The following is a 48882-nucleotide window of genomic DNA, read 5'->3' on the forward strand; positions in this document are numbered from 1 at the left end:
AGATGGTGGCTACGACGGGATTCGAACCTGTGACCCCATCATTATGAGTGATGTGCTCTAACCAGCTGAGCTACGTAGCCATCTTTTTTTCGCGTAACCTTATCGGCGTTGCGGGGCGCATTATGCGTATTGGGCCTGCGAGCGTCAACCTCTTTTTCAAGGAAAATCGTTGTAATGTGACTGTTTGGTTAGGTTGCGAACAGCTCGCTGGAATATTCGGCAATTATTGGTTATTTATCGTTTTTCAGCGGTATAAATCCGGCAAAAAGAAAACGGACCCCGGAGGGTCCGTTTTGCGTTTCACCGCCCGTCTGGGCTTATTTGTAGGCCGACTGGTGGACACCGACCGCGCGGCCTGATGGATCGTTCATGGTTTTGAACGCTTCATCCCACTCAATGGCTTTCGCTGAAGAGCAGGCCACCGACGGACCGCCAGGGACGCACTCCGCCGCGCTCGGCAGCGGGAACAGCTCTTCGAAGATCTCGCGGTACAAATAGCCTTCTTTGGAGGTCGGCGTGTTGTACGGGAAGCGGAAGCTTGCGGTTTCCAGTTGCTGGTCGCTGATCTGTTTGGCGGCCACTTCTTTCAGGGTATCGATCCAGCTGTAGCCGACGCCGTCAGAGAACTGCTCCTTCTGGCGCCAGGCGACGCTGGCCGGCAGGTAGGATTCAAAGCATTCGCGCAGAATGTGTTTTTCCATTTTGCCGTTGCCGCACATCTTATCCTGCGGGTTAATGCGCATCGCGACGTCGAGGAACTTCTTGTCGAGGAACGGCACGCGGGCCTCCACGCCCCAGGCGGACATCGCTTTGTTGGCGCGGGCGCAGTCAAACATATGCAGCGCCTGCAGCTTACGCACCGTCTCTTCGTGCAGTTCTTTGGCGTTCGGCGCCTTATGGAAGTAGAGGTAGCCGCCGAACACTTCGTCCGAACCTTCGCCGGAAAGCACCATTTTGATGCCCATGGCTTTAATTTTCCGCGACATCAGGTACATCGGCGTCGAGGCGCGAATAGTGGTCACATCGTAGGTTTCGATGTGATAGATAACGTCGCGGATGGCATCCAGCCCTTCCTGGACGGTAAAGTGAATTTCGTGGTGCACGGTGCCGAGGTGGTTGGCCACCTCCTGCGCCGCTTTCAGGTCAGGAGAGCCTTCCAGACCGACCGCGAAAGAGTGCAGCTGCGGCCACCAGGCTTCGCTACGCTCCTGATCTTCGACGCGACGGGCGGCGAATTTCTTGGTGATAGCCGAGATGACCGATGAATCAAGACCGCCGGAGAGCAGCACGCCGTAAGGCACGTCGGACATCAGGTGGCTTTTCACCGACTCTTCCAGCGCCTGGCGCAGCTCGTTCTTATCGGTAACGTTGTCTTTCACCGCGTCGTAATCAAACCAGTCGCGCTGATAGTACTGGCGAATTTCGCCGTCTTTGCTCCACAGGTAGCTGCCCGCCGGGAACTCTTTAATGGTGCGGCATACCGGCACCAGCGCTTTCATTTCGGAGGCGACATAGAAGTTGCCGTGTTCGTCATGGCCCATATACAGCGGGATAATGCCGATATGGTCGCGGCCAATTAAGTACGCGTCTTTTTCGCTGTCGTACAGGGCGAAGGCGAACATTCCCTGCAGATCGTCGAGGAACTCCGGGCCTTTTTCCTGATACAGCGCGAGGATCACTTCGCAGTCGGAACCGGTCTGGAACTGGTAGCGATCGCCATACTCCGCGCGCAGCGCCTGGTGGTTGTAGATCTCGCCGTTAACGGCCAGCGCATGGGTTTTTTCGGCGTTGTACAGCGGCTGGGCCCCGGCGTTGACGTCGACAATCGACAGGCGCTCGTGCGCCAGAATCGCTTTGTCGCTGGCATATACGCCAGACCAGTCCGGACCGCGGTGGCGCATCAGGCGGGAAAGCTCCAGCGCCTTTTTACGCAGCTCGCCTGCGTCAGTTTTAATATCCAGTACGCCAAAAATAGAACACATAGCCTTCTCCATTACCCTGTCGTGTTTGATGTTGTGCTGGCTTCGTCTCGTGGCGAAGCCTGAGTGCGTGCTTAAGAAAATGCCGTAAAGGGGGAGCAGGCGCAAGGGTTTTGCGGCCGGAAAAAGAAAAAACGCAACCGTGATTGTTGAACAGTGAAAAAAGAGTATCTTTTGAACGGCTTTATTGAGGAATTCGTATTTATAGGCCGTTTTTATTAGATGGGGTAATTCTGAAGGGCGCTAGAAATGAAAAACCACGTCCTGCGACGTGGTTGGCATCAGAAAATATCGATTTCCGCGACGGAAGGGTAAATCCACGACGGGCGGAACGGCATGCTGTCGATGTCGTCGAGGGTGGAGACGCCGGAGAGCACCAAAATAGTCTCCAGCCCCGCCTGGAAACCGGCCAGTATATCGGTGCGCAGGTTATCGCCGACGATCACCGTCTGCTCGGAGTGAGCCTGCATTTTATTCAGTGCTGAACGGATGATCCACGGGCTGGGTTTGCCGACGTAAAACGGCTTACGGCCGGAGATCTTCTCGATCCCGGCGCACAGCGCGCCGCAGGCAGGGTAGAAGCCGCGACCGTGCGTATCCGGGTTAGTGGCAATGAAGCGGGCGCCGTTGGCGACGAAGAAGGCGGCCTTATGCATCATTTCCCAGTTAAAGGAGCGAGTTTCTCCGACGATGACAAAATCCGGGTTCACATCGGTAATGGTAAAGCCGGCTTTGTACAGCTCGTGGATCAGCGCCCCTTCTCCCACCACGTAGGCTTTTTTGCCTTCCTGGCGACGCAGAAAATCGGCGGTGGCCATCGCTGAGGTGTAAAAGGCGCTATCCGGAACATCAATTCCAGCGGTGGCGAAACGGTTCGCCAGATCCTGGCCGGTTTGCGACGGGTAGTTGGTCAGCATTACCAGCGGCATGCCTTTATCGAGGATGCGCTTGATAAACTCGGCTGCGCCGGGAACGGCGACGTTATCGTGCATCAGTACGCCGTCAATATCACAAATTATGTTTTGAATGGTCATGGTGGGTCCAGAATCATTAACAAAGACGAAACTATACGCGTCATCGATGAGGTTTCACACCTCTGACGGGCGAGGCCCGCCCGTATCAAGGTGACGCGCTATCAGAAAAGGGGCGATTAGCTCTCAAGCAAACGCTGCAGCAGCGTGCCATTGAGCATGGCGCGTTTGACCAGCGCGAAGGCGCCGATTGCAGAGCGGTGATCGAGGGTGGAGCGCACCACCGGCAGGTTCTTACGAAACGCCTTAAGCGCCTGGGCGTTAATGCAGCCTTCGATGGCCGGAAGAAGGACCTTTTCAGCTTCCACTATTTCGCCGGCGACGACGATTTTTTGTGGGTTGAACAGGTTAATGGCGATGGCGATCGTTTTCCCGAGGTGGCGCCCCACGTACTCAATCACCTCGCAGGCCAGGGCATCGCCCTTGTTGGCCGCTTTGCAGATAGTTTTGATCGTGCAGTCATCCGGCGTCAGACGGCTCTGGTAGCCCTGCTCCAGCAGGTGGCGAACCCGCTGTTCAATGGCGGCATTGGCCGCGACGGTCTCCAGACAGCCGAAGTTGCCGCAGTGGCAGCGTTCGCCCAGCGGGTCGACCTGAATATGGCCAATTTCGCCGACGTTGCCGTTGCGGCCGATAAAAATGCGCCCGTTGGAGATAATCCCCGCCCCGGTACCGCGGTGCACGCGCACCAGAATGGAGTCTTCGCAATCCTGGCTTGCGCCAAAATAGTGCTCGGCCAGCGCCAGGCTGCGGATATCGTGGCCAACAAAGCAGGTAACGTTGAAGCGTTTCTCCAGCGCCCCGACCAGGCCCCAGTTTTCCACCGCAATGTGCGGCATATAGCGGATCACGCCGCTTTCCGGGTCGACGAGGCCCGGCAGGATCACTGAGATAGCGATCAGCTCGCGAATTTTGCGCTGACAGTTTTCGATAAAGGTGGCGATGATATTCAGCAGGGCGTGTTCCAGCGTTTCCTGGGTGCGCTCGGGCAGCGGGAAGTGCTCCTCTTCCAGGGTCTTGCTGCTTAAATCATACAGGGTCAGAGTGGCGTCATAGCGGCCAAGCCGCACGCCGATGGCGTTGAAGTTGCGAGTTTCTGCGATGATAGAGATAGCGCGGCGGCCACCGGTGGAGGCCTGCTGATCGACTTCTTTGATCAGGCCGCGCTCAATAAGCTGACGCGTGATTTTGGTCACGCTGGCAGGGGCAAGCTGGCTTTGTTCGGCTATCTGAATGCGCGAGATGGGCCCATGCTGGTCAATCAGGCGGTACACGGCCGCGCTGTTCAGTTGTTTTACGAGGTCAACGTTACCAATTTGAGCTTGTCCGCCTGCTGTCATACTTTTACTTACTCAGTGACGACCTCGTTACCATTAACGATGGTCTTGGTGATTTTATAATCGCGTGTAAAGGCGGTCAGGTTAGCGACCATGCCCGGCGCAATGCTGCCGAGCTGCTTGTCCACGCCGATAGCGCGCGCAGGATAGAGCGTCGCCATGCGCAATACTTCGTCCAGTGCCACGCCGCAATGCTCAACCAGATTACGCACCCCTTCAATCATGGTCAGCGAAGATCCGCTGAGGGTGCCGTTTTCATCTACGCACAGCCCATTGCGGTAGTATATTGTTTTCCCGGCAAAAATGAACTGGTCAATATTCGCCCCCGCCGGCGCGGTGGCGTCGGTGACCAGGCACAGCTTGTCGCCTTTCAGGCGCTTGGCGTTGCGCACGTTGGCGTAATCGACGTGCATCCCGTCGACGATGATACCGCAGTAGACATCCGGCTCGTCAAAAATCGCCCCGGCAAGACCCGGTTCGCGGCCGGTAATGTACGGCATCGCATTATACAGGTGGGTGGCGAAGGTAATGCCCGCGCGGAAGCCGACTTTCGCCTCTTTCAGCGTAGCGTTGGAGTGGCCCGCGGAGACAACGATCCCGGCGGCGACCAGTTTGCGGATCACTTCTGGCTCAACGCGCTCAGGGGCGAGGGTCACTTTGGTGATCACATCGGCGTTGTCGCACAGGAAATCGACCAGCGCCGCGTCCGGTTTACGCACGTAGTCCGGATTGTGGGTGCCTTTCTTAACGATATTCAGCCACGGCCCTTCGAGATGCAGGCCCAGCGCCTGGTTCGGATGTTTTTGCAGATATTCGCGCATCACGCGCACGCCTTGCTTCATCAGATCGTCGCTGGAGGTAATCAGCGTCGGCAGGAAGCTGGTGCAGCCTGAGCGTTCGTTGGCCTTCTGCATGATCTCCAGCGTTTCGACAGTGACCGCCTCTGGGCTGTCGTTAAACTGCACGCCGCCGCAGCCGTTGAGCTGGACGTCGATAAAACCGGGGGCGATTATTGCGCCGTTGACTGAGCGCTGCTCGATGTCAGACGGCAAATCTGCCAGCGGACAAAGACGTTCGATAAAGCCATCAGCGATAACAACCGCATGGTCATCGAGAATTTCATGACCGGTATAAACCCGGCCCTGGGTTAATGCATACATTACGACCCCCGGTATATACGCCTCATCAGGTCAGCGTTCGTTCGTTTGCCGCCGGCATGATGGTGCGTACAAAGAAAAAGATGATCCCGCGCCAGGGCGCGGGAAGGACTACATTACAGACCTTTAATATTTTCAGCTTCTAATTCGTTGAAATATTTCAGCGTCTTCACTTTCAGCTCCATGGTGGACGGTTCGTCGCAGACGATCACCGCCTTCGGATGCAGCTGCAGACAGGTAATGGTCCACATGTGGTTGACGTTACCTTCTACCGCCGCCTGCAGCGCCAGCGCTTTCTGATGACCCAGCACCAGAATCATCACTTCTTCTGCGTCCAGCAGGGTGCCCACGCCGACGGTCAGCGCATATTTCGGCACCAGATCCACATCGCCGTCGAAGAAGCGGGAGTTCGCTACGCGGGTTTCATGGGTCAGGGTCTTAATACGGGTGCGGGACGCCAGAGAAGAGGCCGGTTCGTTAAACGCGATATGACCATCGTTGCCCACGCCGCCCATGAACAGGTGGATTTTACCGTAGGAACGAATTTTTTCTTCATAGCGACGGCATTCCGCATCGATGTCCGGCGCGTTACCATTCAGCAGGTTGATATTTTCTGCCGGAATATCAACGTGGTCAAAGAAATTACGGTGCATAAAGCTATGATAGCTTTCCGGATGCTCTTTCGGCAGGCCAACGTATTCATCCATGTTAAAGGTGACGACGTGCTTGAAGCTAACCTGGCCTGCTTTATGCATTTCAACCAGCGCCTTGTAGGCGGTCAGCGGGGTACCACCGGTTGGCAGACCCAGGACGAACGGACGGTCCGCGGTTGGTTTAAATGCATTAATGCGGTTAACGATATGGCGGGCAGCCCATTTACCGACCTGCTCAGCGGTTACCAGGGGAATCAGTCTCATTCTTCACCTCTATAGTCAAAGTAGATTCTGGCGGATTGGCGCCAGCACCCTAAGGAGAGTATTGCAGCAACTGCGCCGACCGGGGTCAATCCGTGTTGATTTTTTGAATGATAAAATAAGTTTTCGTTGTTAGCCAGTGCAAGGGAGGAGGGAATACGATATTTGGTGATAATTATCACAAAAAATACCCGTTTAATTTGCGATACGAATTAATTTTTCACACACTTTGCCGGTAAGTGATAAAACCGACCTTGTTACACAATAAAAAAGTGGCTTTGAAATGAGCCTCATCGGGGTCTCATAGGGGGAATAAGATGAATATTTTAGGTTTCTTTCAGCGACTGGGTAGGGCGTTGCAGCTCCCTATCGCAGTGCTGCCGGTCGCGGCATTGCTGCTGCGTTTCGGGCAACCAGACCTGTTGAATGTACCCTTCATCGCGCAAGCGGGTGGGGCGATCTTCGATAATCTGGCGCTGATCTTCGCAATTGGTGTGGCATCAAGCTGGTCTAAGGATAACGCCGGTTCTGCGGCGCTGGCCGGTGCGGTAGGGTATTTCGTGATGACCAAAGCGATGGTCACCATCAACCCGGAAATCAATATGGGCGTGCTGGCCGGTATCATTACCGGTCTGGTGGCAGGGGCGGTATACAACCGCTGGGCCGGCATCAAGCTGCCGGACTTCCTGAGCTTCTTCGGCGGCAAACGCTTCGTGCCGATCGCCACCGGCTTCTTCTGTCTGATCCTCGCGGCGATCTTCGGCTACGTCTGGCCGCCGGTGCAGCACGCTATCCACTCTGGCGGCGAATGGATCGTCTCCGCAGGGGCGCTGGGTTCCGGTATCTTTGGTTTCATCAACCGTCTGCTGATCCCAACCGGTCTGCATCAGGTGCTGAACACCATCGCCTGGTTCCAGATTGGTGAGTTCACTAACGCCGCTGGCGCTGTGTTCCACGGCGACATCAACCGCTTCTACGCCGGCGACGGCACCGCGGGGATGTTCATGTCCGGCTTCTTCCCAATCATGATGTTTGGTCTGCCGGGTGCGGCGCTGGCGATGTATCTGGCGGCGCCGAAAGCGCGTCGTCCGATGGTAGGCGGTATGCTGCTGTCCGTGGCCATCACCGCGTTCCTGACCGGGGTAACCGAGCCGCTGGAATTCCTGTTCATGTTCCTGGCTCCGCTGCTGTACCTCCTGCATGCGGTGCTGACCGGTATCAGCCTGTTCATCGCAACGGCGCTCGGGATCCATGCGGGCTTCTCCTTCTCCGCAGGTGCAATTGACTACGTGCTGATGTACAGCCTGCCGGCCGCCAGCAAAAACGTCTGGATGCTGCTGGTGATGGGCGTGGTGTTCTTCTTCGTCTACTTCCTGCTGTTCAGCGCGGTGATCCGCATGTTCAACCTGAAAACGCCGGGTCGTGAAGACAAAGCCGCTGACGTGGTAACGGAAGAAGCCAACAGCAACACTGAAGAGGGGCTGACCCAGCTGGCGACCAGCTATATCGCCGCGGTGGGCGGAACGGACAACCTGAAAGCCATTGACGCCTGTATCACCCGTCTGCGTCTGACCGTGGGCGATTCGGCGAAGGTGAACGACGCCGCCTGTAAACGTCTCGGCGCGTCCGGGGTGGTGAAACTGAATAAGCAAACCATCCAGGTTATCGTCGGTGCGAAAGCAGAGTCTATCGGCGATGAGATGAAAAAAGTGGTTACCCGCGGCCCGGTAGCGGCAGCGGCAGCCGCACCGGCTGGCAACGTCGCCACCGCAGCGCCCGCGGCTAAACCGCAGGCGGTAGCGAACGCGAAGACCGTTGAGTCGCTGGTTTCGCCGATTACCGGTGACGTGGTGGCCCTCGAGCAGGTGCCGGACGAAGCCTTCGCCAGCAAAGCCGTCGGCGACGGGATCGCGGTGAAACCGACCAGCAACATCGTGGTGGCCCCGGCCGCCGGTACCGTGGTGAAAATTTTCAACACTAACCACGCGTTCTGCCTCGAAACCAACAACGGTGCGGAAATCGTCGTTCACATGGGTATCGACACCGTGGCGCTGGAAGGCAAGGGCTTCAAACGTCTGGTTGAAGAGGGCACGGACGTGAAGGCGGGTGAGCCGATTCTGGAAATGGATCTGGACTTCCTCAACGCCAACGCGCGCTCAATGATCAGTCCGGTCGTCTGCAGCAACAGCGATGACTACAGCGCGCTGGTGATACTGGCGAGCGGTAAGGTCGTTGCTGGCCAGACGCCGCTGTATGAGATTAAAGGCAAGTAAGGCTCCTGAGTCGAGTTTTTGCCTCAGCGGCGAAGGGAAACCTTCGCCGCTTTTTTTTCCAGCAATCGGCCCCATAATCCTCTTCTGATACCTATTTTACGTAACTAATAGTTGTCACTACGCCCTGCTTGTAAGAACATGTGCCGTTATACGTTGTTTACGCTTTGAGGAACCCGTGATGAGTGAGGCAGAAGCCCGCCCGACTAACTTTATCCGTCAGATTATTGATGAAGATCTGGCTACCGGTAAACATACCACCGTTCACACTCGCTTCCCGCCGGAGCCGAACGGTTATCTGCACATTGGCCATGCAAAATCCATCTGCCTGAACTTCGGCATCGCCCAGGATTATCAGGGCCAATGCAACCTGCGTTTCGATGACACCAACCCGGTGAAAGAAGATATCGAATACGTTGAGTCGATTAAAAACGACGTGCAGTGGTTAGGTTTCCACTGGTCCGGGGACGTATGCTACTCGTCTGATTATTTCGATCAGCTGCATCAGTATGCGGTTGAGCTGATCAACAAAGGTCTGGCCTATGTTGATGAACTCTCTCCTGATGAAATTCGCGAATACCGCGGCACCCTGAAAGCGCCGGGTAAAAACAGCCCGTATCGCGACCGCAGCGTGGAAGAGAACCTGGCGCTGTTTGAAAAAATGCGCAGCGGCGGCTTCGAAGAGGGCAAAGCCTGCCTGCGCGCGAAGATCGATATGGCGTCGCCGTTTATCGTGATGCGCGATCCGGTGCTGTACCGCATTAAGTTCGCTGAGCATCATCAGACTGGCAACAAGTGGTGCATCTACCCGATGTACGACTTCACCCACTGCATCAGCGATGCGCTGGAAGGCATTACCCACTCGCTGTGTACCCTGGAGTTCCAGGACAACCGCCGCCTGTACGATTGGGTGCTGGACAACATCAGCATCCCGGTGCATCCGCGTCAGTACGAATTCTCGCGCCTGAATCTCGAATACACCGTGATGTCCAAGCGTAAGCTGAACCAGCTGGTGACTGAGAAGCACGTGGAAGGCTGGGACGACCCGCGTATGCCGACCATCTCCGGTCTGCGTCGTCGCGGCTACACCGCCGAATCCATCCGTGAGTTCTGCAAGCGCATCGGCGTGACCAAGCAGGACAATACCATCGAGATGGCGTCGCTGGAGTCCTGCATTCGTGAAGATCTGAACGAAAACGCCCCGCGCGCGATGGCGGTGATCGATCCGGTGAAACTGGTTATCGAGAACTATCCGCAGGGCGAAAGCGAAATGGTGGTGATGCCGAACCATCCGAACAAGCCGGAAATGGGCAGTCGTGAAGTGCCGTTCAGCGCCGAAATCTGGATCGATCGCGCGGACTTCCGCGAAGAAGCCAACAAACAGTACAAGCGTCTGGTGCTGGGTAAAGAAGTGCGTCTGCGCAACGCCTACGTCATCAAAGCGGAACGCGTGGAGAAAGATGCCGAAGGCAATATTACCACCATCTTCTGCACCTACGATGCCGACACCCTGAGCAAAGACCCGGCCGACGGCCGCAAGGTCAAAGGCGTGATCCATTGGGTAAGCGCGGCGCATGCGCTGCCGGTAGAGATCCGTCTCTACGATCGTCTGTTCAGCGTGCCAAACCCGGGCGCGGCGGACGATTTTCTCGCAGTGATCAACCCGGAATCGCTGGTGATCAAACAGGGGTACGCGGAGCCGAGCCTGGCGCAGGCCGAAGCCGGTAAAGCTTACCAGTTTGAGCGTGAAGGCTATTTCTGCCTCGACAGCCGCTATGCAACCGCAACCAGTCTGGTGTTCAACCGCACCGTCGGGCTGCGTGATACCTGGGCGAAAGCGGGCGAATAATATTTCTTTTCTGTCAAAGCGTCGCTCCCAGCGGCGCNNNTTTTGTTTCAGAATCAGCTAATTAAACTTTTCATTTTCGCGATGCGAATTAATTCTGTTTCTGCGTGGTAATAAATAGCGCTTCTGATGTTTCCTGTCACATACAAAAAACCAATGTAATCGCTTTCAATGATTGCGTTTTTCCCTGATTTTGCAATGACTTCCATAACAAAATCATCAGAGATAAGACTGTAACAAAACGACATAAAATATGTGCGCTTTGTCATAATCTTAAGCTTTGCCTCACGAAAAACATTGATAATTCGCGTCACGAAAAATAGTCTATCTATAGTGGTTTCGCGGTCTTTTTTACCGCCCCACATTTTGCAGTTTTATTTATTTTTTAGCGATTGACCGCTGGTCTTCGCCTTTTAAAACGTCAAAGAGGATATGCACATGCGTACGTTTAGTGGCAAACGTAGTACGCTGGCGCTGGCTATTGCCGCCGTCACCGCGATGTCGGGCTGGGTTGTGGCTCCACAGGCCAGCGCAGCAGGCTTTATCGATGATTCAACCTTAACCGGCGGTATCTATTACTGGCAGCGTGAGCGTGACCGTAAAGATGTGACCGACGGCGACAAATACAAAACCAACCTTTCCCACTCCACCTGGAACGCCAACCTGGACTTCCAGTCCGGCTATGCCGCCGATATGTTTGGCCTTGATATTGCCGCGTTTACCGCGATTGAAATGGCGGAGAACGGCGATAGCGGTCACCCGAACGAAATTGCTTTCTCGTCACGTAACAAAGCCTATGACGAAGACTATTCCGGCGATAAGAGCGGCATCAGCCTGTATAAAGCCGCAGCGAAATTCAAATATGGTCCGGCGTGGGCACGTGCGGGCTATATCCAGCCAACCGGCCAGACTCTGCTGGCCCCGCACTGGAGTTTTATGCCAGGTACCTATCAGGGGGCGGAGGCCGGGGCTAACTTCGACTATGGCACGGCGGGCGCGTTAAGTTTCTCCTATATGTGGACGAACGAGTATAAAGCGCCATGGCATATCGAGATGGACGATTTCTATCAGAACGATAAGAAGACCAAAGTCGATTATCTCCACTCCGTCGGCGCTAAATATGATTTCAAAAATGACCTGGTGCTGGAGGCGGCATTTGGTCAGGCTCAGGGCTATATCGATCAGTACTTTGCTAAAGCCAGCTACAAGTTTGATGTCGCCGGCGCGCCGCTGAGCACCAGCTACCAGTTCTACGGCACCCGCGATAAGGTCAGCAACGGCGGGGTCAACGACATCTATGATGGCACCGCATGGCTGCAGGCGTTAACCTTTGGTTATAAGGTGGCGGATGTCCTGGATCTGCGTCTCGAGGGAACCTGGGTGAAGGCTGATGGCCAGCAGGGCTACTTCCTGCAGCGTATGACCCCGACCTACGCCTCTTCCAATGGTCGTCTCGATATCTGGTGGGATAACCGCTCCGACTTTAACGCCAACGGCGAAAAAGCGGTCTTCTTTGGCGCGATGTATGACATGAAAAACTGGGATATGCCGGGCTGGGCGTTCGGCGCGTCTTATGTCTACGCCTGGGATGCGAAGCCGGGCCGAATGTCCTCTCCGGATGCGTACTATGACCCTGACTATCGCCTGAAAGAGTCGGCCTATAGCCTGGATGCAATGTATACCGTACAGGAAGGGCGGGCGAAGGGCACCCTGTTCAAACTGCACTTTACCCAATACGACAACCATTCCGATATTCCGAGCTGGAGCGGCGGCTACGGCAACATCTTCCAGGATGAGCGCGACGTGAAGTTCATGGTTATCGCCCCGTTCACTATTTTCTGATGCCTGCGCGGCGGGCGTGAGCCTGCCGCACCTCTGGGAGAACGACAATGAAAAAAATGCTGCTTATTGCCATGATGGCAGCGGGCCTGGTGGCCTGCACCACGTCGCCGGCGCCGAAAGAAGACACCAAACTGAAAGATGCCTATAGCGCCTGTATTAATACGGCGGAAGGGAATCCGGACAAGATTGAAGCCTGCCAGAGCGTACTGAATGTGCTGAAAAAGGATAAACAGCACCAGCAGTTCGCCAACCAGGAGAGCGTTCGCGTCCTGGATTACCAACAGTGTATTCAGGCCACCCGCACCGGCAACGATCAGGCGGTGAAAGCGCGCTGCGATCAGATCTGGAAGGAGATCCGCAGCAATAATACGACCCATTAAATCAGACGACAGCGGCAAACGGGCGGGGCATATCTCCGCCCGTTTGTTTTTTTGCGCTGACTCTCCGCCGGCTGATAGCCGCGGCTCAGCCGCACGAACAGTAGCGCGGTGGCAATGAATCCGCACAGCGCGGCGCACATTAGCCACCAGCCCGGCGCGCTTTTATCGCCGGTGAGCTCGACCAGGGCGGTGGAAATAGCTGGCGTCAGTCCGCCGAAGATCGTGGTGGCAAGGCTGAAGGCCAGCGAAAAGCCCATGGTGCGGACGTATACCGGCATAACTTCGGTCAGCGCCGCGACCATCGCGCCGTTATACATGCCAAAGAAGAACGAGAACCATAGCAGGACCAGCGTCATACGGGTGAAATCGGGCGCGACGGTGAGCCAGTGCATCACCGGCCAGGTGGTGAGCAGCGCCAGCACGGTAATGCCCATCAGCACCGGACGACGACCGATCCGATCAGAGATCGCCCCGCTGGCGAAGTTCCATATCAACTCTCCGGACAAAGCGGGGATGAGGAAAGTCACCCCAGGGGCGTGTGCGGGAAGGGCGCCAGAGGCGCCCATAAAAAAGCCAACCGGCAGGTTGGCTTTTCAGTCTCAGCGAAACGGGGAATTATTTTTCCACCGCGTCGTGGGCGTGTTCGTCCTCGCGGCAATCCCCTTCCGCACAGTGACCGTACAGATACAGACTGTGGTTGGTCAGGCGGATGCCGTGGCGGGAGGCAATTTCACGCTGGCGTAATTCGATCGAATCGTCGCTGAATTCGATCACTTTGCCGCAGTCGAGGCAGATCAGGTGATCGTGGTGATGCTGCTGGGTCAGTTCGAAAACGGATTTTCCGCCTTCGAAATTATGACGAGTCACGATGCCGGCGTCATCAAACTGGTTGAGGACGCGGTAAACGGTCGCCAGACCGATCTCTTCGCCCATGTCGATCAGGCGTTTATATAAGTCTTCCGCACTGACATGATGGTTATCCGGTTCCTGCAGCACTTCAAGGATTTTTAGTCGAGGAAGTGTGACTTTCAGGCCAGCCTTCTTTAATGCGGTATTGTTGTCAGTCATGCGGAATCTGTCCTGTTGCTAAACGATCTACTTCCTTCAACGGAAGTCATACAGAAATTAACCCGACGTAATGCGTCTCATTATAGAACTGCCACTGGTAAATGAAAACTGCAAGCATCAGGCCTGGTTTGCTGTCAAAAACGAGGCACCAGCTACAAACTGCGTCACGTGCCTCGTAGAATCAGAGGACATTGTACAGATATGTGATTAAAAGTTAAAAACTTGTAGCTATTAGTTTGATTGCTTTTGTCTATTAATGCGGCGCAACTCAATGATTGCGCCGCTTAATCATCAGGCGTTTTTGATTTCTTCGAGGTGCAGCTCTTCGGCAACCTGCTTCACCCATTTCTCAACGCGCTCGTTGGTCAGCTCCGGCTGGCGGTCTTCATCGATGGCGAGGCCGACGAAGTGGTCGTCATCCGCCAGGCCTTTGGAAGCCTCAAAATGATACCCCGCCGTTGGCCAGTGACCGACGATGGTCGCGCCGCGCGGCTCAATGATGTCGCGGATGGTGCCCAGCGCGTCGCAGAAGTATTCTGCGTAATCTTCCTGGTCGCCGCAGCCGAACAGCGCCACCAGTTTGCCATTGAAGTCGATCTCTTCCAGCGTCGGGAAGAAGTCATCCCAGTCACACTGCGCTTCACCGTAGTACCAGGTCGGGATACCGAGCAGCAGGATGTCGTGGGCTTCCAGGTCTTCTTTGCTGCTTTTGGCAATGTCGTGAACATCAGCAACATCTTTACCAAGCTGCTTTTGAATCATTTTTGCAATATTTTCGGTGTTGCCGGTGTCGCTGCCAAAAAAGATGCCGATGATTGCCATGAGTAAAATAACCTCTTGAAACTTAAATGATGTGGTAGGGACGCAATGCCCATAGATAACGGCAATCATAGCAGAACAGGCAAGGGCGCGGAAACAGCAATCACGCCCGACTGCACACTCTGCTACATGAATGCGGGTTTTTCGCGGAAAGTTAGACTTTTCCCTGGCTGCGCAGGGCGGTTAACTGGGTCATCAGCATCTCTTCAATGAGATCGCTGCGGCTCATATTACGTGCTTCCGCCAGCTCGTTGAGCGCATCGACCGCATCGGCGTTGAGTTTTAACTCCACGCGCTTCAGCCCGCGAACCTTATCGCGTTTCAGCTGGTTACGTTTGTTGATGCGCAGTTGTTCATCGCGCGACAGCGGATTGGTTTTCGGTCTTCCCGGGCGACGCTCGTTTGCGAACAAATCTAATGTCGTACGGTCCGTTTGTTCTTTTGCCATGATTCTGAGTGACTTCGGGGAAACAAGCTGCCGGGCTCTAGCCGGCGCAGATAGCGCGCCATCATACATCAGGCGAACGGCTGCGCCAACGACCGCGGGCATTCTGCGGCGCGGTCGGGCATATTTTAGCCAATCAGGCGGCGATGCTCGTCAGATAGCGGCGGATGGCGCGTAACACCGCCTCGGGTTTCTCAGCATGGACCCAGTGTCCGGCGCCGGCGATGACGTGGGCCCGGGCCTGCGGGAACTGGGCCAGCAGCGCGTCGCGGTAGGCGTCGGTCACATAGGGCGAGTTGCCGCCGGGAATAAACTGCGTCGGGTGCGGCCAGGCCGGGATGGTTTCCCAGCCGACGATATGCGGATACTGGTCCCACAGCACCGGCACGTTGAAGCGCCAGTCGCCGTCGACGAATGATTTCAGCAGGAACTGAATCACGCCTTCTTCCTGCAGGTGCTCGCGCATCACCTGCGCCGCCTGCTGGCGGGTGCTGGCGGCGGATTCGCTGACGGCGCGGATAGCGGCGAAGATCTCATCATGGCGGCGAACGTGATAATCCACCGGCGCGATATCGATCGCCACCAGACCGCTGATGCGTTCAGGCGCCAGGGCGGTAAGCGCCATTACCGCTTTCCCGCCCATCGAATGGCCGATAAAGGTGGCGCGCTCGATCTGGTGCGCGTCGAGCGTATCAAGCAGATCCTGCGCCATGGCGGGGTAGGTCATCTCTGGCGACCGCGGCGACAAACCGTGGTTGCGCATATCGACCTGCACAATATCATGGTCGGCGATCAGGTCGCGGGCGAGGATGCCCAGGTTGTCCAGGCTGCCAAACAGACCGTGGACCAGCACGATCGGGGAGTGGTTGTGCGGATTCTGTGCAGATTGCGCTCGGCTATTTAATTTCATGGCAAAGTTCTTTTTTTCGCTCCGTCGGGTTAGGGTATTATGTTGGACATTCTGCCATCCGGCTGCAAGACCCAGAAGTTTTCTGAGTTTTACCGCCATCCTGGTTTGACGCTATCCGCGGTTGGGATTTGTACTTATAATCCCAACGATTTGTATTCAGAAAAGATATCGCACTGGATTAAGATGAAAACAATTGAAGTTGATGATGAACTCTATCGCTATATTGCCAGCCACACTCTGCATATCGGCGAGAGCGCATCCGACATTTTACGGCGTATGCTAAAATTTTCCGCCGTTTCCCAACCGGCTACACCGGTCAGCAAAGCCGCGCCGACGCTGGCGCCAGCGCCTGTCGCTGAGGTGAAACCCGCTAACCCGGTGAAAGATAAAGTCCGCGCCATGCGCGAGATGCTGTTATCTGATGAATACGCCGAGCAGAAGCGCGCGGTGAACCGTTTTATGCTGGTGTTGACGACCCTCTACTCCCTGGACAGTAAAGCATTTGCCGAGGCCACCGAGTCTCTGCACGGCCGCACGCGCGTTTACTTCGCGGAAGATGCGCGTACGCTGCTGAAAAGCGGTAATCAGACCAAACCGAAACAGGTTCCTGGTACACCGTGGTGGGTGATCACCAATACCAATACCGGCCGTAAATGCAGCATGATTGAGCACATCATGCAGTCGATGCAGTTCCCTGCGGAGCTGATTGAAAAGGTTTGCGGCACGATCTAGCTTTTTAACATTTGCACCAGAAGGATCAGGCAATGGCAATCGATAAACGTGCGGGGCAGCCTGCGCAACAGAGTGATTTGATTAACGTCGCCCAACTGACTGCTCAGTACTACGTGCTGAAGCCTGAAGTCGGTAATGCGGAGCATGCGGTAAAATTCGGCACCTCTGGCCATCGCGGTAGCGCGGCGCGCCACAACTTCAACGAACCGCATATCCTGGCCATCGCCCAGGCCATTGCGGAAGATCGTGCGAAAAACGGGATCACCGGTCCGTGCTATGTCGGCAAAGATACCCACGCCCTCTCCGAGCCGGCGTTTATTTCGGTGCTGGAAGTGTTAACCGCCAACGGCGTCGACGTGATCGTGCAGGAAAACAACGGCTTCACCCCGACGCCGGCGGTCTCCAACGCGATTCTGGTGCATAACAAAAAAGGCGGTCCGCTGGCGGACGGCATTGTGATCACCCCGTCACACAACCCGCCGGAAGATGGTGGTATCAAGTACAATCCGCCAAACGGCGGCCCGGCTGATACCAACGTCACCAAAGTGGTGGAAAACCGCGCCAACGAACTGCTGGCCGCGGGCCTGCAGGGCGTGAAACGCATTTCTCTGGACGCGGCGCTGGCTTCTGGCCACGTTAAAGAACAGGATCTGGTGCAGCCGTTCATCGAAGGGCTGGCGGATATCGTCGATATGGCCGCAATCCAGAAAGCCGGCCTGACGCTGGGCGTCGATCCGCTGGGCGGGTCCGGTATCGAATACTGGAAACGCATTGGCGAGCACTACAAGCTCAATCTGACCATTGTTAACGATCAGGTGGATCAGACCTTCCGCTTTATGCACCTCGATAAAGACGGCGCCATCCGCATGGATTGCTCCTCAGAGTGTGCGATGGCCGGCCTGCTGGCGCTGCGCGATAAGTTCGATCTGGCGTTTGCTAACGACCCGGATTACGACCGCCACGGGATTGTGACCCCGGCGGGGTTGATGAACCCGAACCACTACCTGGCGGTAGCGATCAACTACCTGTTCCAGCATCGTCCGCAGTGGGGCAAAGAGGTGGCGGTGGGTAAAACGCTGGTCTCCTCCGCGATGATTGACCGCGTGGTGAACGATCTGGGCCGCAAGCTGGTGGAAGTGCCGGTGGGCTTTAAGTGGTTTGTCGACGGTCTGTTCGACGGCAGCTTCGGCTTCGGCGGCGAAGAGAGCGCCGGGGCCTCCTTCCTGCGCTTCGACGGCACGCCGTGGTCCACCGATAAAGACGGCATCATCATGTGCCTGCTGGCGGCGGAGATCACCGCGGTGACCGGGAAAAACCCGCAGGAGCATTACAACGAACTGGCGGAACGCTTCGGTGCGCCGAGCTACAACCGTCTGCAGGCTTCCGCGACCTCCGCGCAGAAAGCGGCGCTGTCCAAGCTCTCTCCGGAAATGGTCAGCGCTGACACCCTGGCGGGGGATCCGATCACTGCCCGTCTGACCGCGGCGCCGGGCAACGGGGCGGCGATTGGCGGCCTCAAGGTGATGACCGACAACGGCTGGTTCGCGGCGCGTCCGTCAGGCACCGAAGACGCCTACAAGATCTACTGCGAAAGCTTCCTCGGCGAAGAGCATCGCAAGCTGATTGAAAAAGAAGCGGTAGAGATTGTCAGCGAAGTGCTGAAGAACGCTTAACGACGCACTACCATCAGGCCCCTTGCGGGCCTGATTTTTTTCGCAAGGATAGCGATGAAAATACAACGGAAGTCCCTGTTTTTGTTCTGGGCGTGGATGGATCTCTTTTTCGTCCTGCAATTCTTATGGTGGAATATTGCCCACCGCCGCCTCCCTTTTTACGACGATCTGCTGGCTTATCTCCAGCTGCTGCACACCTGGGGCTCCGCGGCGGTCTGGCTGTACCCGCTGAATGTTCTGCTGATTATCAGCATCCCGCTATCGATGATCTTTTTTTTCCGCCAGAGCCGCTATGCGCTGTGGCTGGCCTGGGGGCAGGCGCCGCTCAGGCTGCTGTTTATGCAGCCTTCGCTATCGCTGGGCCTGTGGCTGATTCAGGCTGCCGGCGTCCGGCATGTAGCGATCCTGTCAGGCTTTCTGCTGCTCTCTGAAGGGCTGAAAATCGCCAGCCTCTGGTACTGCAGAGGCGGGATTCAGGGCATAAAGCGATAGCCAATCCCGGTTTCGGTCAGCAAATGCTGCGGCCGTGCCGGATCGGCCTCCAGCTTTTGTCGCAGATGACCCATATAGATCCGCAGATAGTGGCTGTGCTCCACGGCGTTAGGCCCCCACACCTGATTCAGCAGCTGGCGCTGGGTAAGCACTTTGCCGGGATTATTCAACAGCGCCGCCAGCAGGCGAAACTCGATAGGCGTCAGGTGGATCTCTTCGCTGCCGCGCAGGATGCGGCGGGCGGGGATATTGACCTCCAGGTCAGCGAAGCGCACCACCGGCTCATCGGCCTGCGCCGCGCCGTGGCGACGCAGCGCGACGCGCAGGCGGGCCTGCAGCTCGCCGATGCCAAAGGGTTTACTTAAGTAGTCATCGGCGCCGGCATCCAGGGCGGCAATTTTGTCATGCTCTTCGCTACGCGCTGACAGGACGATAATCGGCATCTGGCTCCACTGACGCAGGTCGCGAATAAAATCAATGCCGTCACCATCCGGCAGGCCGAGATCGAGGATCGCGAGGTCGGGCTTACGGGTGGCGGCTTCAATCAGCCCACGCTGCAGGGTTTCCGCTTCAAATACGCGCATGCCGTCGGCTTCCAGCGCGGTGCGCAGAAAGCGTCGGATAGCGTGTTCGTCTTCGATAATCAGAACGTTAATCACAATTCCTCAGGTAGCTCTTCCAGTTCAGGGGGCGTTTCTCCCGGCAGTGTAACACGGAATGAGGCGCCGCCCTCGGGCCGGTTGCTGGCGGAGATGGTCCCGCCGTGGACGTCGACGATGGCCTGACAGATGGCAAGGCCCAGCCCGACGCCAGGGATCGCCGACTCTTTGTTGCCGCGGGCGAATTTATCAAAGATAGTCTGTTCCTGGCCTGCCGGGATCCCTGGACCGTTATCCCATACCTCCAGCGACAGCTGCCGGGCGTCCGCCTCGGCGCGAATGCCGATGCTCGCCCGGGCGCCGGCATACTTATGGGCATTTTCCAGCAGGTTGATCAGCACCCGCTCGAACAGCGGCCCGTCGACATGCACCAGCTGGAGGGGATCGGGTAAATCCAGCTGAATATGCTGGCCGCCGAGGCTTGGCTCGAGCATGCGCAGCGCGCTGCCGACCACTTCCTCCAGCGTCAGCCACTCCTTATGCAGATTAAAGCCGCCGGACTGGATCCGCGCCATATCCAACAGATTGTTCACCAGCCGGGTGGTGTTGAGCACATGCTGGCGGATTTCGTTGGCCTGCGGGGCATGTTTTGAACCTTCGCTGGCCAGATCGAGGGTCAGAATTTCCGCCTGGCCAAACAGCACGGTCAGCGGAGTACGCAGATCGTGCGACAGGGCGGCGAGCAGCGAGTTACGCAGGCTTTCCCGCTCGCTGGTCAGACGGGCCTGCTCTTCGCTGGCGGTCAGGGTGAGGCGCTCCAGAGCGCTGGCCACCAGCAGGGTAAAGGTCTCCAGCAGCCGCTGCTGCTCCGGGATCATCAATTGGCGCAGATTCTCCGGTTCCACCACCAGTAGTCCCCAGGTGCGGGCGGCGCTCTTCAGGGGCAAGATCTGATACGGCACGCCGGGCAGGGTATCAGTGCCGGCGCCGGCAGGTTGGCCCTTATCAAAGCTCCAGCGGGCGATGGCATCATCCCACGGGGTCAGCCCTGGCTGGTGGGTTAAGGGCAGCAGTTTTCCCTGGGCGTCCGGGAGCAGCAGCTGGCTGCGGGCCTGAAAGGTGGAGGCGATAAACCGCTCGCTGGTGGTGGCGATATCCTGCTGGCTACGACCCACCGCCAGCGCTTTAGACATCTCATACAGATGGCGGGTACGGCGTTCACGGTAGCGCGCCACCCGCGCCTGGTAGCGTACGCCGGCGGTGAGGTTGCCGATAAGCAGGCCCACGGTGAGCATCACGCCGAAGGTGAGCAGATACTGGACATCCGACACCGCCAGCGTCCCGCGCGGGGCGACAAAAAAGAGATCGAAGCTGATGACGTTGATCACCGTCGCCAGCACCGACGGCCAGCGGCCATAGACCAGGGCGATGAGCACCACCCCCAGCAGATAGAGCATCACCAGGTTGGCGGCTTCGAAGGCCATCAACCACTGCATGGCCACCAGGGTAATGATGGCGCATAGCGCCACCGCCACCGCGCAGCCCTGCAGCTGCAGGCGCCATTTCTCCAGCGCCGGACGGCTGTCGCTGGCGCGTGCGGCAAGGGGGAAGGGTTTCTCATCGAGGGCGATCACCACCAGATCGAGGTCCGGCGCATGGCGAGCCAGACGATCGGCGAAGCCGCTGCGATCCCACCAGCGGCGCTTGCTTTGGCGGCCAATGACGATTTTGCCGAGGTTATGTTCGCGGGCGTAATGGAGGACCGCTTTCTCTTCCGACGGGTCGGAGAGGGTGGCGGTTTCGGCCCCCAGCTCCTGGGCCAGACGCAGCGCGGCGAGAATAGCCCGCCGCCGGCCTTCCTGCAGCCGGTGCAGGGAAGGGGTCTCGACATACACCGCATGCCAGACGCTGCCCAGGCGGGCGGCGAGCCGGGCGGCGGCGCGCACCAGCTTTTCGCTGCCGGTGTTGTGCCCGATACAGAGCAGGATCGCATCGCGGGTGTGCCAGACTTTCTCCTGGCCCTGACGGTCGCGCCAGGCGCGCATCTGCTCATCGACGCGGTCGGCGGTGCGGCGCAGGGCCAGCTCGCGCAGCGCAATCAGATTGCCCTTGCGGAAAAAGTTTTCGATAGCGCGCTCGGCCTGGCCGCCGATGTAGACTTTGCCCTCATTGAGCCGCTGGCGCAGATCGTCAGGGGGGAGGTCCACCAGCACCACGTCGTCCGCGGCGTCAAAGAAGGGATCGGGAACCGTCTCCCGCACCTGCACGCCGGTGATCCCGCTGACGACGTCATTCAGGCTTTCCAGATGCTGGACGTTAACGGTAGTGAAAACATCTATCCCGGCCTCCAGCAGTTCATCCACATCCTGCCAGCGCTTTGGATGGCGGGAGCCTGGCGCATTGCTGTGCGCCAGCTCATCCACCAGAATCAGCGCCGGACGGCGGGCGAGGGCGGCGTCGAGATCGAACTCATAGACGTACCGCCCGCGATGGGCAAGCCGCCGCGGCGGCAGGGTGCTCAGGCCCTGCAGCATCGCGGCGGTCTCTTTACGGCCGTGGGTCTCCGCCACGCCAATCAGAATATCCAGCCCCTGGGCGCGCAGCCGCTGCGCTTCCGCCAGCATCGCCCAGGTTTTCCCCACCCCGGCGCAGGCGCCAAAGAACACTTTCAGTTTGCCGCGATGCGGGGCGGCGGTGTGCTGCAGCAGGCGGTCAGGGTCCGGGCGCAGCGGCTCGTCACTCATTTACTTATCCTTCAGGGCATCCAGCGCCATATTGAGTTGCAGTATATTGACCACCGGCTGGCCAAGGAAGCTCAGCAGCGGGGTTTGTGTGGCCTGATTCACCAACTGGGTTACCTGCTCAACGCTCAGCTGGCGCGCTTGAGCCACCCGGGGCACTTGCCACAGCGCGGCGGCCGGAGTCAGGTTGTTATCGAGACCGCTCGCCGAGGTGGTGACCAGTTCGACCGGCACCCGCGGGTCGGCGTCCGGGTTGGCGGCGCGCAGGGCCTGCACGCGCTCGCTCACCGCTTTATCCAGCGCCGGGTTGCTGGCGGCGAGGTTGCTGCCGCCAGAGGCCATGGGATTATCCGCCGTCTCCGCGGTGGCCGACGGGCGGCCCTGGAAATAGCCTGCGGCGGTGAAGTTCTGGCCAATCAGCGCCGAGCCGCGCACTTCACCGTTCAGGCGGATCAGCGAGCCGTTGGCCTGTGAGTTAAACCACCATTGTCCCAGGCTGGTGGTTAGCAGAGGATAGACGCCGCCGGTGAGCAGCGTTAACAGAATAAATAGCACAAGTGCCGGACGAATCAATGACATAGTTTGTTCCTCACACCAGACCACTCAGGGTCAGCAGCAGGTCGATGGCTTTAATACCGATAAAGGGCACCAGCAGACCGCCGAGGCCGTAGATCCACAGGTTGCGGCGCAGCATCGCCGAGGCGGAGAGCGGGCGATAGCTGACGCCTTTCAGGGCCAGCGGGATCAGAAAGACGATGATCAGCGCGTTGAAGATAACGGCGCTGAGGATCGCCGATGAGGGCGAATGCAGGCCCATCACGTTCAGCATGGCCAGCTGAGGATAGACCGCGGCAAACGCCGCCGGAATAATGGCGAAATATTTCGCCACGTCGTTGGCAATACTGAAGGTGGTCAGCGAGCCGCGCGTCATTAACATCTGTTTGCCGATATGGACCACCTCAATCAGCTTGGTGGGGTTGGAATCCAGGTCGACCATGTTGCCCGCTTCCTTCGCCGCCTGGGTGCCGGAGTTCATGGCCACCGCCACGTCGGCCTGAGCCAGCGCGGGCGCGTCGTTGGTGCCGTCGCCGGTCATCGCCACCAGCCGACCTTCCGACTGGTACTGGCGGATCAGCGCCAGCTTGGCTTCCGGCGTCGCTTCGGCGAGGAAATCATCGACGCCGGCCTCGGCGGCGATCGCCGCGGCGGTCAGGCGGTTATCGCCGGTGATCATCACCGTTTTAATGCCCATTTTGCGCAGCTGGGCGAAACGTTCTTTGATGCCGCCTTTGACGATATCTTTGAGCGCAATAATCCCCAGCACCTTTTCGCCTTCGGCGACCACCAGCGGCGTGGCCCCCTGGCGAGCGACCTCTTCCACCTGTTTATCGACATCGGCAGGGAAGTGGCCGCCGTTGGCCTCCACGTGGCGGCGAATGGCGTCCACCGACCCTTTGCGGATCATGCGCTGATCGATATTGATGCCGCTCATCCTCGTTTGCGCGGTAAAGGGGACAAAGGTGGCGTGCAGCGACTGCAGATCGCGTTCGCGCAGGTTAAAGCGCTGTTTCGCCAGCACCACGATGCTGCGCCCCTCAGGGGTTTCATCCGCCAGCGAGGAGAGCTGGGCGGCGTCGGCGAGGGTTCGCTCTTCCACGCCGCGAGCCGGCAGGAAGGCGGAGGCCTGGCGGTTGCCGAGAGTAATAGTCCCGGTTTTATCCAGCAGCAGAACATCGACGTCGCCAGCGGCTTCCACCGCGCGGCCGCTGGTGGCGATCACGTTGGCGCCGAGCATACGGCTCATCCCGGCGACGCCGATGGCCGACAGTAGCCCTCCGATGGTGGTCGGGATCAGGCACACCAGCAGGGCGACCAGTACGGTAACGCTGACCGCATTGCCGCTCCACGCCGAGAAGGGCCAGATGGTGGCGGTGGCCAGCAGGAACACCAGCGTCAGGGCGATCAGCAGGATCGTCAGGGCGATCTCGTTCGGCGTTTTACGGCGCTGGGCGCCTTCCACCATGGCGATCATCCGGTCGAGGAAGGTTTCTCCCGGGTTCACGCTGCAGCGGATCACCAGCCAGTCGGAGAGAATGCGTGTCCCGCCGGTCACCGAGGCAAAATCGCCACCGGATTCACGGATCACCGGGGCAGATTCGCCGGTAATGGCGCTTTCGTCCACCGAGGCGCCGCCTTCGATGACTTCGCCATCGCAGGGGATAATATCCCCGGCTTCCACCAGCACCACGTCGCCTTTGCGCAGATCTTCCGCCGGCACGTGGTCGACCGGCGCGTCATGCTGCGGGGCGCGCAGTTTGCGGGCGAAGGCCGTTTTTTTCACCCCTTTCAGGCTGTTGGCCTGGGCTTTGCTGCGGCCTTCCGCCATCGCTTCGGCAAAGTTGGCGAACAGCACGGTAAACCACAGCCAGATACTGACGGCGGCGGTAAAGGTGGCGCTACCGGTCAGGGCGCCGCCAGCCATGGCGATCGCCAGCAGGGTAGTTAACAGACTGCCCACCCAGACGATAAACATCACCGGATTGCGCCATTGCACCATCGGGCTGAGTTTTTTCACGGCATCCAGCAGCGCCTGGCGCACCAGCGTCGGCTCCAGCAGGGCTAATTGTTTGCGACTCATAACAGGGTGCTCCGCATCGCTCAAAGTAAGGAAAAGTGTTCAGCCAGCGGGCCAAGCGCCAGCGCAGGAATAAAGGTCAGGGCGCCCACCAGCAGCACGGTGCCGATCAGTAAACCGATAAACAGGGCGTCGTGGGTGGCCAGGGTGCCGGGGCTGGCCGGTTGAATTTTCTTCGCCACCAGCGAGCCGGCGATGGCCATCACCGGAATGATGACGGCGAAGCGGCCGACCAGCATGCAGAACGCCAGCAGCAGGTTCCAGAACGGCGTCGCCGCGCCCAGGCCAGCGAAGGCGCTGCCGTTGTTATTGGCCGCCGAGGTGACGGCGTATAGCACTTCGCTAAAGCCGTGCGGTCCAGGGTTGAACATCCCGGCGCGGCCGGCGTCGGTCATCATCGCCAGCGCCGTGCCAAGCAGCACCAGCGTCGGGGTGACCAGAATGGCGAGGGCGATCATTTTCATTTCCCGGACATCGATTTTCTTCCCGAGGTACTCCGGGGTGCGGCCGACCATCAGCCCGGCGATAAATACCGCCAGCATAACGAACAGCAGCATGCCGTACAGGCCCGAGCCGACGCCGCCGAATACCACTTCGCCAATCTGCATCAGCCACATCGGCACCATGCCGCCCAGCGCGGTGAAGGAGTCATGCATGGCATTGACCGCGCCGCAGGAGGCGGCGGTGGTGATCACCGCGAACAGACTGCTGGCGAGAATACCGAAGCGACTCTCTTTTCCTTCCATATTCAGGCTGCTGTCGGCACCCAGCGTCAGCAGATGCGGATTGCCGCGGGTCTCCGCCCACATCACCACGGCGACGCAGAGGATAAAGATCAGCGTCATTGCCCACAGGATGGCGCGTCCCTGACGCCGATCGCTTACCACCTCGCCGAAGGCGAAGCACAGCGCCGCCGGGATCAGGAAGATCGCCAGCATCTGCACGAGATTGGTCAGCGCGGTCGGGTTTTCAAACGGATGGGCGGAGTTGGCATTGAAGAAACCGCCGCCGTTAGTGCCCAGCAGCTTAATCGCTTCCTGTGAGGCGACAGGCCCCATCGGCAGCAGCTGGTGCACCCCTTCGAGGGTGGTAAAGGGCTGGTAGGCCTGCAGATTCTGCGGCACGCCCTGCTGAATAAAGAACAGGGCCACCAGCAGAGAGAGCGGCAGCAGCAGCCACAGGGTAATGCGCGTCAGATCGACCCAGGCATTGCCGAGGGTCGACATTTTCTGCCGGGCGAAGGCGCGGGTCAGGGCGAAGACCACGGCGATGCCGGTGGCGGCGGAGAGGAAATTCTGCACCGTCAGGCCGACCATCTGGCTGAGATAACTCATGGTGCTTTCGCCGGCGTAAGCCTGCCAGTTGGTATTGCTGACAAAGCTGATCGCGGTATTGAGCGCCAGATCCCATGACAGCCCCGGCAGGTGCTGCGGGTTAAACGGCAGCACGCCCTGGAGCATCAGCAGGGCAAACAGCGCCAGGCCGCCGAGGGCGTTAAACAGCAGGAGCGCCAGCAAATACTGCAGCCAGCCCATCTCTTCGGCGCGGATCCCGGCCACGCGCCACAGGACGCGCTCGACCCCGGCCAGGCCGGGAAGCGGGATATCGTTCACCATTCTTGCCAGACACATCCCCAGCGGGCGCGCCAGCACCAGCAATACCAGCAGATAGCTGGCTAATAATAAAAATCCCTGGGCAGCCATCAGAATGCCTCCGCATGTATCAAGGCATAAACCAGATAAGCCAGTAACAGGAACACCAGCCCAACGCCAGTGAGTACGCCTGCAGTCACAATCCACCTCCGGGTGTGTTTTCGATTTACCTGGAGGATAGAAATTACGGCGCAAAGATTTCGCAAAAATCCGCGGGTGCGGTGTAAAAAAAGTATAAAAATGACAAAGGCACAAATTAACTGATGGTTAGTATTAATTTAACTTTTTCGTAACCAATTTACGTGGCGAATGTAAATTAAGTATAAATACGTGCTTTTTAGTGGTCGGATGAGTAGTAAAATTACAAGCAGAGCGGTATTATTTTGCTCATACAAACATGATTAATTTTACCGGCGCTGCTTGCCGGCCTGACAAAGGGGAGAGAAATGATGGCGTTGTACAAAGCTTATCCTGCTCATATTATTTTGCTGCGTCGTGCTTTCGCCGTCGTGGCTGGCGTCGCGGCGCTGCCGGTGATGCTGTTCTGGAAAGATCGCGCCCGCTACTACAGCTGGCTGCACCGGGTGTGGTCGAAAACCAGCGAGCAGCCGGTGTGGATGGCGCAGGCGGAGAAAGCCGCTCACGATTTCTATTAATCCTCCTGCTGCGAAGAAAATAACAAGACCGCCGGGTTGCCCCGGCGGTTTTTTTTCGCCGCTTGTCTACACTCGTTTTTATGCGCCGCCTTGGAATTGGCAGGTGCGTATTTTGCCGGAGCGCGCTATTTTTGCCGGCTTAGATCATAAGATGAGTATTGCTGACGGATAATAAGGAGTGATATGGCCACCCATCTGGTCTGGTTACGCACGGATTTACGCATTCACGATAACCTGGCGCTGGCTGCCGCCTGCCGCGATCCGCAGGCGCAGGTGCTGGCGCTGTATATCGCCACCCCGGGGCAGTGGCGTGAACATCACCTGGCGCCACGGCAGGCCGCTTTTATCGCCAGCCATTTACAGAGTCTGCATGCCGCGCTGGCGGAACGGGGCATACCGCTGTGGGTAGAAGAGGCGGACGATTTTACCGCCAGCGTCGAACGGCTGGCCGATTTTTGCCAGCAGCATCAGGTCAGTCACCTGTTCTACAACTATCAGTACGAATTCAATGAACGCCAGCGCGATGCCGCCGTTGAGAACACCTTGTGCGACGTGATTTGCCAGGGCTTTGACGACAGCGTCCTGTTGCCGCCCGGCAGCGTACTGACCGGTGGCGGCGAAATGTATAAAGTCTTCACCCCGTTTAAAAATGCGTTTATTCGCCGTCTGCGGGACGGACTGCCGGCGTGCGTGGCGGCCCCGAAGCCGCGCCAGGCGCCTGCCCGCCAGGCGCCGCCGCTGCCTGAGCTTAACTACCCGCAAACGCCGTTCGACGGGCTGCTGTTTGCCGCGGATGAAAAAACGGCGCTGGCGCGTCTGCGCGCGTTTTGTCAGCAAGCGGCGGCGGATTACGAGGGGCAGCGCGACTTCCCGGCCGTGGAAGGGACCAGTCGCCTGTCGCCCTGCCTGGCCATCGGCGTGCTGTCCCCCCGCCAGTGCCTGCATCGTCTGCTGACGGAACATCCCGCCGCGCTGGACGGCGGAGCCGGCGCCACCTGGCTTAACGAGCTGATCTGGCGCGAGTTTTACCGCCATCTGATGGTCTACTATCCGAAGCTCTGTAAAGGACGGCCATTTACTGCCTGGACAGATAAGGTCGCCTGGCGCGCAGAGGAGGCCGCCCTGCAGGCCTGGCAGCGCGGGGAGACCGGTTTTCCGATTGTTGATGCCGCCATGCGCCAGCTGAACGCCACCGGCTGGATGCATAACCGGTTGCGCATGATTGTCGCCAGCTTCCTGACGAAAGATTTGCGCCTCGACTGGCGGGCGGGCGAGCGCTATTTCATGAGCCAGCTGATTGATGGCGACCTGGCGGCGAATAACGGCGGCTGGCAGTGGGCGGCTTCAACGGGCACCGACGCCGCGCCCTATTTCCGCATATTTAATCCCACCACCCAGGGCGAAAAGTTTGATAAACAGGGGGTGTTTATACGTCGCTGGCTGCCGGAGCTGGCAAAGGTGCCGGAGAAGGCCCTGCATCAGCCGTGGGCGTGGGCGGATAAACAAGGGATCACGCTGGACTATTCGCGCCCGATAGTTGATCACAAGCAGGCGCGGCAGGAGACGCTGGCGGCCTGGGAGGCCGCCAGAAAAGGAATTACTCCACCGCCAGACGGCGGGTCCTGACTTTCAGCGAATGATACAGCCAGATGACCAGCACCACGCCGACGCAGGCCAGCGCGCCCCAGGTGATCTGGCTGAAGACGGTAATGTAGGCGTCAATGGAGTAGTTCACCGCTCCGGCGGCGTCGAATGACGCCTGCGAGGTCTGGTCGGCGATAACGCCGGCCAGATAGTTGGCGATGGCCCCTGAGAGCAGCATATAAATACCGGTCAGCACCCCAGTGACACCCGGGATCTCAATGCGGGTGATCTGCGACATCGCGACCGGGTCGATAAACAGTTCGGCAAAGCCCATCACCGCCAGACCCAGCACCATCAGCGGCATGGACGACTGACCATAGGCCGCCGACCAGCGGGCGCTGAGGGTCAAAATGCAGAACCCGGCGCTCATCAGGCCCAGACCGAGGGCAAATTTCCCCCAGATGCGCACGGTGCGATTGCCGTTCACGCTCTCTTTCACCAGCCACGCCAGCACCATCCCGCAGAGCATCACCGCGAAGGCGTTGATTGACTGGAACATAGCGGTAGGGACTTCGTAGCTCATGATATGGCGGTTAACGAAGCGGTCAATATACAGGCTGATGGAGCTCCCGCCCTGTTGGGCGAAGGCCCAGAACAGCAGGCTGAAGGCGGTCAGGACGACGATCAGGCGCAGATCCTTGCGCTGTTTATCGGTTTCGGCGCGCAGGTAGATCCGCGCCAGTACCGCGAGGCCAATGGCCGTGGCCACCATCAGGGCATACACCGACCACTCCTGCCAGAACAGTACCGCAATCAGCAGCGGGGCGGTAACCAGCAATACCAGCAGCCAGCCCCAGTTCGGCAACAGGAAGCGGCGTGCGCACAGCGCCTGGCGGTTGACGCCGGCGGTATGCTGGAAATGACGGTTGCCGCAGAGGAAAATCACCAGCCCCGCGACCATGCCGATGGCCGCCAGGGCAAAGCCCATCGCCCAGCTATACTCCTCCTGTACGTAGCCGCAGGCGATCGGCGCGATAATCGAGCCGATATTGCCGGCGGCATACATCAGCGAAAAGCCGCCATCGCGACGCGGATCGGCGGGTTCGTACAGCTCCCCCAGCAGACAGCTGACGTTGGATTTAAACAACCCGTAGCCGCAGACGATGATCGCCAGCGACAGGTACAGGAAAAGCGGAGCGGTTTCGCTGGCCCCGAGCACCAGATGGCCAATGGCCATCAGCAGCGCGCCGAGCATGACCGCCATCCGGTTGCCTAACAGCTTATCGGCCAGATAGCCGCCGAGGATCGGCGTCACATAGACCAGCGAACAGTAGGCGCTGAACAGGGCGTAGGCATGGTTATCGTCATATTTGAGCTGATTGGTGAGATAGAGGATCAGCAGGGCGCGCATGCCGTAAAAGCTAAAGTACTCCCAGATTTGCAGCGCCACGACGTAGTAGATCGCCCGCGGCTGCGATGATGTTGTCTGCATATGAAGTGTGTTTCCTGGCGTAAANCGAAAGTCGATCGTTCTGCATGAATAGCAATTTATCAGTCATATTCATGGCTTGAGGGGCTTTCTGATTATTTAATATGCTTTATTAGTGCATAAATATACACTAATGCGCGGCGGGATGAATAGACAAATTGCGGGATTCGTTAAAAAGTCATGGTCAGTGACGGTCGCGGACTATCGACGACCCGAATGGATATGGTTATGTTATGCCTTTGTATAACCTGATTATCTGCTGGAGTGGCGATGAAAAATAGCGAACTGGAACAACTGATTAACGACAAGCTCAATAGTGCGGCCATCAGTGACTTCGCCCCTAACGGTCTGCAGGTGGAAGGACGCGAAACGGTGCACAAGATCGTCACCGGAGTGACGGCCTGCCAGGCGCTGCTGGATGAGGCCGTCCGTCTGCAGGCGGATGCGGTGATTGTTCATCACGGCTATTTCTGGAAAAACGAATCGCCAGTGATCCGCGGCATGAAGCGCCGTCGCCTGAAAACCCTGCTGGCCAACGATATCAATCTCTACGGTTGGCACCTGCCGCTGGATGCCCATCCGGAGCTGGGCAATAACGCGCAGCTGGCGCATCTGCTGGGGATTAACGTGCTCGGCGAAATCGAACCGCTGGTGCCGTGGGGCGAGCTGTCGATGCCGGTTTCCGGCCTCGAACTGGCCTCGTGGATCGAAGCGCGACTGGGGCGTAAGCCGCTGTGGTGCGGCGATACCGGGCCGGACACCGTCAGCCGCGTCGCCTGGTGTACCGGCGGCGGCCAGAGCTTTATCGACGCCGCGGCGCGCTTTGGCGTGGACGCCTTTATCACCGGCGAAGTGTCGGAACAAACTATTCACTCTGCCCGCGAGCAGGGCCTGCATTTTTATGCCGCCGGCCACCACGCCACCGAGCGGGGCGGCATTCGCGCCCTCAGCGAATGGCTGACGGAAACGACCGATCTGGATGTTACCTTTATTGATATTCCTAACCCTGCCTGACGGGAGAGAAGAAAGTGCAGCGAGCGCGTTGTTATCTGTTAGGTGAAACGGCGGTGGTCCTGGAGCTTGAGCCTCCGGTGACCCTGGAGAGCCAAAAACGTATCTGGGGCCTGACGCAGCGGTTGACCGATCGCGAAGAGGTGGTTGAAGTGATCCCGGGGATGAACAACATCACCGTTGTGCTGCGTCGTCCGCAGGAGATGGCGTGGGAGGCGATTGACAAGCTGCAGCGCTGGTGGGAAGAGAGCGATGCGCTGGAGCCGGAATCCCGTGAGATAAGTATCCCGGTTATCTACGGCGGCGAGGCGGGGCCAGATCTTGGCGACGTCGCGCGCCATAGCGGTTTGAGCGAAAAGCAGGTGGTCGAACTGCACTCTTCGGTGGAGTATATGGTGTGGTTTCTGGGTTTCCAGCCGGGGTTTCCGTATTTTGGCGGCCTGCCGGAGCAGCTGGCGATGCCGCGTCGCGCCGAGCCGCGCGTACTGGTACCGGCGGGATCCGTCGGTATCGGCGGATCGCAAACCGGTATTTATCCGCTGGCGACGCCGGGCGGCTGGCAGCTGCTGGGGCGCACGCCGCTGGCATTATTCGATCCAAAACGTGAAGAGCCGGTGCTGCTGCGTTCCGGCGATCGCGTGCGCTTTGTGCCGCAGAAGGAGGGGGTATGTTGAAATTTATCCGCGCCGGCATGTATACCTCGGTACAGGATGGCGGCCGGGAAGGCCAGCGCCAGTGGGGGATTAGCCGCTGCGGCGCGCTGGATAAACCGGCGATGACCATTGCCAATCTGCTGGTGGGCAATGCGCCGGAGGCGGCGGCGCTGGAAATTACGCTGGGTCAGGTCGATGTGCAGTTTACCCGCCACTGCTGGTTCGCGTTGACCGGCGCCGCCTGTGAAGCGACGCTCGACGGCGCGCCGGTCTGGTTGGGCTGGCGAATGGAGGCGAAGGCCGGGCAGCGGCTGGTGCTGAAAAATCCTCAGCATGGGATCCGCAGCTATCTGGCGGTCGCGGGCGGTATTGATGTCCCTGAAGTTTTAGGTTCCCGCTCTACCGATCTGAAAGTCGGTATCGGCGGAATCGAAGGGCGCCGGTTGCAGGATGGCGATCAAGTGAAGATTGGGAAATCGTCCCGCCGCTTTAGCGCCTCGCGCGGCGTTAAACAGCTGCCGATAGGCAATATTATTCGCGCGCTGCCGGGGCCGGAGTATCACGAATTCGACAGCGTGTCGCAGGAGTCTTTCTGGCGCTCGCCGTGGAAGCTGAGTCCGCAAAGCAACCGTATGGGCTACCGCCTGCAGGGGCAGCCGCTCAGGCGCACAACCGACCGGGAAATGCTCTCTCATGGCCTGCTGCCCGGCGTGGTACAGGTACCGCATAACGGCCAGCCGATTGTGTTGATGAACGATGCGCAAACCACCGGCGGCTATCCGCGTATAGCCTGCATTATTGAAGCCGATATTTACCAACTGGCGCAAATTCCGCTAGGTCAGCCGATCCATTTCGTCCCCTGTTCGCTGGAGGAAGCGCTAAAAGCGCGCGCCGACCAGCAGCGCTACCTTGAACAACTGGCCTGGAGGTTAAGCGATGAAAATTGATTTAAATGCCGACCTCGGCGAAGGCTGCGCCAGCGATAGCGCGCTGCTGCAGCTGGTCTCTTCCGCCAATATCGCCTGCGGCTTTCACGCCGGCGATGCGGTTCTCATGCAGCAATGCGTGCGCGAGGCGCTGAAAAACGGCGTCGCTATTGGCGCACACCCGAGCTTCCCGGACCGGGAAAATTTCGGTCGAACCGCGATGCAGTTACCGCCTGAGACGGTCTACGCCCAGGTGCTGTACCAAATTGGCGCGCTGGCGGCAATCGTACACGCCCAGGGGGGCGAGCTGCGGCACGTCAAACCGCATGGCATGTTGTACAACCAGGCGGCGAAAGAGCCGCCTTTGGCCGACGCTATCGCCCGTGCGGTGCGCGATGCCGACGCCGACCTGGTGCTGGTTGGGCTGGCGGGCAGCGAGCTTATCCGCGCCGGACAGCATTATCAGTTGACGACGCGCCAGGAAGTCTTCGCCGATCGCGGCTATCAGGCCGACGGCAGCCTGGTGCCGCGCAGCCAACCGGGCGCGCTGATTGAGAGCGAAGAGCAGGCGCTGGCGCAAACGCTGGAAATGGTGCAGCACAATCGGGTGCGCAGCCTGAGCGGCGAATGGGCGCATGTTAAGGCGGAAACGGTCTGCCTGCATGGCGATGGCGCTCACGCGCTCGATTTCGCCCGGCGCTTGCGCGCCGCGTTTGCCGGGCGGAATATCGACGTCAGCGCGGACCTCGAGTAATAGTCCGCCTAAGTTATTAATAATAATTAAATCAAATAATTAACAACACTCACAATACTCACAACTGAACAGGACGTTATTATGCAAGAGGCGATATCCCTCTGGCCGCTAATCGGCATTGCCGTGATTGTGGTCGGTTTTGTATTACGCTTTAACCCGGTGCTGGTGGTGATTATCTCCGGGATCGTCACCGGCGTGGCGGCGCATATGCCAATAGCCACTATTCTGGAGAAACTGGGCGAGGGCTTCCTGAATACCCGTAATCTGCCGTTTATTCTGCTGCTGCCGCTGGCGGTGATCGGGCTGCTGGAGCGCCATGGTCTGAAAGAGCGGGCGCAGGCGTGGATCGCGAAGATCCATAGCGCGACCGCCGGACGTCTGCTGATCGTCTATCTGTTTGTGCGCGAAGCCACCGCCGCTCTGGGGTTGACCAGCCTCGGCGGACATCCGCAAATGGTGCGCCCGCTGCTGGCGCCGATGGCGGAGGGGGCGGCGGAAAAGCGCTTTGGCCCGCTGCCGGGCAATGTACGCTACCGCCTGCGCGCGATGTCGGCGGCGACCGATAACGTCGGGCTGTTCTTCGGCGAAGATATTTTTGTCGCCTTCGGCGCGATCATCTTCATGCACAACTTTATGCTGGAGTCGGGTGGGATCCAGACAGAACCGTTGCATATTGCCCTGTGGGGGATCCCGACGGCGATCTGCGCCTTTCTGATCCACGCCGCGCGCCTGTGGCGACTCGATCGCCATCTCCAGCGCGAGCTGGACCGGATAAACGCCGGACAGGCGAAAGGCGGTGTGGCATGAATTTCCAGCAAACCTATTTATACTGGCTGGCCGGCGCGGTACTGCTGGTCGTGGCTATCATGTCCTGGCGCGACAAAAGCAATCCGCGGCGTCTGACAACCGGTCTGTTCTGGGGCCTGTACGGGCTGGTGTTCTTGCTCGGCGACTGGACATATCAACTGGTGGGCGATAAGCGTACGGTGAATATCGCTGTCGGCGGGGTGGTGGTCATCCTGGCGCTGATCGCCGGTTTTGGCGGCGTGCGCCTCGGCAGCTACCATCAGCGTACCCAGGAAGAGAAAACCACCAGCGCGAAACGCCTCGGCAACAAACTTTTCTTTCCGGCGCTGGCGATTCCGGTCGTCACCGTCATTGGCGTACTGCTGTTTAACAATCTGCCCTCATGGCAGGCGGCGCTCTTCGGGCCGGGCAACCACGCGACGCTGATTACTCTGTTCTCGATGACTGTCGGTACGCTGATTGGCCTGGCGATGGCGATTCGTATGACGCATGAAACGGTGGCGCAGCCAATGCAGGAAGCGCGCCGTTTGCTTGATTCCGTCGGCTGGGCCTTTATCCTGCCGCAAATCCTCGCGGTGCTGGGGCTGCTGTTTACCGCAGCGGGCGTCGGAACCAGCATTTCATGGCTGACCGAGCACTATCTGGCGGTCGATAACCGCTTTATCGCCGTGGCTGTGTATGCCATCGGCATGGCGGTGCTGACAATGGTGATGGGCAACGCCTTTGCCGCTTTCCCGATTGTGACCGCCGGAGTTGGCATTCCGATTTTAGTCCTGCAGCACGGCGGCAATCCGGCGGTAATGGCGGCGATTGGTATGTTTTCCGGCTACTGCGGCACGCTGATGACGCCGATGGCGGCGAACTTCAATATTGTCCCGGCGGCGCTGCTGGAACTGCCGGATAAAAACGCGGTGATTAAAGCCCAGATACCGACCGGTATCCTGCTGCTTATCGTCAATGTATTCTTACTCTATTTCCTGATGTTCCTGTAAGGAGGGATGATGGCTGGCGTATTGATTACCGGTTTTGAGCCGTTCGGCGGCGAAACGGTTAATCCTTCATGGGAAGTGGTTAAGCAGTTGGATGACATGATTATTCGCGGACAGCAGGTGGTGGCTAAACAATTACCCTGCGTATTCGGCGAAGCGCTGACGGTGCTGAAGGCGGCGCTGGAAACCTATCAACCGCGGCTGACGATTGCCGTCGGACAGGCCGGCGGCCGTGTAGATATTACCGTCGAACGTGTAGCGATCAATGTCGATGATGCGCGGATCCCCGACAATAAAGGCCAGCAACCGATCGATGAGCCGATCGTCGCTAATGGCCCTGCGGCCTGCTTCAGTACGCTACCGATCAAAGCGATCGTCAGCGCGCTGCGCCAGCAGGGGATCCCGGCCTCGGTGTCGCAAACCGCGGGCACCTTCGTCTGCAATCACGTTATGTATGGTTTGCTGCATCAGCTGCAGGGAAAAAGCGGGCAGAAGGGCGGTTTTATCCATATTCCTTATCTGCCTGAACAGGCGGCGGCCCACCCGGGGCAGGCGAGTATGTCGGTCGCGACGGTACGCGCGGCGCTGGAAACGGCGATTGCCGTCGCCCTTGAACAGGATGACGATGTCAAAATTGGCGGCGGCGCCACCCATTAACAGAAGGATGACAGTATGCCGGAAGGTCCGGAGATCCGCCGTGCGGCGGATAAACTGGAGGCGGCAATCAAAGGCGAACCCTTAACCAACGTCTGGTTCGCCTTTCCTCAGTTGCAACCCTATCAAACTCAGCTAATTGGTCAGCGGGTGACCCATATCGCCACCCGCGGCAAGGCCCTGTTAACCCACTTCTCCGGCGGATTGACCCTGTATAGCCATAACCAGCTGTACGGCGTCTGGCGTGTGGTGGATGCCGGCGTTGAGCCGCAATCGAACCGCGTACTGCGCGTCAGGCTGCAGACCGCCAGCAAGGCGATTTTGCTCTACAGCGCGTCGGACATTGATATCCTCACGGCGGAGCAGGTTGCCAACCATCCGTTCTTGCTGCGCGTCGGACCGGACGTGCTGGACATGACGTTAACCGCGGAGCAGGTGAAAGCGCGGCTGCTGTCGGCCAAATTCCGCAATCGTCAGTTTTCCGGCCTGCTGCTGGATCAGGCTTTTCTTGCCGGGCTCGGAAACTATCTGCGGGTGGAAATTCTCTGGCAGGTGGGATTAAGCGGTAAGCGTAAAGCCGCTGAACTGAGCGACAGTCAGCTGGATGCGCTGGCGCACGCGCTGCTCGATATCCCGCGGCTGTCCTATCGTACTCGCGGTCTGGTGGATGACAACAAGCATCATGGCGCGCTGTTTCGCTTTAAGGTCTTCCATCGCGATAGGGAAAGGTGCGAACGCTGTGGGGGAATCATTGAGAAGACGACGCTCTCCTCGCGGCCATTTTACTGGTGTCCAGGATGCCAGCATTAAGCCGGCTGGCGGGCGATTTCAGCATGAAGCGCGTTATCAGGCATAAAAAAACGCGCCAGCAGGCGCGTTTTTATGATCCGGACAGTGCGATTAACGCTTAATGTCGGACTGGAAATCGCGTTTGGCGTAGCCGGTATACAGCTGACGCGGACGGGCGATCTTCATGCCATCGCTGTGCATTTCGTTCCAGTGCGCAATCCAGCCCACGGTACGCGCCATGGCGAAGATAACGGTAAACATGGAGGACGGAATACCCATCGCTTTCAGGATAATACCGGAGTAGAAGTCGACGTTCGGATACAGTTTCTTCTCGATGAAGTACGGGTCGTTCAGCGCGATATGCTCCAGCTCCATGGCCACCTGCAGCAGGTCGTCTTTGGTGCCCAGCTCTTTCAGCACTTCATGGCAGGTTTCACGCATCACGGTGGCGCGCGGATCGTAGTTTTTGTAAACACGATGGCCGAAGCCCATCAGGCGGAAAGAGTCATTCTTGTCTTTCGCACGACGAACAAATTCCGGAATGTGCTCAACGGAGCTGATCTCTTCCAGCATTTTCAGCGCCGCTTCGTTGGCGCCACCGTGTGCCGGTCCCCACAGGGAGGCGATGCCCGCAGCGATACAGGCGAACGGGTTAGCGCCGGAGGAGCCCGCGGTACGTACCGTGGAGGTCGACGCGTTCTGCTCGTGATCGGCGTGCAGGATCAGAATACGATCCATCGCGCGCTCCAGCACCGGATTGACTTCATACTCTTCGCACGGTGTCGCAAACATCATGCGCAGGAAGTTGCCGGCGTAGGAGAGGTCATTGCGCGGATAAACAAACGGCTGGCCGATAGAATACTTGTAACACATGGCTGCCATGGTTGGCATTTTGGACAGCAGACGGTAGGCGGCAATCTCGCGGTGACGCGGGTTATTCACGTCGAGGGAATCATGATAGAACGCCGCCAGCGCGCCAGTGATCCCGCACATCACCGCCATCGGGTGGGAATCGCGACGGAACGCGTGGAACAGACGGGTGATCTGCTCATGAATCATGGTGTGGCGGGTGACGGTAGTTTTGAATTCGTCATATTCGGCCTGGGTCGGCTTTTCGCCGTACAGCAGGATATAACAGACTTCAAGATAATTAGATTCGGTCGCTAACTGGTCGATCGGGAAGCCGCGGTGCAGCAGGATCCCCTCGTCACCATCGATAAACGTAATTTTAGATTCACAAGAAGCCGTTGATGTGAAACCTGGGTCAAAGGTAAATACGCCTTTTGAACCAAGACTACGAATATCAATAACATCCTGACCGAGCGTGCCTTTTAGCACATCCAGTTCAATAGCAGTGTCACCACCCAGGGTGATTTTTGCTTTAGCATCAGACATTTATGGTCTCCTTAGCGCCTTTATTGCTTAAGACTGCCGGGTGGTGGATTTGCTTTCGGCCCGCGCCTGCATACGTTACCAGTTTGTTATGTTGCACACAGCTCTGCGTCAGCGAAAAGGGCAGGGTACAGAGCAACGGCGCTTGATGGCACGTCCTTCAGGGCTGCGGTGAAACAACAGCAAATCAGCGTTTTAGCAGTCCGAATATTAAAACCTATATACCACTAATAACTGTCCTGATTACATCGGTCAATACTGACACACTGTTACATAACTTATTCTCAGGTGAAAGAGTGACCCCATAACTTTTGAGCATTATTGCATTTAACTGGTAATGGTTGTAACAAGAATGTTTAATATTTGTCAAATCAGGTGATTAAAAATTAAAAAAATGTTGGTATCGTGACCTTGATCACTGTTCCGGAGAAAACCCAACAAACTATATGTAGGTTAATTGTAATGATTTTGTGAACGGCCTATACTGCGGCCAGGTCTCCGGAACACCCTGCAATCCCGAGCCACCCAGCGTTGTTTAGTGATGTTTTAATGCCTGAAAAGACGTTTTAACATGACTTCTGGTTATAGAAAGGACGCTGTCTGACCCGCAAGCAGACCGGAGGAAGGAAACAATAAGAACAGCATGTGGGCGTTATTCATGGTAAGAAATGTGAAAAAACAAAGACCTGTCAATCTGGATCTACAAACGATACGGTTCCCAATCACGGCGATAGCGTCCATTCTCCATCGCGTTTCCGGTGTCATCACCTTCGTGGCGGTCGGAATTCTGCTTTGGCTGCTGGGCACCAGCCTTTCCTCCCCAGAAGGTTTTCTGACGGCGGCCTCCATCATGGATAGCTTCTTTGTGAAGTTCATCATGTGGGGCATTCTCACCGCGCTGGCCTATCACGTCGTTGTCGGTATTCGCCATCTGATGATGGACTTTGGCTACCTGGACGAAACCCTCGAAGCAGGGAAACGTTCCGCCAAAATTTCTTTTGTTATTACTGTCGTGCTTTCACTTCTCGCAGGAGTCCTCGTATGGTAAGCAACGCCTCAGCACTGGGACGCAACGGCGTACATGACTTTATCCTGGTCCGTGCTACCGCCATCGTTCTGACCCTCTACATCATCTACATGGTTGGCTTCTTCGCCACCACCGGTGAAATCTCATGGGAAGTGTGGACCGGATTCTTTGCCTCCGGCTTCACTAAAGTCTTCACTCTGCTGGCTCTCGTTTCCATTCTCATCCATGCCTGGATCGGGATGTGGCAGGTGTTAACAGACTACGTTAAACCACTGGCTCTGCGCCTGGTTCTGCAACTGGCTATCGTTGTGGCGCTGGTGGCTTACGTTCTTTATGGATTTGTTGTGGTGTGGGGTGTGTAATGAAATTGCCAGTCAGAGAGTTTGATGCTGTTGTCATCGGTGCCGGCGGCGCAGGTATGCGCGCGGCGCTGCAAATTTCCCAGAGCGGACAGACCTGTGCACTGCTCTCCAAAGTGTTCCCTACCCGTTCCCATACCGTATCCGCGCAGGGTGGCATCACCGTCGCGCTCGGTAACTCCCATGAAGATAACTGGGAATGGCATATGTACGACACCGTAAAAGGGTCGGACTATATCGGCGACCAGGACGCCATCGAATACATGTGTAAGACCGGCCCGGAAGCGATTCTTGAGCTGGAGCACATGGGACTGCCGTTCTCTCGTCTTGACGATGGCCGTATTTATCAGCGCCCGTTTGGCGGCCAGTCGAAGAACTTCGGCGGCGAACAGGCGGCGCGTACCGCGGCGGCGGCTGACCGTACCGGTCACGCCCTGCTGCACACTCTGTATCAGCAGAACCTGAAAAACCACACCACTATCTTCTCCGAATGGTACGCCCTCGATCTGGTGAAAAACCAGGACGGCGCGGTAGTCGGTTGTACCGCCCTGTGCATCGAGACCGGCGAAGTGGTCTACTTTAAAGCCCGCGCCACCGTGCTGGCGACCGGCGGCGCAGGCCGTATCTATCAGTCCACCACCAACGCCCACATCAATACGGGTGACGGCGTCGGGATGGCCATCCGCGCCGGCGTGCCGGTGCAGGATATGGAAATGTGGCAGTTCCACCCGACCGGTATCGCCGGGGCTGGAGTTCTGGTTACCGAAGGTTGCCGCGGCGAAGGCGGTTACCTGCTGAACAAACACGGCGAACGCTTTATGGAGCGTTATGCCCCGAACGCTAAAGACCTTGCGGGCCGTGACGTGGTGGCGCGTTCCATCATGATCGAAATCCGCGAAGGCCGCGGTTGCGACGGTCCGTGGGGCCCGCACGCGAAACTGAAACTGGATCACCTCGGTAAAGAGGTTCTGGAATCTCGTCTGCCGGGTATCCTTGAACTTTCCCGTACCTTTGCCCACGTCGATCCGGTGAAAGAGCCGATCCCGGTTATCCCAACCTGTCACTACATGATGGGCGGTATCCCGACCAAAGTCACCGGCCAGGCGTTGACCGTGAATGAGAAGGGCGAAGACGTGGTGATCCCGGGCCTGTTCGCGGTAGGCGAAATCGCCTGCGTATCGGTCCACGGCGCCAACCGTCTGGGCGGCAACTCGCTGCTCGACCTGGTGGTCTTCGGCCGCGCGGCGGGCCTGCATCTGCAGGAGTCCATTGCCGAGCAGGGCACGCTGCGCGACGCTAGCGAATCCGATATTGAAGGCTCGCTGGATCGCCTCAACCGCTGGAACAACACCCGCTCTGGTGAAGATCCGGTGGCGATTCGTAAAGCGCTGCAGGAATGTATGCAGCATAACTTCTCGGTGTTCCGCGAAGGCGATGCGATGCACAAAGGTCTGGAGCAACTGAAAGTGATCCGCGAGCGCCTGAAAAACGCCCGTCTCGACGATACCTCCAGCGAGTTCAACACCCAGCGCGTTGAGTGCCTGGAGCTGGATAACCTGATGGAAACCGCCTACGCGACCGCCGTATCCGCTAACTTCCGTACCGAGAGCCGTGGCGCCCACAGCCGCTTCGACTTCCCGGATCGTGATGATGAAAACTGGCTGTGCCATTCCCTGTACCTGCCAGAGTCGGAATCCATGACGCGTCGTAGCGTCAATATGGAACCGAAACTGCGTCCGGCATTCCCGCCGAAGATTCGTACTTACTAATGCGGAGACAGGAAAATGAAACTCGAGTTTTCAATTTATCGCTATAACCCGGATGTTGACGACGCTCCGCACATGCAGGATTACACCCTTGAAGCGGAAGAAGGTCGCGACATGATGCTGCTGGATGCGCTGATCCAGCTGAAAGAAAAAGATCCGTCGCTGTCGTTCCGCCGCTCCTGCCGTGAAGGGGTCTGCGGGTCCGATGGTCTGAACATGAACGGGAAAAACGGTTTGGCGTGCATCACGCCAATCTCCGCGCTGAATCAGCCGGGCAAGAAGATTGTTATCCGTCCGCTGCCAGGATTACCGGTTATCCGTGATTTGGTGGTGGACATGGGGCAATTCTATGCACAATATGAGAAGATTAAGCCTTACTTGTTGAATAATGGGCAAAATCCTCCGGCTCGCGAGCATCTGCAGATGCCTGAGCAGCGTGAGAAACTCGACGGGCTGTACGAGTGTATTCTGTGCGCCTGCTGTTCGACCTCGTGCCCGTCGTTCTGGTGGAACCCGGACAAGTTCATCGGCCCGGCTGGCCTGCTGGCCGCGTATCGCTTCCTGATCGACAGTCGCGATACCGAAACCAGCGAGCGCCTGGACGGCCTGAGCGATGCTTTCAGCGTATTCCGCTGTCACAGCATTATGAACTGCGTCAGTGTGTGTCCGAAGGGGCTGAACCCGACGCGCGCCATCGGCCATATTAAGTCGATGCTGCTGCAGCGCAGCGCGTAAGCAACACGGTCTGTCCCGGATGGTGCTAGCGCTTATCCGGGCTACCAAAGCAGTAGCCCCGGCAAGCGTTAGCGCCGCCGGGGGATATAGCAGGAAATCTTTAAAAACCGCCACAAGATGTACCAGTAATCGAGGCGTTCAGTGCGAGGTAAGGCGGCAACTGAGCGCATCCCCGGGAGCATAGTGAACTATGTGACCGGGGTAAGCGAAGGCAGCCAACGCAACCGCAGCCTGAACGCTGAAGATTAATGGCAGTTTTTAAAGGTTCCTTAGCGGATAGAAACCACAACTCGTCCGCAACAAGTGAACCCCGGCACGTGCACTCGGTGTGCGTGGTAGTTTCTACGGCGAAATAAGCATATGAATGCTTAAGGGATCACGATGCAGAACGGCGCAATGAAAGCCTGGCTGGACTCTTCTTACCTCTCTGGTTCGAACCAGAGCTGGATAGAACAGCTCTATGAAGACTTCTTAACCGATCCTGACTCTGTTGACGCCAACTGGCGTTCAATGTTCCAGCAGTTACCTGGCACCGGAGTTAAACCGGATCAATTTCATTCCAAAACGCGTGATTATTTCCGTCGACTGGCGAAGGATGCCTCACGTTACACTTCTTCGATTTCCGACCCAGACACCAATGTGAAGCAGGTTAAAGTCCTGCAGCTCATCAACGCATACCGTTTCCGTGGCCACCAGCATGCGAATCTCGATCCGCTGGGGCTGTGGAAGCAAGAGAGAGTGGCGGATCTCGATCCGGCCTACCACGATCTGACCGAGGCCGATTTCCAGGAAAGCTATAACGTAGGTTCATTTGCCATCGGTAAAGACACGATGAAGCTGGGCGAGCTGATTGCCGCCCTCAAGCAAACCTACTGCGGCTCCATCGGCGCGGAATACATGCATATCACCTCTACCGAAGAAAAACGCTGGATCCAGCAGCGCATTGAATCGGTAGCTGGCAAAGCGAGCTTTACCGCGGAAGAGAAAAAACGCTTCCTCAGCGAACTGACCGCCGCGGAAGGTCTGGAGCGCTACCTCGGCGCCAAATTCCCGGGGGCGAAGCGCTTCTCGCTGGAGGGTGGCGACGCCCTGATCCCGATGCTCAAAGAGATGATCCGCCATGCAGGCAAAAGCGGCACCCGCGAAGTGGTGCTGGGCATGGCGCACCGCGGCCGTCTGAACGTGCTGGTCAACGTGCTGGGTAAAAAACCGCAGGACCTGTTCGACGAGTTCGCGGGCAAACATAAAGAACACCTCGGCACCGGCGACGTGAAGTACCACATGGGCTTCTCTTCCGATATGGAAACCGAAGGCGGTCTGGTGCACCTGGCGCTGGCGTTTAACCCGTCGCACCTCGAGATCGTCAGCCCGGTGGTTATCGGTTCCGTACGCGCCCGTCTGGATCGTCTGGACGAGCCAAGCAGCAACAAAGTTCTGCCTATTACCATCCACGGCGACGCCGCCGTCACCGGCCAGGGCGTGGTTCAGGAAACTCTGAACATGTCCAAAGCCCGCGGTTACGAAGTGGGCGGTACCGTGCGCATCGTTATCAACAACCAGGTGGGCTTCACGACCTCTAACCCGCTGGATGCGCGCTCAACGCCGTACTGCACCGACATCGGTAAAATGGTGCAGGCGCCGATTTTCCACGTCAATGCGGACGATCCGGAAGCGGTCGCCTTCGTCACCCGTCTGGCGCTTGATTTCCGCAATACCTTTAAACGCGATGTCTTCATTGACCTGGTGTGCTACCGCCGTCACGGCCACAACGAAGCCGATGAGCCGAGCGCAACCCAGCCGCTGATGTATCAGAAGATCAAAAAGCATCCGACTCCGCGCAAAATCTATGCTGACAAGCTGGAGCAGGAGAAGGTGGCGACTCTGGAAGATGCGACCGAGCAGGTTAACCTCTACCGCGATGCGCTGGATGCCGGCGAATGCGTGGTGCAGGAATGGCGTCCGATGAATATGCATTCCTTTACCTGGTCGCCGTACCTCAACCACGAGTGGGACGAGAGCTATCCGGATAAAGTTGAGCCGAAACGTCTGCAGGAGTTGGCCAAACGCATCAGCACGGTACCGGAAGGTATCGAAATGCAGTCCCGCGTGGCGAAAATTTACGCCGACCGCCAGGCGATGGCGGCAGGCGAGAAGCTGTTTGACTGGGGCGGTGCCGAAAACCTGGCCTACGCCACGCTGGTTGACGAAGGTATTCCGGTTCGTCTGTCCGGCGAAGACTCCGGCCGCGGCACCTTCTTCCACCGTCATGCGGTGATCCATAACCAGACCAATGGTTCAACCTACACGCCGCTGCAGCATGTCCATAACGGCCAGGGCCAGTTCCGCGTTTGGGACTCGGTACTGTCTGAAGAAGCGGTGCTGGCGTTCGAATATGGTTACGCCACCGCCGAGCCGCGCACTCTGACCATCTGGGAAGCGCAGTTTGGCGACTTCGCCAACGGTGCGCAGGTGGTGATCGACCAGTTCATCTCCTCCGGTGAGCAGAAGTGGGGGAGGATGTGCGGCCTGGTGATGCTCCTGCCGCACGGTTACGAAGGCCAGGGCCCGGAGCACTCCTCCGCGCGTCTGGAGCGTTATCTGCAGCTGTGCGCTGAACAAAACATGCAGGTCTGCGTGCCGTCCACGCCGGCACAGGTTTATCACATGCTGCGTCGCCAGGCGCTGCGCGGTATGCGTCGTCCGCTGGTGGTGATGTCGCCGAAGTCGCTGCTGCGTCATCCGCTGGCGGTCTCCAGCATGGATGAGCTGGCGAACGGCACTTTCCTGCCGGCTATTGGTGAAATCGATCAACTTGATCCGCAGGCTGTGAAGCGCGTTGTGCTGTGCTCTGGTAAGGTTTACTACGACCTGCTGGAACAGCGCCGCAAAAACGAGCAAAAAGATGTCGCTATCGTTCGTATCGAGCAGCTCTATCCGTTCCCGCATCAGGCGGTGCAGGAAGCGCTGAAAGCGTATGCGCACGTGCATGATTTTGTCTGGTGCCAGGAAGAGCCGCTCAACCAGGGCGCATGGTACTGCAGCCAGCATCACTTCCGTGAAGTGATTCCGTTTGGGGCCTCTCTGCGTTATGCAGGCCGCCCGGCCTCCGCCTCTCCGGCGGTAGGGTATATGTCCGTTCACCAGAAACAGCAACAAGATCTGGTCAATGACGCGCTGAACGTCGATTAATTAAAGGATACACAATGAGTAGCGTAGATATTCTGGTTCCCGACCTGCCTGAGTCCGTAGCTGACGCAACCGTCGCCACCTGGCACAAAAAACCGGGCGACGCGGTCGTCCGTGACGAAGTTCTGGTCGAAATCGAAACTGACAAAGTGGTACTGGAAGTACCGGCATCAGCGGACGGCATTCTGGATGCAGTGCTGGAAGACGAGGGCGCCACCGTCCTGTCTCGCCAGATCCTTGGCCGCCTGCGCGAAGGCAACAGCGCAGGTAAAGAAAGCAGCGAGAAAGCCGATGCGAAAGCGTCCACTCCGGCGCAGCGTCAGCAGGCCTCTCTGGAAGAGCAGAACAACGACGCGCTGAGCCCGGCGATCCGTCGTCTGCTGGCTGAACACAACCTTGACCCAGCGGCCATCAAAGGCACTGGCGTCGGCGGCCGTCTGACCCGCGAAGACGTTGAGAAACATCTGGCGAAAGCCCCGGCGCCGGCAGAAGCCAAAGCGCCAGCCGTCGCCCCGGCAGCCGCGCCGGCGCCGCAGCTGGGCCACCGTTCGGAAAAACGCGTCCCGATGACCCGCCTGCGTAAACGCGTAGCCGAACGTCTGCTGGAAGCGAAAAACTCTACCGCCATGCTGACGACCTTTAACGAAGTCAACATGAAGCCCATCATGGATCTGCGTAAGCAGTACGGTGAGGCGTTCGAAAAACGTCATGGCATCCGCCTGGGCTTTATGTCCTTCTACGTGAAAGCGGTAGTGGAAGCGCTGAAACGCTATCCGGAAGTGAACGCTTCCATCGATGGCGACGACGTGGTGTACCACAACTACTTCGACGTCAGCATGGCCGTATCCACTCCGCGCGGTCTGGTCACCCCGGTTCTGCGTGACGTCGACCTGCTGGGCATGGCGGATATCGAAAAGAATATCAAAGAGCTGGCAGTGAAAGGCCGCGACGGCAAGCTGACCGTAGACGACCTGACCGGCGGTAACTTCACTATTACCAACGGCGGCGTCTTCGGCTCCCTGATGTCCACGCCGATCATCAACCCACCGCAGAGCGCTATTCTGGGTATGCATGCCATTAAAGACCGTCCGATGGCGGTCAATGGCAAGGTAGAGATCCTGCCGATGATGTACCTGGCGCTCTCCTATGACCACCGTCTGATCGACGGACGTGAATCGGTAGGCTTCCTGGTGGCGATTAAAGAGCTGCTGGAAGATCCGACCCGTCTGCTGCTGGACGTGTAGTCAGCAAGCGTATTACCTACCGTAGGCCGGATAACACGCGTTAGCGCCGTTATCAGGCCTACAGGTTTAAAGATAATTACACCCTGAAGGATGGACTGAACACATGAACTTACATGAATATCAGGCAAAACAACTTTTTGCCCGCTATGGCTTACCGGCGCCGGTGGGTTATGCCTGTACTACTCCGCGTGAAGCAGAAGAAGCCGCTTCAAAAATCGGCGCGGGTCCGTGGGTAGTGAAATGTCAGGTTCACGCTGGTGGCCGCGGCAAAGCGGGCGGTGTGAAAGTAGTTAAGAGCAAAGAAGAGATCCGCGCATTTGCCGAGCACTGGCTGGGCAAACGTCTGGTGACCTATCAAACAGATGCGAACGGCCAGCCGGTTAACCAGATCCTGGTTGAAGCGGCGACCGATATTGACAAAGAGCTGTACCTGGGCGCGGTTGTTGACCGTAGCTCCCGTCGCGTGGTGTTCATGGCGTCTACCGAAGGCGGCGTGGAAATCGAGAAAGTGGCGGAAGAGACCCCGCACCTGATCCACAAGATCGCCATCGATCCGCTGGCGGGCCCGATGCCTTACCAGGGTCGTGAACTGGCGTTCAAACTGGGTCTGGAAGGTAAACAGGTTCAGCAGTTCACCAAGATTTTCATGGGTCTGGCGACCATTTTCCTTGAGCGCGACCTGGCGCTGATCGAGATCAACCCGCTGGTGATCACCAAGCAGGGCGACCTGATCTGCCTCGACGGCAAACTGGGCGCTGACGGCAACGCGCTGTTCCGCCAGCCGGATCTGCGCGAAATGCGCGATCAGTCTCAGGAAGACCCACGTGAAGCGCAGGCGGCGCAGTGGGAACTGAACTACGTCGCGCTGGACGGCAACATCGGCTGCATGGTTAACGGCGCAGGCCTGGCGATGGGTACCATGGACATCGTTAAGCTGCACGGCGGCGAACCGGCTAACTTCCTCGACGTAGGCGGCGGCGCGACCAAAGAGCGCGTGACCGAAGCGTTCAAAATCATCCTCTCTGACGACAACGTTAAAGCGGTGCTGGTTAACATCTTCGGCGGCATCGTGCGTTGCGACCTGATCGCTGACGGCATCATCGGCGCGGTAGCGGAAGTAGGGGTTAACGTTCCGGTTGTTGTACGTCTGGAAGGTAACAACGCCGAACTGGGCGCGAAAAAACTGGCTGACAGCGGCCTGAATATTATTGCAGCGAAAAGTCTGACGGACGCAGCACAGCAGGTTGTTGCCGCAGTGGAGGGGAAATAATGTCAGTTTTAATCAATAAAGATACCAAGGTTATCTGCCAGGGCTTCACCGGTAGCCAGGGGACCTTCCACTCTGAACAAGCGATCGCTTACGGTACGCAAATGGTTGGCGGCGTGACGCCAGGCAAAGGCGGCACCACTCACCTGGGCCTGCCGGTGTTCAACACCGTGCGCGAAGCCGTTGAAGCGACCGGCGCGACCGCGACCGTGATCTACGTTCCGGCGCCGTTCTGCAAAGATTCCATCCTGGAAGCGATCGACGCGGGCATTAAGCTTATCATCACCATCACCGAAGGTATCCCAACGCTGGATATGCTGACCGTGAAGGTGAAGCTGGACGAAGCGGGCGTGCGTATGATCGGCCCGAACTGCCCGGGCGTTATCACTCCGGGCGAGTGCAAAATCGGCATCATGCCGGGTCACATTCACAAGCCGGGTAAAGTGGGCATCGTTTCCCGTTCCGGCACCCTGACCTATGAAGCGGTTAAGCAGACCACCGACTACGGCTTCGGCCAGTCTACCTGCGTCGGTATCGGCGGCGACCCGATCCCGGGCTCCAACTTCATCGATATCCTGAAGATGTTCGAGGAAGATCCGCAGACCGAAGCGATCGTCATGATCGGTGAGATCGGCGGCAGCGCGGAAGAAGAAGCGGCTGCTTATATTAAAGATCATGTCACTAAGCCGGTTGTCGGCTACATCGCGGGCGTTACCGCGCCGAAAGGCAAGCGTATGGGCCACGCGGGCGCTATCATCGCCGGCGGTAAAGGTACAGCGGATGAGAAATTCGCAGCGCTGGAAGCGGCGGGTGTGAAAACTGTTCGCAGCCTGGCCGACATCGGCGAAGCGCTGAAAGCTATTATCAAGTAAACCCTCTCTGCTTGTCCGCAAGCAGAAATCTGTCCGATTTCGNCATGGTTGGCCACCGTCAGGTGGCCTTTTTTGTGACCGTTATCCCGTCTCGTCAGAACCGCAGCGCCAACAACGAATTGATTTTCTGCGAAAAGCCCTATCTATCATATTGATTTAATTTATTATTTAATAAGTATTTTCGATGCGCTGTAGTGGCT

Annotated in this window: 45 protein-coding genes and 1 tRNA gene; 25 read left to right on the forward strand and 21 right to left on the reverse strand. The window is 57.9% G+C overall.

Annotated elements, in window-relative coordinates:
- Nucleotides 1-3 precede the first annotated feature (3 nt).
- The 6 genes from VZP09_RS03555 to nagB form a co-directional block, all read right to left on the reverse strand.
- Nucleotides 4-80, reverse strand: a tRNA-Met gene (locus VZP09_RS03555).
- A gap of 237 nt (nucleotides 81-317) precedes the next feature.
- Nucleotides 318-1982: an asparagine synthase B gene (gene asnB, locus VZP09_RS03560; protein WP_002894734.1), complete on the reverse strand. Its 1665-nt coding sequence runs from the start codon at nucleotides 1980-1982 to the stop codon at nucleotides 318-320.
- Between the two features lie 278 nt (nucleotides 1983-2260).
- Nucleotides 2261-3013 carry an HAD-IIA family hydrolase gene (locus tag VZP09_RS03565; RefSeq protein ID WP_002894738.1) on the reverse strand — a complete coding sequence of 251 codons (753 nt, stop codon included), beginning with the start codon at nucleotides 3011-3013 and terminating at the stop codon, nucleotides 2261-2263.
- A gap of 116 nt (nucleotides 3014-3129) precedes the next feature.
- A complete protein-coding gene (gene nagC, locus VZP09_RS03570; protein WP_002894742.1) occupies nucleotides 3130-4350 on the reverse strand; it encodes a DNA-binding transcriptional regulator NagC in 1221 nt (406 codons plus the stop codon).
- 8 nt (nucleotides 4351-4358) lie between these two features.
- Entirely contained in the window at nucleotides 4359-5507 is a 1149-nt protein-coding gene (gene nagA / locus VZP09_RS03575; protein ID WP_004223668.1) for an N-acetylglucosamine-6-phosphate deacetylase, read from the reverse strand.
- A gap of 113 nt (nucleotides 5508-5620) precedes the next feature.
- Nucleotides 5621-6421: a glucosamine-6-phosphate deaminase gene (gene nagB, locus VZP09_RS03580; protein WP_002894749.1), complete on the reverse strand. Its 801-nt coding sequence runs from the start codon at nucleotides 6419-6421 to the stop codon at nucleotides 5621-5623.
- Between the two features lie 314 nt (nucleotides 6422-6735).
- On the opposite strand from nagB, the gene nagE reads away from it, so the two are divergent.
- Nucleotides 6736-8691 carry a PTS N-acetyl glucosamine transporter subunit IIABC gene (gene nagE / locus VZP09_RS03585; protein WP_004147599.1) on the forward strand — a complete coding sequence of 652 codons (1956 nt, stop codon included), beginning with the start codon at nucleotides 6736-6738 and terminating at the stop codon, nucleotides 8689-8691.
- Between the two features lie 178 nt (nucleotides 8692-8869).
- A complete protein-coding gene (gene glnS / locus VZP09_RS03590) occupies nucleotides 8870-10537 on the forward strand; it encodes a glutamine--tRNA ligase (RefSeq protein ID WP_004893401.1) in 1668 nt (555 codons plus the stop codon).
- 53 nt (nucleotides 10538-10590) lie between these two features.
- Here glnS and VZP09_RS24815 read toward each other — a convergent pair whose 3' ends face one another.
- Nucleotides 10591-10743, reverse strand: a complete 153-nt coding sequence (locus tag VZP09_RS24815) for a hypothetical protein (RefSeq protein WP_411545628.1) — start codon at nucleotides 10741-10743, stop codon at nucleotides 10591-10593.
- 229 nt (nucleotides 10744-10972) lie between these two features.
- Between VZP09_RS24815 and chiP the strand changes: the two genes are divergently transcribed.
- Both chiP and chiQ read left to right on the forward strand, forming a co-directional pair.
- Nucleotides 10973-12376 carry a chitoporin ChiP gene (gene chiP / locus VZP09_RS03600; protein WP_004152230.1) on the forward strand — a complete coding sequence of 468 codons (1404 nt, stop codon included), beginning with the start codon at nucleotides 10973-10975 and terminating at the stop codon, nucleotides 12374-12376.
- A 47-nt stretch (nucleotides 12377-12423) separates the two neighbouring features.
- Complete coding sequence (chiQ, locus tag VZP09_RS03605) at nucleotides 12424-12756, forward strand: ChiQ/YbfN family lipoprotein (protein ID WP_002894759.1); 333 nt, start codon at nucleotides 12424-12426, stop codon at nucleotides 12754-12756.
- On the opposite strand, the gene VZP09_RS03610 is transcribed toward chiQ, so the two are convergent.
- The 5 genes from VZP09_RS03610 to ybfF all read right to left on the reverse strand — a co-directional run bounded on the left by VZP09_RS03610 (nucleotide 12753) and on the right by ybfF (nucleotide 15998).
- Entirely contained in the window at nucleotides 12753-13250 is a 498-nt protein-coding gene (locus VZP09_RS03610; protein WP_328794907.1) for an MFS transporter, read from the reverse strand. The genes chiQ and VZP09_RS03610 overlap by 4 nt on opposite strands.
- A 121-nt stretch (nucleotides 13251-13371) precedes the next feature.
- Nucleotides 13372-13824: a ferric iron uptake transcriptional regulator gene (gene fur, locus VZP09_RS03615; RefSeq protein ID WP_002894761.1), complete on the reverse strand. Its 453-nt coding sequence runs from the start codon at nucleotides 13822-13824 to the stop codon at nucleotides 13372-13374.
- 291 nt (nucleotides 13825-14115) lie between these two features.
- Nucleotides 14116-14646 carry a flavodoxin FldA gene (gene fldA, locus VZP09_RS03620; protein ID WP_002894765.1) on the reverse strand — a complete coding sequence of 177 codons (531 nt, stop codon included), beginning with the start codon at nucleotides 14644-14646 and terminating at the stop codon, nucleotides 14116-14118.
- A 151-nt stretch (nucleotides 14647-14797) separates the two neighbouring features.
- On the reverse strand, nucleotides 14798-15091 hold the full coding sequence (gene ybfE / locus VZP09_RS03625) for a LexA regulated protein (protein WP_002894767.1): 294 nt from the start codon (nucleotides 15089-15091) through the stop codon (nucleotides 14798-14800).
- Between the two features lie 133 nt (nucleotides 15092-15224).
- Entirely contained in the window at nucleotides 15225-15998 is a 774-nt protein-coding gene (gene ybfF, locus VZP09_RS03630) for an esterase (protein WP_004152229.1), read from the reverse strand.
- Between the two features lie 183 nt (nucleotides 15999-16181).
- On the opposite strand from ybfF, the gene seqA reads away from it, so the two are divergent.
- From seqA to VZP09_RS03645, 3 genes are read left to right on the forward strand one after another with little or no spacing between them, the layout of a single operon-like run.
- A complete protein-coding gene (seqA, locus tag VZP09_RS03635; protein ID WP_002894771.1) occupies nucleotides 16182-16730 on the forward strand; it encodes a replication initiation negative regulator SeqA in 549 nt (182 codons plus the stop codon).
- A gap of 32 nt (nucleotides 16731-16762) precedes the next feature.
- Complete coding sequence (gene pgm / locus VZP09_RS03640) at nucleotides 16763-18403, forward strand: phosphoglucomutase (alpha-D-glucose-1,6-bisphosphate-dependent) (RefSeq protein ID WP_002894773.1); 1641 nt, start codon at nucleotides 16763-16765, stop codon at nucleotides 18401-18403.
- A gap of 54 nt (nucleotides 18404-18457) precedes the next feature.
- Entirely contained in the window at nucleotides 18458-18895 is a 438-nt protein-coding gene (locus tag VZP09_RS03645) for a hypothetical protein (protein WP_032414678.1), read from the forward strand.
- Here VZP09_RS03645 and kdpE read toward each other — a convergent pair.
- Genes kdpE through kdpF form a run of 6 tightly spaced genes read right to left on the reverse strand, consistent with a single transcriptional unit; the run spans nucleotide 18877 to nucleotide 26662 of the window.
- Nucleotides 18877-19554, reverse strand: a complete 678-nt coding sequence (kdpE, locus tag VZP09_RS03650; protein ID WP_002894776.1) for a two-component system response regulator KdpE — start codon at nucleotides 19552-19554, stop codon at nucleotides 18877-18879. The two genes, VZP09_RS03645 and kdpE, sit on opposite strands and share 19 nt — an antisense overlap.
- The gene (gene kdpD / locus VZP09_RS03655) at nucleotides 19551-22238 is read right to left on the reverse strand and encodes a two-component system sensor histidine kinase KdpD (protein WP_032414679.1); all 2688 of its coding nucleotides are present in this window, start codon (nucleotides 22236-22238) and stop codon (nucleotides 19551-19553) included. The genes kdpE and kdpD overlap by 4 nt, the downstream gene beginning before the upstream one ends.
- Complete coding sequence (kdpC, locus tag VZP09_RS03660; protein WP_004142248.1) at nucleotides 22239-22814, reverse strand: potassium-transporting ATPase subunit KdpC; 576 nt, start codon at nucleotides 22812-22814, stop codon at nucleotides 22239-22241.
- A gap of 10 nt (nucleotides 22815-22824) precedes the next feature.
- Entirely contained in the window at nucleotides 22825-24873 is a 2049-nt protein-coding gene (gene kdpB / locus VZP09_RS03665) for a potassium-transporting ATPase subunit KdpB (RefSeq protein ID WP_004147607.1), read from the reverse strand.
- Between the two features lie 20 nt (nucleotides 24874-24893).
- Nucleotides 24894-26573, reverse strand: a complete 1680-nt coding sequence (kdpA, locus tag VZP09_RS03670; RefSeq protein WP_004142245.1) for a potassium-transporting ATPase subunit KdpA — start codon at nucleotides 26571-26573, stop codon at nucleotides 24894-24896.
- Nucleotides 26573-26662, reverse strand: coding sequence for a K(+)-transporting ATPase subunit F (gene kdpF / locus VZP09_RS03675; protein ID WP_020323459.1), 90 nt, complete (start codon nucleotides 26660-26662; stop codon nucleotides 26573-26575). Before kdpF ends, kdpA begins: the two co-directional genes overlap by 1 nt.
- Nucleotides 26663-26968: 306 nt before the next feature.
- On the opposite strand from kdpF, the gene VZP09_RS03680 reads away from it, so the two are divergent.
- Together VZP09_RS03680 and phrB are read left to right on the forward strand one after the other, a co-directional pair.
- Nucleotides 26969-27178, forward strand: a complete 210-nt coding sequence (locus VZP09_RS03680) for a DUF2517 family protein (protein WP_004142243.1) — start codon at nucleotides 26969-26971, stop codon at nucleotides 27176-27178.
- Nucleotides 27179-27361: 183 nt separating this feature from the next.
- Entirely contained in the window at nucleotides 27362-28804 is a 1443-nt protein-coding gene (gene phrB / locus VZP09_RS03685) for a deoxyribodipyrimidine photo-lyase (RefSeq protein ID WP_032411062.1), read from the forward strand.
- On the opposite strand, the gene dtpD is transcribed toward phrB, so the two are convergent.
- Entirely contained in the window at nucleotides 28776-30254 is a 1479-nt protein-coding gene (gene dtpD / locus VZP09_RS03690; protein ID WP_021470147.1) for a dipeptide permease DtpD, read from the reverse strand. The two genes, phrB and dtpD, sit on opposite strands and share 29 nt — an antisense overlap.
- A 267-nt stretch (nucleotides 30255-30521) precedes the next feature.
- Between dtpD and VZP09_RS03695 the strand changes: the two genes are divergently transcribed.
- The 8 genes from VZP09_RS03695 (at nucleotide 30522) to nei (ending at nucleotide 36855) form a co-directional block, all read left to right on the forward strand.
- The gene (locus VZP09_RS03695; protein WP_004176858.1) at nucleotides 30522-31265 is read left to right on the forward strand and encodes a type 2 GTP cyclohydrolase I; all 744 of its coding nucleotides are present in this window, start codon (nucleotides 30522-30524) and stop codon (nucleotides 31263-31265) included.
- A gap of 14 nt (nucleotides 31266-31279) precedes the next feature.
- Complete coding sequence (gene pxpB / locus VZP09_RS03700; RefSeq protein ID WP_004176857.1) at nucleotides 31280-31936, forward strand: 5-oxoprolinase subunit PxpB; 657 nt, start codon at nucleotides 31280-31282, stop codon at nucleotides 31934-31936.
- Nucleotides 31930-32862: a 5-oxoprolinase subunit PxpC gene (gene pxpC, locus VZP09_RS03705; protein ID WP_012068462.1), complete on the forward strand. Its 933-nt coding sequence runs from the start codon at nucleotides 31930-31932 to the stop codon at nucleotides 32860-32862. The genes pxpB and pxpC overlap by 7 nt, the downstream gene beginning before the upstream one ends.
- Complete coding sequence (gene pxpA / locus VZP09_RS03710) at nucleotides 32852-33595, forward strand: 5-oxoprolinase subunit PxpA (protein ID WP_004176856.1); 744 nt, start codon at nucleotides 32852-32854, stop codon at nucleotides 33593-33595. Before pxpC ends, pxpA begins: the two co-directional genes overlap by 11 nt.
- 81 nt (nucleotides 33596-33676) lie before the next feature.
- Nucleotides 33677-34402 (forward strand): DUF969 domain-containing protein, encoded by a 726-nt coding sequence (locus tag VZP09_RS03715; protein WP_032414680.1) that lies wholly within the window; start codon nucleotides 33677-33679, stop codon nucleotides 34400-34402.
- A complete protein-coding gene (locus VZP09_RS03720; protein WP_032414682.1) occupies nucleotides 34399-35394 on the forward strand; it encodes a DUF979 domain-containing protein in 996 nt (331 codons plus the stop codon). Before VZP09_RS03715 ends, VZP09_RS03720 begins: the two co-directional genes overlap by 4 nt.
- Nucleotides 35395-35403: 9 nt before the next feature.
- Nucleotides 35404-36048, forward strand: a complete 645-nt coding sequence (pcp, locus tag VZP09_RS03725) for a pyroglutamyl-peptidase I (RefSeq protein ID WP_032414683.1) — start codon at nucleotides 35404-35406, stop codon at nucleotides 36046-36048.
- A 15-nt stretch (nucleotides 36049-36063) separates the two neighbouring features.
- The gene (nei, locus tag VZP09_RS03730) at nucleotides 36064-36855 is read left to right on the forward strand and encodes an endonuclease VIII (protein ID WP_032414684.1); all 792 of its coding nucleotides are present in this window, start codon (nucleotides 36064-36066) and stop codon (nucleotides 36853-36855) included.
- 90 nt (nucleotides 36856-36945) lie between these two features.
- Here nei and gltA read toward each other — a convergent pair whose 3' ends face one another.
- Together gltA and VZP09_RS24820 are read right to left on the reverse strand one after the other, a co-directional pair.
- Nucleotides 36946-38229: a citrate synthase gene (gene gltA / locus VZP09_RS03735; RefSeq protein ID WP_002894943.1), complete on the reverse strand. Its 1284-nt coding sequence runs from the start codon at nucleotides 38227-38229 to the stop codon at nucleotides 36946-36948.
- A gap of 214 nt (nucleotides 38230-38443) precedes the next feature.
- Entirely contained in the window at nucleotides 38444-38545 is a 102-nt protein-coding gene (locus tag VZP09_RS24820; RefSeq protein WP_418133188.1) for a hypothetical protein, read from the reverse strand.
- Between the two features lie 324 nt (nucleotides 38546-38869).
- Between VZP09_RS24820 and sdhC the strand changes: the two genes are divergently transcribed.
- From sdhC to sucD, 8 genes are all read left to right on the forward strand, one after another.
- Nucleotides 38870-39274, forward strand: coding sequence for a succinate dehydrogenase cytochrome b556 subunit (gene sdhC, locus VZP09_RS03740; protein WP_004142216.1), 405 nt, complete (start codon nucleotides 38870-38872; stop codon nucleotides 39272-39274).
- A complete protein-coding gene (sdhD, locus tag VZP09_RS03745) occupies nucleotides 39268-39615 on the forward strand; it encodes a succinate dehydrogenase membrane anchor subunit (RefSeq protein WP_002894949.1) in 348 nt (115 codons plus the stop codon). Before sdhC ends, sdhD begins: the two co-directional genes overlap by 7 nt.
- Nucleotides 39615-41381 carry a succinate dehydrogenase flavoprotein subunit gene (gene sdhA, locus VZP09_RS03750; protein WP_004179067.1) on the forward strand — a complete coding sequence of 589 codons (1767 nt, stop codon included), beginning with the start codon at nucleotides 39615-39617 and terminating at the stop codon, nucleotides 41379-41381. Before sdhD ends, sdhA begins: the two co-directional genes overlap by 1 nt.
- A 15-nt stretch (nucleotides 41382-41396) precedes the next feature.
- Complete coding sequence (gene sdhB / locus VZP09_RS03755; RefSeq protein WP_002894954.1) at nucleotides 41397-42113, forward strand: succinate dehydrogenase iron-sulfur subunit SdhB; 717 nt, start codon at nucleotides 41397-41399, stop codon at nucleotides 42111-42113.
- Between the two features lie 381 nt (nucleotides 42114-42494).
- Nucleotides 42495-45302, forward strand: coding sequence for a 2-oxoglutarate dehydrogenase E1 component (gene sucA / locus VZP09_RS03760; RefSeq protein WP_004147623.1), 2808 nt, complete (start codon nucleotides 42495-42497; stop codon nucleotides 45300-45302).
- 14 nt (nucleotides 45303-45316) lie between these two features.
- Entirely contained in the window at nucleotides 45317-46543 is a 1227-nt protein-coding gene (gene odhB / locus VZP09_RS03765; RefSeq protein WP_009484141.1) for a 2-oxoglutarate dehydrogenase complex dihydrolipoyllysine-residue succinyltransferase, read from the forward strand.
- Between the two features lie 103 nt (nucleotides 46544-46646).
- Nucleotides 46647-47813: an ADP-forming succinate--CoA ligase subunit beta gene (gene sucC / locus VZP09_RS03770; protein WP_002895039.1), complete on the forward strand. Its 1167-nt coding sequence runs from the start codon at nucleotides 46647-46649 to the stop codon at nucleotides 47811-47813.
- Nucleotides 47813-48682, forward strand: a complete 870-nt coding sequence (sucD, locus tag VZP09_RS03775; RefSeq protein WP_002895043.1) for a succinate--CoA ligase subunit alpha — start codon at nucleotides 47813-47815, stop codon at nucleotides 48680-48682. Before sucC ends, sucD begins: the two co-directional genes overlap by 1 nt.
- Nucleotides 48683-48882 lie beyond the last annotated feature (200 nt).

It is taken from the genome of Klebsiella sp. EMBS2024, assembly GCF_036233805.1.
In the GTDB taxonomy this organism is placed as follows: Bacteria; Pseudomonadota; Gammaproteobacteria; order Enterobacterales; family Enterobacteriaceae; genus Klebsiella; species Klebsiella pneumoniae.

Bases quoted from the DNA above. Each gene is read 5' to 3' on its own strand.
- asnB (WP_002894734.1), bottom strand. From the start codon at position 1,982: ATGTGTTCTATTTTTGGCGTACTGGATATTAAAACTGACGCAGGCGAG.
- VZP09_RS03565 (WP_002894738.1), bottom strand. From the start codon at position 3,013: ATGACCATTCAAAACATAATTTGTGATATTGACGGCGTACTGATGCAC.
- nagC (WP_002894742.1), bottom strand. From the start codon at position 4,350: ATGACAGCAGGCGGACAAGCTCAAATTGGTAACGTTGACCTCGTAAAA.
- nagA (WP_004223668.1), bottom strand. From the start codon at position 5,507: ATGTATGCATTAACCCAGGGCCGGGTTTATACCGGTCATGAAATTCTC.
- nagB (WP_002894749.1), bottom strand. From the start codon at position 6,421: ATGAGACTGATTCCCCTGGTAACCGCTGAGCAGGTCGGTAAATGGGCT.
- nagE (WP_004147599.1), top strand. From the start codon at position 6,736: ATGAATATTTTAGGTTTCTTTCAGCGACTGGGTAGGGCGTTGCAGCTC.
- glnS (WP_004893401.1), top strand. From the start codon at position 8,870: ATGAGTGAGGCAGAAGCCCGCCCGACTAACTTTATCCGTCAGATTATT.
- VZP09_RS24815 (WP_411545628.1), bottom strand. From the start codon at position 10,743: ATGGAAGTCATTGCAAAATCAGGGAAAAACGCAATCATTGAAAGCGAT.
- chiP (WP_004152230.1), top strand. From the start codon at position 10,973: ATGCGTACGTTTAGTGGCAAACGTAGTACGCTGGCGCTGGCTATTGCC.
- chiQ (WP_002894759.1), top strand. From the start codon at position 12,424: ATGAAAAAAATGCTGCTTATTGCCATGATGGCAGCGGGCCTGGTGGCC.
- fur (WP_002894761.1), bottom strand. From the start codon at position 13,824: ATGACTGACAACAATACCGCATTAAAGAAGGCTGGCCTGAAAGTCACA.
- fldA (WP_002894765.1), bottom strand. From the start codon at position 14,646: ATGGCAATCATCGGCATCTTTTTTGGCAGCGACACCGGCAACACCGAA.
- ybfE (WP_002894767.1), bottom strand. From the start codon at position 15,091: ATGGCAAAAGAACAAACGGACCGTACGACATTAGATTTGTTCGCAAAC.
- ybfF (WP_004152229.1), bottom strand. From the start codon at position 15,998: ATGAAATTAAATAGCCGAGCGCAATCTGCACAGAATCCGCACAACCAC.
- seqA (WP_002894771.1), top strand. From the start codon at position 16,182: ATGAAAACAATTGAAGTTGATGATGAACTCTATCGCTATATTGCCAGC.
- pgm (WP_002894773.1), top strand. From the start codon at position 16,763: ATGGCAATCGATAAACGTGCGGGGCAGCCTGCGCAACAGAGTGATTTG.
- VZP09_RS03645 (WP_032414678.1), top strand. From the start codon at position 18,458: ATGAAAATACAACGGAAGTCCCTGTTTTTGTTCTGGGCGTGGATGGAT.
- kdpD (WP_032414679.1), bottom strand. From the start codon at position 22,238: ATGAGTGACGAGCCGCTGCGCCCGGACCCTGACCGCCTGCTGCAGCAC.
- kdpC (WP_004142248.1), bottom strand. From the start codon at position 22,814: ATGTCATTGATTCGTCCGGCACTTGTGCTATTTATTCTGTTAACGCTG.
- kdpB (WP_004147607.1), bottom strand. From the start codon at position 24,873: ATGAGTCGCAAACAATTAGCCCTGCTGGAGCCGACGCTGGTGCGCCAG.
- kdpA (WP_004142245.1), bottom strand. From the start codon at position 26,573: ATGGCTGCCCAGGGATTTTTATTATTAGCCAGCTATCTGCTGGTATTG.
- VZP09_RS03680 (WP_004142243.1), top strand. From the start codon at position 26,969: ATGATGGCGTTGTACAAAGCTTATCCTGCTCATATTATTTTGCTGCGT.
- phrB (WP_032411062.1), top strand. From the start codon at position 27,362: ATGGCCACCCATCTGGTCTGGTTACGCACGGATTTACGCATTCACGAT.
- dtpD (WP_021470147.1), bottom strand. From the start codon at position 30,254: ATGCAGACAACATCATCGCAGCCGCGGGCGATCTACTACGTCGTGGCG.
- VZP09_RS03695 (WP_004176858.1), top strand. From the start codon at position 30,522: ATGAAAAATAGCGAACTGGAACAACTGATTAACGACAAGCTCAATAGT.
- pxpC (WP_012068462.1), top strand. From the start codon at position 31,930: ATGTTGAAATTTATCCGCGCCGGCATGTATACCTCGGTACAGGATGGC.
- pxpA (WP_004176856.1), top strand. From the start codon at position 32,852: ATGAAAATTGATTTAAATGCCGACCTCGGCGAAGGCTGCGCCAGCGAT.
- VZP09_RS03715 (WP_032414680.1), top strand. From the start codon at position 33,677: ATGCAAGAGGCGATATCCCTCTGGCCGCTAATCGGCATTGCCGTGATT.
- VZP09_RS03720 (WP_032414682.1), top strand. From the start codon at position 34,399: ATGAATTTCCAGCAAACCTATTTATACTGGCTGGCCGGCGCGGTACTG.
- pcp (WP_032414683.1), top strand. From the start codon at position 35,404: ATGGCTGGCGTATTGATTACCGGTTTTGAGCCGTTCGGCGGCGAAACG.
- nei (WP_032414684.1), top strand. From the start codon at position 36,064: ATGCCGGAAGGTCCGGAGATCCGCCGTGCGGCGGATAAACTGGAGGCG.
- gltA (WP_002894943.1), bottom strand. From the start codon at position 38,229: ATGTCTGATGCTAAAGCAAAAATCACCCTGGGTGGTGACACTGCTATT.
- VZP09_RS24820 (WP_418133188.1), bottom strand. From the start codon at position 38,545: ATGCTCAAAAGTTATGGGGTCACTCTTTCACCTGAGAATAAGTTATGT.
- sdhC (WP_004142216.1), top strand. From the start codon at position 38,870: ATGTGGGCGTTATTCATGGTAAGAAATGTGAAAAAACAAAGACCTGTC.
- sdhD (WP_002894949.1), top strand. From the start codon at position 39,268: ATGGTAAGCAACGCCTCAGCACTGGGACGCAACGGCGTACATGACTTT.
- sdhA (WP_004179067.1), top strand. From the start codon at position 39,615: ATGAAATTGCCAGTCAGAGAGTTTGATGCTGTTGTCATCGGTGCCGGC.
- sdhB (WP_002894954.1), top strand. From the start codon at position 41,397: ATGAAACTCGAGTTTTCAATTTATCGCTATAACCCGGATGTTGACGAC.
- sucA (WP_004147623.1), top strand. From the start codon at position 42,495: ATGCAGAACGGCGCAATGAAAGCCTGGCTGGACTCTTCTTACCTCTCT.
- odhB (WP_009484141.1), top strand. From the start codon at position 45,317: ATGAGTAGCGTAGATATTCTGGTTCCCGACCTGCCTGAGTCCGTAGCT.
- sucC (WP_002895039.1), top strand. From the start codon at position 46,647: ATGAACTTACATGAATATCAGGCAAAACAACTTTTTGCCCGCTATGGC.
- sucD (WP_002895043.1), top strand. From the start codon at position 47,813: ATGTCAGTTTTAATCAATAAAGATACCAAGGTTATCTGCCAGGGCTTC.